This is a genomic window from Luteimonas sp. TWI596, assembly GCF_039674105.1.
In the GTDB taxonomy this organism is placed as follows: Bacteria; Pseudomonadota; Gammaproteobacteria; order Xanthomonadales; family Xanthomonadaceae; genus Luteimonas.
On sequence record NZ_JBDJMU010000005.1, the window covers coordinates 57,672 to 112,683 of the forward strand.

Here is a 55,012-nt window from a genome sequence, read left to right on the forward strand (position 1 = left end):
TGGCCCGGACGTTACGGCCAGGTCGCGTGCAATGTTTGCCTGCGCCACTACCGCGACTGGATCGAAGCAATGACCGCCACGAGGCGGTCGACTGGGGCGCTGGCTGCAGGCGCCGCCCAGGCAGTGCGCCTGCCTCAGCGCCGCGCCTCCGGGGCGCGCGTCGCCTTGTCGAACTTCCTGACGAAGGCCACCAGGTCCTGGCCGCAGGCCTGGCAGTACTCCTGCAGTTGCAGCAGATCGAGCCGGCGCACGCCCCGCTCGACATCGCTGACGTAGGACTGCGACCGTTCCAGCTGCCCGGCCAACTGGGCCTGCTTGAGTCCGGCCTTGTCGCGCATCTCGATCAGCAGGGCCAGCAGGAGCTTGTACTCGGGCTTGTGGATCGACTTGCCGGGCATCGGGATGTCCTCGTTGGAAGTGGCAGTACCGTATATCCGGAATCCCGGTATCCGGAAACGGGATGGTGCGTCAGGACCGCCTGGTCTTCGGTCGCCCCTCGCTTCGGTACTCGCCACGTGTCCATGCCTCGAGGCGCGCGGCCCGACGGCAGCGGGTGGCTTGCCCGTCGCGCGTGCGCGTCAGGCCTGCTTGAACACCGTCCGCTGGCCGATCGGGGCGCTTTTCTTCGCGGTCGGACGGGCGAGCCCCGGGATCAGGAAATCCGCAGCGCTCTGGCCGCGCTTGGTCTTCTCGGCCAGCCAGCGCGGCATGCGGCCACGGCCCGACCAGGTATTGCGCCGGTTGTCCGGGTCGCGGTACTTGACGGCGGCCTTGGCGCGCTTGCGCTTTCTGGCAGGCGTCCGGGCACTGTGCGGTGCGGACGGTATGCCGACGAGTTCCTCGATCGCATAGCCCTGGGAGGCGGCGAAGGCGATCAGGTCCTGGCGCACGGCGGCCAACGGTCGTCGGCTGGCCAGCACTGCCCTGCGTTTCTCGGCTGCGGCCAACAGGGCATCGAGCTCGCGCACGCCGAGCGCATCGATATCAATCTTCATGCTGTCAGCGTCGGGCCGAGCCGGTGATGTGTCAAGCAAAGATCGGTACGGGATGTCGATGGTCACGCTGTGTGGATGCGCGGTGCGCGCGAGGCGGCGCGAATGTACACAAGCAGACTCGGTCTCCCGCACTCGGCAGGCAAGCGGCGAGGCGGATTTACGACGAATTTACGATGACACCCGTCTGGCCGCATGGAGACTTTATGGCCTCCGGACCGAGACTGCGCGGCATCGGCGGCGCCTGTCCGCCAGGACCGATGCCATGGATCGTCGTGCTGTCACCCCGCGCCGGGTTGCCCTGTCGCTTGCTTTGCTGGTGTCGTCGGTCGGCAGTGTTGCGGCCACCGAGCTGTCGGGCAGTGCAACGCTGACCAGCGATTATGTCTGGCGCGGCACCAGCCAGAGCGACGAGGGGCCGGCCGTGCAGGCCGGCATCAAGTTCGCCGGCATGCACGGGTTCTATGCCCAGGCTTGGGGCTCTGACGTACGTTTCGCGCCGCAGACGGCTGCCTCGCACGAGCTCGACCTCGTGGCCGGCTGGGCCGGTCTGCTGTCGGACGCGTTCGCGCTCGACGCCGCGCTCACGCACCGAGAACGGCGCGTAACCAGCGGCCCCCTTTGTTGCGGCTTTGCCCGACGATGCGCGTGATCGAACGACCGCGCACATCGACATCGGCAACTACTGGGCCGACGTCGTCCGCCCGATGGTGCGTGTCATGTTGCCGCTGTGCCTGCTGTGGTCGCAGCTGCTGACGGCACAGGGCGTGCCCTCGACGCTGGCAGGTGGACCCGGGGCGAGGCCTCTCGACGCGAGCGCGGAAATGACCCGCCAAAAGATTCCGCTCGGCCCGGTGTCGGCGATGGTTGCGGCCAAGCAGCTGGGCCTGCCCAAGGGGCTCGATCAGGCGGCGGTGGACTGGGTGCGTCGCCACGGCGAGCCGGCGGGCCGCGACACCGACACGTTGTCGCCGCATTGCGTTTCGATGCGCAGGCTCCGCGGCCCGGGCTGGAGCAGCGCCGGCTCGCCCAGCCGATGCTCGATGCGGGCGCGAACGACTATGTGACCAAACCGTTCGGCACCGCCGAACTGATGGCACGGATCCGCATGCTGCTGCGCCAACAGGCGCATGGCCCGGACGAAGCGCCGGTGTTCGACGACGGGCATCTGCATATCGACCTGGCGCGCCGCGAGGTGCGCCTGGACGGCGTGCCGCTACCGCTGTCGCGCAAGGAATACGCCTTGCTGTCGCTGTTGCTGCGCAATGCCGGCCGCGTGCTGACCCAGCCGCAACTGCTGCGCGAGATCTGGGGGCCCAGCCACACCGAGGATGCGCATTACGTGCGCATCCTGGTGGGCAAGCTACGCGCCAGGCTTGGCGACGATGCGGCGGCGCCGCGCTACATCGCGACCGAGCCGGGTGTGGGGTTGCGCTTCATTGCGGTGGACGACGCGGGCGCTCCGAACACCGGCGAGCGCCGCGGGGCATAGCGCCCTCGACGGGCTGGCCGGCTGCGCCGGACCGCCATGCGCAGGGCCCGCGGGCTGCACCTGCTCGTCAGGCGGGGGCCGGTATCCTCCAGGGCTTCGCGACAGCCCGACCCGAGGACCGCCATGCTGGAATCGACCATGACCGCCATCGCCATCCGCGATGGCAAGGGTGACGCGGATGCGCTGCATCCGGTCGAGCTGCCCATGCCGGTACCGGGCGAGGGGCAGGTGCTGATCCGGGTGCGTGCGGCGGGCGTCAACCGACCGGACCTCGTCCAGCGCATCGGCAGTTACCCGCCGCCGGCCGGTGCGCCGGAGACGCTCGGCCTGGAGGTGGCGGGCGAGATCGTGCACGGCGCAGGGCGATGGCGGCCGGGCGACCGGGTCTGCGCGCTGCTGGGCGGCGGCGGCTATGCGACACACGCAGTGGCCGATGCCCGGCACGTGTTGCCGATGCCCGATGGGCTGGATTGGATTCACGCCGCCGCGCTGCCCGAGACGGTGTTCACGGTCTACGCCAACGTGTTCGAGCATGGCGCCTTGCGGGCGGGCGAATGGCTGCTGGTGCACGGCGCGACCTCGGGCATTGGCGTGGCGGCGATCCAGATGGCGCGCGCGGCCGGCGCGCATGTGCTTGCGTGCAGCCGGGGTGCGGACAAGGCCGCGCATGCGCGCGCCCTGGGCGCCGATGTGTCGGTCGATACGCGGACCGAGGATTTCGCCGAGCTCGCGCGCACGCACGGCGGCATCGACGTGGCGCTGGACATGGTCGGCGCACCGACGTTCGAAGCGACGCTGCGTGCGCTCAACCGCGGCGGCCGCATTGTCTACATCGCCGCGCTGGGCGGCGCGGTGCTGGACGTGCCGGTCATGCGGTTGATGCAGAAGCAGGCGGTCCTCACCGGCTCGACGCTGCGTCCTCGCAGTGCAGACGAGAAGGCGCGCCTGGCCGAGGCGGTCGAGCGGGTGGTGTGGCCGTGGATCGCCGAAGGGCGCGTGCGCGCCGTCGTCGACCGCACCTTCCCGCTGGGCGACGCCGCGGCCGCGCACGCCTACCTCGAGGCCGGCGCGCATTTCGGCAAGGTGGTGCTCGAGGTCGCGTAGGCGCGCACAGGAAGCCGCACGTCGTCCGCTGCGCCGCCGTGGACTCAGCTGGCCGGGGGCCAGTGCTGCGCGGATGCGCGGCACCGGCGTAGCAATGCCGCGCACAGCGTGCGCAATCGACGGTTGTCGTGGGCCAGGCGCGCGAAGACGAGGGCATCGACGGCGGCGTCCGGTGTCCGCGGCGCGGGGGCGAGGATATCGTCCAGTGCACGGGTGCCCGCGACCAGGGCGGCGGCATCCGCATCCGCGCTGGCGATCCCGGCGTGTGCGATGACCGGCGCCACTGGGACCAGCAGCCGGTAGCCGCGCCGGTGCAATGTGTCGATGTAGCGCGGGGCCTGGGCGCTGTCGCCCAGTGCGGCGCGCAGCAGCGCCACGTGCTTGTGCACCGCGTTGTCGCCCAGGTCCTGTCCGGGCCAACAGGCATCGAGTAACGCGTCGGCGCTGCGGACCGCGCCGTTGCTCGCAGCCAGCGCGCACAGCAATGTCATCGTTCTGGGTTCCAGGCGGCGGTGATGGCCTGCGCGCAGCAGGCGGCCCTCTGCGGGAACGACGATCCAGTCGCCCATCCGGAATCGGCCCAAGATCGCTGGGGTCTTGTTCGCCATTCGCCCTCCTGTGGCGCCGGCACAGATGCCGGTGTCTTCGCGTGTCCGTGTCCGTTGGAACGCGCGCGCCTGCGATCAGCGCGAGTCGCGCATCGATGGCTGTCGCGTCGAGCCGCCCGCCCGGAAGCTTTCCGGAAGGACTTAGGTCGGCGCACTGGCGATGCTCGGTCCGGAGGCGGCGCTCGCCGCGTCATCGACGCTAGGGAGGGAGCGATGATCCGGCGACGGCATGGGAACGAGGTGACCGCGCAACAGCGCGAGGCGTTGGGATCGGGCCAGGGGATGCGCGGAGGTGCACGATGACGCTGCGCATCCTGCTGGCCGACGGCCAGACGATGGTGCGCGACGGTGTGCGCGCATTGCTCGCCGGCGACCCACAGCTCGAGATCGCAGGGGTGGCCGGCGACGGCCTGGAGATGCTGCGGCTCGCGCGGCGCCTGGCGTTCGACATCGCGGTGGTCGAGCCTGCGATGTCGGGCATGAATGGCATCGAGGCGACCCGCCGCCTGCTGGCGAGAACGCCGCAGGCGCGCGTGCTGTGCCTGGCGCACGCGGGCAGCCATAGCGCGGTCAAGGAGGCCTTCGATGCCGGTGTGCGCGGCTATGTGCTCAAGCGCGATCCGGTCGAGGTCCTGCTCGCCGCACTGCGCGGCGTGGCCGGTGGCCGCATGGTGCTCAGTCCGGGATTGGAGGCGGTATTCATCGATGCCTACCGCAATCGCGATGCCGCGTTGGGGCCGTCGCCGTTGACCGGACGCGAGCGCGAGGTCACCCAACTCTATGCCGAAGGCTGGTCGACGCGGCAGATCGCCGCGCGGCTGCACATCAGCGAAAAGACCGTGGCAACGCATCGCGAGCATGTGTTCGCCAAGCTCGGCGTCGTGGGCATCGCGGGCCTGACCCGCTATGCGCTGCGCGAAGGGATCAGTCGCCTGGAGGAGGCCGGCGCCGATGGTGCGCACGGCGCCCGCTGACGGCACGCGGGTTGTGCGCGTGCGCGCTGGCGGGCAGGGAAGCGGCAGAAGGTGTGTCGCCATGCGGGTGCCGGGTTCGGACGCGCGCAACGGCGCGTGCACGGCACTGTTGTCGCCGGTCGCACCGTTGACCATCGGTGCGATGCCGATCCTTGGCGGCGCCAGGTCCGATGCCGCGGGCGCGAACGCCGAACGCTCGCGCGCGCAGGTGATGCAAGGTCGGCATGCGCGCGTCGCGGTCTCGGCATCCTGCCGATGGGCCCCGGGCAGGGCGTCGGCGAGGCTGCATCCACCGCACAGCGCAGCTGCGCAACGAGGATGTCATGGCCGACTTTGAACGCTTCTTCCCCCATCTGCTGCGCTTGGAGGGCGGTTACGTCAACGACCCGGCCGACCCGGGCGGCGCGACCAACAAGGGGATCACCTTCGCCACCTTTCGCCGGCATGCGCAGGCCCTGCTGGGCGTGGCGCCCAGCCTGGAAGCGTTGCATGCGCTGACCGATGCGCAGGCTGCAGTGCTCTATCGCCGACTGTACTGGGACACGGTGCATGGCGACGCGATCGCGCTGCAGCCGCTGGCCGAGATCGTGTTCGACTTCCACGTCAACGCCGGCGCCAACGCGATCAAGCTGCTGCAACGCGTGCTCAACGATCTGGGGGCGCAGCCGCGGCTGCAGGTGGACGGGGCGTTCGGCCGCGGCACGCTTGCCGCGCTCCAGGCGGCGGACCCGGTCGCGGTGTATCTCGCCTATCGCAAGGGGCGCATCGACTACTACCGCACGCTGGTCGCGCGACGGCCCTCGCTGCAGCGCTTCCTGCGCGGCTGGCTGGCGCGGGTCGAGTCCTTTCCCGCCGATCCGGCGGCCGGTTGAACGCACACCCGGCGCCCGCCGACGAGGACTCCGAACATGACGACACAGACGACGCTCAACAGCCTGATCGAAGCGCTCGCAGGCGCGGTGATCGAGGCGCAGGACCGGATCGAGCAGCACCAGACCGCGCACCTGGGCGAGTTCTTCGACGAGGACAACCGGCCCAAGAGCGTGGTGATCCGGCTGCCGTCGATGCATCCCGACGCGCAGCCCGGCGACGAGGATCTCTATCGGGCGCCGCTGCTGCCGCTGGTCTCCACCAACGTGCTACGCATCAAGGACGTCGAGATCACCTTCGACGCCGACCTGGGCGGATTGACCGCGCGTGAAGAGCAGACGCCTGCTCGCGACGATCCGCCCGAGCGCGCCTGGACACGCCGCAGCAGCGGGCCCCGGCCCTGTATCAACGTCGACACCGGCGCGGCGGTCGCTGGTGGACAAGGATCCGTCCACGTGGTGCTGCGCGTGGAGGGCTCCGAGCCGACGGACGGCGCCGCCAGACTCATCAACCATCTCGCGCAGACCCAAGGCGTCTTTCGCACGGTCGGCCAGAGCTGGCCGCCCGAGGACGGCGACCTTCCGGTCTAGCGGACTTCAAGGAGCACTGACATGGCAAACGAACTCGTCAACATTTCCGATCAGTTCCAAGGGTTGCCGATGGGCGATCTCATCGGCGGACCGCTGAACGCGGCCTGCGACGCGCAGGTCCGGCTCGCACAGGCCACCGCCGACTTCATCAAGGTCATCGGCTTTCTGCCGCCCGCCGATCCGGCGAACGACCCCCATGGCGTCGGCGACACGCGCACCGCCACGTTCCGCTTCAAGCGGCCGGTGGACAGCATCGACCCGGCCAACCCCGGCATCCACGAAGAGGAAGTGGAACTGGAGGTGCCGTTGCTGGCGATCGTCAAGGTGCCCAACCTGTCGATCAACACGGTGGACGTCACCTTCGACATGGAGGTGAAGTCCTCGTTCTCCAGCAAGGAGAGCACCGACGCCTCGGCAACCCTGGACGCAACGATGCAGGTCGGCTGGGGGGTGTTCAGCGCCAAGGTCCGCATCCAGGGCTCGGTCGCTACCCACAAGGAGAACACCCGGTCGTCGGACAACTCGGCCAAGTACCACGTCAACGTGCATGCCGAGGACAACGGCCTGCCCGAGGGGCTGGCGCGTGTGCTCGACATCCTGCAGACGGCCTGTGCACCGAGGAGGATCAGCGCGCCGGTGCCGGTGACCTGATCGCATCGCGCCCGCGCCGCGTGCGCGGGCGCGCTTTCGCAGTGATCTGCATGGAAGGCGCGACGCCGACGGCGATGCGCTCCGGTGTTTGGCGACCGAACACGAATCGAGAGCACGCAATGTTCGACCTGAGCGAGGTGAAGTTCGTCAAGCGCATTGTCGTGGGGACCGACAACCCCACGCGCCTGCGCACCGACGAGGAAGTCGAGACGGCGCGTGCGCTGCTCAACCGCTGCCTGACCGATGCGCCGCGCGGCAGCATCATCGGGCTCGAGAAGAGCTTCACCATCCTCCAGGTCGGTGAACACCAAGTGGTGCTGCAGTGGCTCTGCTATCACGTGGGTTTTCCGCGCAGGCCTGCCTGGATGGAGGGCACCTGAGTGAAGACGCAGCGCTATCCGCTCGACATGCTGGTCGAGGCCTTCCGTGGCGCCGTGCTCGATGGGCGCGTGCGCATGGAGACAGTCTTCCAGCGTTGTCGGCACGACGCGCTGCTGCGGCTCGCGCATGGCGGCGCTGCGCTCGAACGCCTGCGACCCTGGCGCCGGCATCGTCTCGGTCATGCCGAACTGCATTTCGCCTGCACTGTGCGGCGCGATCCCGATGGCGCCGTGCGCGCGCTGCGGCTGCTGGGCCGCAGGCGCAAGCGGGCGGCGATCCACCAGCTCCGGATCGAGTTGCACGGCGAGGGGTGCGACGACGTGCGGATCTACTTCGATGGCGACCCGCTACCGTTGGGTCGCCCGGTCGACGAGACCGGGGCATGAAGCGCGTCATCGAGTTCGAGTTGACGCCCGAGGCGGCGCAGTCCATCGCCCGGCGGTTGCCGCCGATGGCGCGCCGCGGGCGCGCGACCACCTGGATCGCGGCGATCGCGGCGGCACTGGCCGCGACCGCGGCCACGGCGGCGTGGTGGGCGTGGGGGTGATCGGCTGCATTCCGCGGCCGACGAACAGGGAGACAGGACGATGAGCAAGTCGGGGATCCGATGGGCGGCGGTGCTCGCCGCGATGCTGCCCGCATTCGCGGGCCAGGCAGTCGAGCCCAGTGTCTGGCTGGGCAGCGACTGGAACGGGGCGATGCCGCACGCGATTCGGTTGAGACTGGATGCCGGTGGCGGCGACCTCCGTTTGGGGGCGCCACTCGCATGCACCGTGCCGCTCGAGCGCGATGCGGACGTCTACGTGGTGGGTCTGTCCGTGGACGGCGGTGCGGCCTGCGATCGCCTGCTGGGCCGCAGGCTGACCGTGACCCGAGACGGCGGCGAGATGCGCCTGGGCGGCGTGTCCGCGGCGTCGCTGACCTTGCGCCCGGCGGGCGATGCGACGACCGCGGCCGGTGCGCAGACGCTCATGCTCAGGGAGGCACGTGGGGGCGCGGTCGAGTTGGCGCTCGACGCCGCTGTGCTGGGCCAGCGGTCCGGCAAGTGGTACCAGTATGGGGCGGGGGGCTGCCAGGTCATCCTGGAGCTGGCAGCGCTCAAGCCCGGACAGCAGTGGCACGTGTTCACTGCCAATTCGAATGGCGGGCGGTGCGACCGGCTGGTGGGCGGGACGATCATGCTCGCGCCCACGTCTGGCGGCTTGCCCGTCGTGCGCGACGGCAACGGCGGTGCCGTCGTCCTGGTGCCGAAGTGAGGGCGGGGCTATGAACAGCATGCTGGTCCAGCTCTGGATCGTGCTCGCTGGCGTCAGCGGTGCGCTGCTGCCGCTGATCCTGGACGACACGCCGTCGCGGCATCGCGCGATGGTGCGGGTGACTTGCGGGGCACTGGTGGCGGTATTCGTCGGACCTGCGCTCAACGAGCGCTTCTTCGCCGGTGCCGGGGCGCATCTGCAGGCGGGTATCGCGTTTCTGGTCGGCTGTTTCGGCCTGCAGGCGACCGCCATCCTGCAGCGGCTGCTGCACCGCCGGGGCGATCGCATGGCCGAACGCCTGGTCGAGCGGGTCGTGGGCAGGGATCGGGAGGACGCGCCATGAATCCTGCGTACCTGGTCGTCACGTCGCTGCTGGCGGCCGCGGCGCTGTGGATGATGACCGCGACCGTGTACGGACGCGGGATCAAGCTCTGCTGCGCGCTGGTCGCCGCCGGTGCCATCGTCGACGTGGTCGGGCTGGTCGAAGCGATGCTGACAGCCAGCGGCTACGCGGCGATCTGGCCGGGCGAACTTGTGCTCAACGCCGGCATGGCGCTGCTCATGATCGAGTGGACGCGTATCGACCGTCGACCGTCCCACGACCCGGCAGCGCATGGGCCGGGGACGGGTGCGGACGGCCCATCGCCGTGATCTTGCGTCCAACGCGGTCGATCTGGCGGCGTCCGCTGGCGGCCTGGGACAGGATCCGGGCACAAGGCCGGGACGGCGACGTGCTGCAGGCCGGCTATACCGGCAAGCCCACGCCGACATCGGGCGAGTACGCCGACACCGGCCTGGCCGGCAGGTCGATGGCTTCGCATGTCGCGAGGGGGCGATCGGGATCGCCGCCCGGTCCCGATGGCTGCGTCAGGCGCGCCGCTTCTGCAGCCGGATGTCGCCGCCGCCCACGTCGCGCTCGTCGCCCCATCCCAGGCGCCGGTAGAACCCTGCCGCGCGCGATTCGCGCGCGGTCTCGAGCCAGGCGACGGGATGGCGGGCGAACAGCGCCTGCTCGGCGCGCGCGACGAGCGCCCGGCCGATGCCGCGGCCTTCGTGGCTCGGCAGCACGAAGGCGGCGAAAAGCGACCCCGCCTGCTCGTCGATCATCGCAAACGCCACGATCGTCGACGCTTCGCATGCCACCCACGCGCACGGCGCCTGCGCGAGCATCTGGGCGACCGAGGCATGGGTGATGCCCAGCTCGGCCAGTTCCTCGAGCGTCAGCGCGTTCTCGCGCACCGACGTGCGCACCGCGAAGATGCCGTCGATGTCTTCGATCTGGGCGGCGCGCAGTAGCAAGGGCATGGCCTGGGGCATGTCCGCAATGATAGCGCCCTGCGGTCCCCCCCTGCAGCCTGCGGCGGCGTCGCGGCCGGCGCGCGGACCGCTACGGCGCCGTCGCGGTGTCCAGGCGCTGGCGGATCTCGCCGAACTGCACGTCGCCCGAAGCGCTGCGGTAGCAGGGTGTATTGAAGAAACCGACGATGTACGACTGTGGCCCCTTGTCGAAGCCCGAATCCAGCGAATAGGCATCGCCGGTCTCGCTGTCGGTGGCCGCGACGTTGACGCCGCCGTTGGGCAACTGCCGGTATCGCGTGACAGGCCAGCCGGCCGCGTTCCAGCGAGCGTGCACGTCGTCGAGGATGCGACCGGCATCTTGCGCATGGGCCACGCCCTGCAGCCCCACCCAGATGTAGTAGAGGTCGTTGCGCTGTTCGCCTTCCGTGCCTTCGCAGCGGTTGACCCGTACCGAGAACTTCTCCCGGCCGATCGGCAGGGTCTCCAGGAATGCTTCGACCCGAGGCACGAACTCGCGTGCCGCCTGCAGGCTGTCCTTGGTCTCCATGGTGTCCATCTGTACTCCGTCGAATGCGGCCTGACAAGCCGTGCCGGCGGACACGGCGAGCAGTACGCTGGCGATGGCGCCGGCATGCAGACGCGCGCGCGGTGGGGTCACGCCTGGGGCGTTGCTGGCCTTTGCAACGTGCCGGCGCAAGATCGGGCGCGAGGCGTCAACGGGGCGCCACCGTGGAGACCATGCCGGGGTTTCCGGTCATGATGTACGCCTGGTTGCGTAGCGATTCGCCGCCTGGATTCCAGTACTGCGAATGCCCCGAGGCGTCGCCGGTGTCGATCCGCTGGCCACCGTAGCCCGCGTTCACGGGATTGGGCCCATGGATCCAGCGGGGGGTGAACCTGATCTCGTCGTTGTTGGCCATGCCCGACCAGAAGTGCGCGTCGTCGACGTGCAAGTCCTCGACGCTCCCCACGCCGAGTCCGGGGCTGCCCATGACGACGACATCGTCGACCGCCAGGCCGCCGGTTCCCAGCGCATCGGCGTGGCCGATCACGGTCGAGCCGTAGGAGTGGCCGATGATGGTCACGCGCGCGCCCGGGCTCTGGCTGGACGTGCGCAGCCCTTCGGTGAAGGACCTCAAGTCCTGCGCGCCGTCCGCGGCAAAATCGTCGCGGCGCGCGCTCCAGACAGTGTCCGGCGCGTCGTAGCCGAGCCAGACGATGGTGGCGTTCTCGCCTGCGCCCGGAACCATGTCCGCTTCCGCGCGCAAGTCGTCGACACGGTCGAGCGCGCCGCCGATGTTGGAAAGATCGCTGCCCGTGCCGGGCACATAGATGCCCACGTTGTCCGCGGTGTCGGGATTGCCGAGGCTGGCGACGACCCGGGCGTCCGGCGAATTGCCGGCCCCTGGCGGCGTGTAGCCGAGCAGATAGATGTCCGCCGCGTCCGGGTCGTGCCAACTGCCCTCGATCCGGTCCAGCAAGGCCTGGGCGTTCTGCCGGTCGGTGCCGTTGACCGCATCCGCCCGCAGTACGTCGAGGTTTGCCGCATGGCGGACCTCCGCCGGTAGACCATCCAGCGCACCCAAGCTGGCGGACTGGTAGGTCTGGTAGGCCTGCTGCTCCTGAGGCGCCGGGCCGTGCCACCAATCCGCGGACTGGCGCGCGTCCATGCCTGCCGGCGGCGGCGCGGGACAGTACGGCGGCAACGCGCCGCCTGATACGGCATCGAACTGGAGTGCGTGTGTCACGGCAGCCTCCTGCAGACCGCGGGTGTCGCATTCGAGCATAGCCAGCCCGGACCCGCTCGCAAGCTGGGGGCGACCCGGGGTCCCGGCTCGGCGGCCGAGGGCGCGATCACGTCGAATCCCGCGTCTTCGGGCGACCGGGCGCAACGACCACGCGCGTCCGGATGTTCGCTGTGGCCGGGCGGCCGGCACCACGCCCGTCGCATGACACGCCTGCCGCGATGGCCTAGGCTTCGCGCCTCCCCCCATGCAGACGAATCCGGCGCCGCCGGCGTGGCCTGTCGCGGCCGGCGCGTTCGCGCCCACCGTCAGTCCCAGCGATGCGGCGCCGGCTCGATCGATCACACGAATGTCGCAGACCCCGCCGCTGTCCGATCCCGCCGCCGTGCCCGGTCCCGCGTCCCCACCGCAGGGGTTCGCGCTCGGTGTCGTCGGCGCTGCCGCGTTCGCGCACCTGCTCAACGACCTGATCCAGGCCACGTTGCCGGCGATCTTTCCGATGCTCAAGGCCGACTTCGATCTGAGCTTCGCGCAGATCGGCGGCATCGCGCTGGTCTACCAGATCACCGCCTCGCTGCTGCAGCCGTGGATCGGTCTGTACACCGACCGTCACCCGATGCCGTATCTGCTGCCGGCCGGCATGGCGGTGACGTTCGTCGGCATCGCGACCCTCGCGGCGGCGCACAGCTATCCGATGCTGTTGCTGGCGGCGGCGATCGTCGGCGTTGGCTCGGCGACGTTCCATCCCGAGGCCTCGCGCGTGGCGCGGATGGGATCGGGTGGGCGCTTCGGCACCGCGCAGTCGACATTCCAGGTCGGCGGCAACACCGGTCAGGCCATCGGGCCGCTGCTGGCGGCCGCGGTCGTGATCCCGCACGGGCAGTCGGCGGTCGCCTGGCTGATGCTGGTCGCCGCGCTGGCGGTGTTTGTGCTGCTGCGGCTCACGCGCTGGTCGGTGCAGCATGGCCAGGCGCGGCTGGCGAGTCTGGCGGGCCGCCGCGGCAGCGGATTGCCGCGCGGCAAGGTCGTCCAGGCGATCGCGGTGGTGGCGGTGCTGATGTTTGCGAAGTTCGTCTACATCGCCTCGTTCACCAACTACTTCACGTTCTACCTCATCGAGCGGTTCGGCCTGGGTGTGCAGCAGAGCCAGGTCTGCCTGTTCCTGTTCCTCGGCGCGATCGCACTGGGCACGTTTGCCGGCGGTCCGGTCGGCGATCGCATCGGGCGCAAGGCGGTGATCTGGATCTCGTTCCTGGGCGTGGCGCCGTTCGCGCTGGCGCTGCCGTATGTCGGGTTGGTGGCGACGGCCGTGTTGGCCGTCGTGATCGGCCTGGTGATGTCGTCGGCGTTCGCCGCGCTGGTGGTCTACGCGCAGGAGGCGGTCCCGGGCCGCGTGGGCATGGTGTCGGGCGTGATGTTCGGCCTGATGTTCGGGATCGGCGGGATCGGCGCGGCCGCGCTCGGCCAACTGGCCGACGCGCGCGGCATCGTCTGGGTGTACCACGTCACCGCGTTCCTGCCGCTGCTGGGGCTGGCGACGGCGCTGCTGCCGCGCACGCCCGGCGGCCGGATCTGAGCGAGCCCACCGCGCGGCGACGCTTACCCGCCTCGCCCGAAGAGCCCGAACACCAGACGCCCACCGGCAAGCAGGAACCCATCGTGGATGCGCAGGCTCACGACCAGTTCGAGCGCCAGTGCCAGTGCGAGGATCCACCGCAAAGGCAGACGGGCGGCGATCGCGAAGCCGAGCATCGCAAAGCCGGTGTCGGCCAGCGAGTTGAGGATGCTGTCGCCGTGGTAATCCGGCGCGGCGTTGGTCGCATTGTTCAGTAGGGCGATGACGCCCGGCGTGTTCTCGACGATCTCCCAGGCGGTGCTGCTGATCAATGCCAGCACGGCGCGGTCGATGCGCGGCCAGCGCGGGCGCAGCCAGGTGAAGACGAGGTAGAGCCCCATTCCGAAGACGACGTGGAGCAGCGAGTAGGCGTCGGCGACCTGCTGGGAGTTCTGCGCAGGATCGTCGCTGAACTGCCACAGCGAGACCACGCCGCAGGGACACACCAGGCTGCGGTCCAGCAGCGCGAGCCACAGCACGTGCAGGGCCAGGGTGGCCACGACGAGCAGGCGGTCGTGACGCAACCAGCGCAAGCGCGGGAAAGCCAGCCTGTCCTCCAGACGCCAGCCCGAGCGCCAGGATCGGGGCCGAGTCACGGGCGCCCCGGCCTTCGGGCCACGCGGCACTGACGCGGCCTTCCACGAGGTCTGGGTACGCTGTCGCATCCGCCTGCGACGCCGGCCATGTCCCTGCTCACCAACACTGCGGTCTTCCTCTGCACCCTGGCTGCGATGGAGTGGGTGGCCTGGGCCGCGCACAAGTACATCATGCATGGCTGGGGGTGGGGCTGGCATCGTTCGCACCATGTTCCGCGTCGCGGGCGCTTCGAGAAGAACGACCTGTTCGCGGTGGTGTTTGCCGGCATCGCGATCGCGCTGATCTACCTGGGGACGAACGGCCGGCCGCCGCTGCAATGGATCGGCGCGGGCATGACCGCCTACGGCGCGCTCTACTTCATCGCCCACGACGGCCTGGTGCACCAGCGCTGGCCGTTCCGCTACGTGCCGCGGCGCGGTTATCTCAAGCGCCTGTACCAGGCCCATCGCATGCACCACGCGGTGGACGGCAAGGACGGCTGCGTGTCGTTCGGCTTCCTGTGGGCGCCCTCGGTGGACCGGCTCAAGACCGATCTGCGGCGCCTCCACGGCGGCCCGCTGCGGCGGCACGAGGCGCGCAGGTCACCGCCCCGCGTCTGAGGCCGACGGCCGCTGCCACAGCGTTGCCGGGCGCGCGGGCGAGACCTGCCGCCGCGAATGCAGCGCGGTGCCGGCGGCGCGCAGGAGCAGCCGCAGCTTGGTCGCACGCGAGGTGCTGACCCGCCGATCCCAGGCCCGCGCGCCTTCGCGTTCGACCCGCAGGCCGATCTCGCGATAGACCCCGTGGGCCGCGGCGACCGCCCACGCCGAGCGCAGCGGCAGCGCCGCCAGGCCGTGCCGGGCGGAGGCGTAGTAGGGCTCTGCGGCGCGTACGAGCGCTGCGGCCATCTCGGCCAATGCGTGCCGGTGGCGAGGGTCGGCCAGTTCGGTCCTCGGCACCTGGTGCGCGGCCAGCCAGGCCTGGGGCAGGTAGCAGCGGCCGACCCGCGCGTCGTCGACGATGTCGCGGGCGATGTTGGTCAGTTGGAACGCCAGGCCGAGGTCGCAGGCGCGGTCGAGGGTGGCCTCGTCGTGCGCGCCCATGATGCGCGCCATCATCAGGCCGACCACGCCGGCGACGTGGTAGCAGTAGCGCAGCGTGTCGTCGAATGTGTCGTAGCGGTGCCCCTCGACGTCCATCGCGAAGCCGTCCAGATGCGCCAGCGGCAGTGCGATCGGGATGCGGTGCGCCCGTGCGACGGCCTGCAGCGCGGCGAAGGCGGGCGCTGTCATCGTCTCGCCCGCGTAGGCGCGGTGGGTCTGGTCATAAAGCACTTGCAGACGCTCGGCGCCGCGGCCGTCCGGATCGGTCGTGCCAGCTCCGCCCAATTGCTGGCCATCGACGACGTCGTCGCAGTGGCGGCACCAGGCGTACAGCAGCACGGCACTGCGGCGGGTCCGGGCATCGAACAGCCGCGACGCGGTGGCGAAGCTCTTGGAGCCGACCGCGATCGTGCGATGCGCATGCGCGAGCAGCGCGGTGCTCATGCCGGGGCGCTGTCGAGCATCAACCGCGCTGTGGCCTTGGCCGAGCCGACCACGCCGGGGACGCCGGCGCCGGGATGGGTCCCGGCGCCGACGAGATAGAGATTGGGAATGTCGGCGTCGCGGTTGTGCGGACGGAACCATGCGCTTTGGGTCAGCACCGGCTCGAGCGAGAACGCCGAGCCGTGATGCGCATTGAGCGTGTCGCGGAAATCGAACGGGGTGATGAAGCGGCTGGTGACCAGTTGCTGGCGCAGGCCGGGCATGTAAAAGCGCTCGAGGTAGTCGAAGATGCGGTCCCGGTAGCGGGGGCCTTCGGTGTCCCAGTCGATATCGGCGTTGCCCAGGTGCGGCACCGGTGCGAGCACGTAGTGGCTGCCGCAGCCGGGCGGCGCGAGCGACGGATCGGTCGCGCAGGGCGCGTGCAGATAGAGCGAGAAGTCGTCGGCCAGGGCCTTGCCGTCGAAGATCTCGTCGATCAGCCCACGGTAGCGCTGGCCGAAGCACACGGTGTGATGCCGCAACTGCTCGTGGCGGCGATCCAGGCCGAAGTACAGCACGAACAGCGACATGCTGAAGCGCTTGCGCTTGAGCGCGGCTGCCTGCCGTACGCCGCGCGGATGATGGCCCAGCAGGCGGTCGTAGGTGTGCACGACATCGGCATTGGAGGCCAGCGCGTCGAGCGCGAAATGCCGGCCGTCGGCGAGCTGCACGCCGGTCGCGCGCGATTGTTCGACCTCGATCCGGGCGACGTCGGCATTGAGTTCGATGCGCCCGCCCATGTCCTCGAACAGGCGCACCAGCCCACGCACCAGCGCGCCGGTGCCGCCACGCGGGAACCACACACCCCACTGCCGTTCCAGCGCGTGGATCAGGGTGTAGATGGACGAGGTCTTGAACGGATTGCCGCCGACCAGCAGCGAATGGAACGAGAACGCTTGGCGCAGGTGCTCGTCCTGGATGAAGCGCGCCACCATGCCATACACGCTCTTCCACGCCTGCAGCCGGGCCAGACGCGGACCGGCGGCGAGCATGTCGCGGAACGACAGGAACGGCACTGCGCCCAGTTCGATGTAACCGGCTTCGAACACCTCCCTGGAATACGCGAGGAAGCGCCGGTAGCCGGCGACATCGGCCGGATTGCGCGCGTGGATCTGACGGTCGAGCGCCTCCTGGTCGTTGGCGTAATCGAAATGCGAGCCGTCCTCCCAGCACAATCGGTAGAACGGCTCGACCGGCAGCAGCTCGACGTAGTCGGCCATGCGCCGGCCGGTCAGTGCGAACAGTTCCTCCAGCGCCGAGGGGTCGGTGATGACGGTCGGACCGGCATCGAAGACGAAGCCCTGGTCTTCGTAGACGTAGGCGCGGCCGCCGGGTTTGTCGCGCTTTTCGAGCAACGTGGTCTGCCAGCCGCCGGCCTGCAGCCGGATGGCGAGCGCGAGCCCGCCGAAACCCGCGCCGATGACCACGGCGCGTCTGGGTGCCGTCATGGTGTCTTCCTCGAGGCGATGGGGGTGTCGCGCACCGCGCGCCAGGCGGCTGCGACCGGGACCGGTGGCTTGCCGGCGACGATGCGCAGCTTGTCCAGGAATTGCAGTCGGTCGGCATAGAACCGCGCGATCAGGCCGGCCGGCAGACCATAGAAGCGCTGCATCACGCGCCAGCGGTCTTGCGGGCGTCCGGCACGGAACAGCATGCGGTTGAGCGCGCGAAAAAATGCCTGGCGTTGCCAGTGCGTGTGCGCCTCATTGCGGGTGAGCGCGTACAGGGAGGCAGCATCGAGCCGGGGGCTTGCGGCGATGCGGTCGGCGAGCCGGACGGCGTGCGGCAGCGAGTAGCCGGTGGTCGGGTGAAACAACCCGGCAGCAAGGCCGGCGCGCGGCTGGCGGCCGCCCTCGTCCCAGAACGCATCGAAGTCGCCGTCGAGCACGATCGGCAGTACGCCGCGTTCCTCGCGCAGGCAGGTCGCGACCTGCCAGCCGCGGTCGCGCGCGTAGCGGTCGATGTTCGCGCCGAGCGCATCGACGTCGGGCCGGGCGTCGTCGACGTAGTGGGTGTCCTCCACCAATACGGTGTCGGCGGAGAACGGCAGCAGGTAGACGAACCGGTAGCCCTGCCCCTGGGCCACGTCGGCGTCCATGATCACCGGCAGTTCAAGCCCATGCGGTTGCGCGGTGCGCAGCACGCGGCCGAGAAACGCTTGGTGGCCGAGCGCCATGAATCGGCTGGAGCGCGCGCCGCGGCCGTCGATGACGGCTCCGGCGGTGTGCGTGCGACCATCGCCGAGCACGACCTGGGTCGGCGTCAGATCGACGACCGATGTGCCGCAGCGCAGCGCATCGCCGAGCGCGTCGCGCAGGCGCCCTGCGAGGGTGTCCGACAGCACGCTGGCATAGCCCCCGTCCAGGCGCCGCTGGCGCTCGGGAAACCGCACCGTGTACGCCGGCCAGTGGCGATGCACCAGCGGCGCGAGCCAGCGCCGCTGCGCGTCGCTCAGGTCGCTGTCGTGGAACGACCAGGTGTGGTTGCCGCCGGGCTGGGGACCGCGCTCGAGCATCAGCACGCGCAGGTTCGGGCGGGTATCGCGCAGGCGCAGCGCAATCAGTGCGTTGGCCAGCCCGCCGCCGACCAGGATCAGGTCGTAGTGCGCGTCCATCAGGCCGCCTCGGCCAACACGGGGCGGGCGGTGGCCGCCACCGCTTCCGCGATCCGGGCGGCGCGTGCGCTGCCGCCCGCGGCCTGTGCCGATGCGCCCAGGGCTTGCGCACGCTGCCGGAAGTCCGGTTCGGTGAGCAGCCGGGTGAGCAGGCGCCGCAGCGTGCTGGCGCCGCCCAGGTGCGCGGAGGCTTTCAGGCCGGCGCCGGCGTGGACCACGCGCGCCGCGACGCCCGGCTGGTCGAAGGCGATCGGCAACGCGAGGATCGGTGTGCCGGCGATGCAGGCATCGAGGACGGTATTGAGCCCGGCGTGCGAGATCACCGCATTGGCGCGCGCGAGCATCGCGCGCTGCGGCACGAAGTCGACGACCTCGACAGCACCGGGGACCTGCAGGCTGCGCGCCTGGGGCGGCGACAGACCGCCGCAGTGGGCCAGCACCAGATGCGCATCCAGCCGGCGGCAGGCGCGCACGATGCGACGGAAGATCCCCAGCCGCTGGCCCTGCAGGGTGCCCAGCGACGCGAACACCACCGGCCGGTCCGCGGCCAGATCCAACGGCAGCGGCGGATCGGGCGTGGCGTCGCGCAACGGGCCGACATGATGGAAGTGCGCAGGCAGCGCATGGCGCGGGAACTCCAGCCCGACGACAGTCTGGCTGAGCTGCGCGTACGGCGACAGGCAGTCGTGCAGCGCGTGGCGGGGCGACAGGCCGAATGCCGCCGCGTGGCGCGCGATCACCCGCCCGTGCGGCGCCATCAGGCGGTCATAGACGCGGCTGCTCGCCTCGCACAGCTGCCGTGTCCGGGCGTCGTCGGCGTAGGCCCACGGCATCACCGGCAACGGCACGCCGGGCTCGCGGTTGACCGGCAGCGCGCAGGCGACCGAGACATAGGGCAGGCCGACTGCCTCGGCCACCAGGCCGCCGGCCGCTTCCATCTGATCGCAGACCACCGCGTCGATGCCGGCGCGCGCGAAGGCATCGGGCAGCGTGCGGCACAGCAGGTCGGTGGCCTCGGCGATGTCCTGGATGACGCGGCGCAGGCCCAAGGGGCCCCCGGGCCGCGCGGCACGCCGCAGCATCGCGGCCAGCGTGCCGGCAGGCTGGTCGGCCGCCCCGACCCCGCGAAACCCGATGCGCGAGTCGCTGAGCCAGGCCGCGGCCTCGGGCAGGTGGAAGAAAGTGGCCTGGTGGCCGCGGTCGATCAGCGCCTGCGCGACAGTCTGCAGCGCGCGCATGTGACTGGGGAAGGGCGGGGCGACGAATGCGAAGTGGGTCATGCGGGCGGCGGGACGCGATCGCCGTGCCGGTCGCGCAGGGGAGCCCGGCGCAGGGCGTCGAGATCGCAGCTGCCGGTGCAGAAGCAGGCGATCCGCAACTGGCGCACCACGACCTCGAAATGGGCGATGACCGCCTCGGTCGAGGCCACCGCGCTGGCCAGCAACGACGCGGCCTGGCCGACGAGATCGGCGCCCAGGGCGATCGCCTTGGCGGCGTCGACGCCATCGCGGATCCCACCCGAGGCGATCAGCGTGGCCTCGGGCAGCGCCCGGCGGACGGCAGCGATCGCCTGCGCAGTCGGGATGCCCCAGCCGGCGAAGGCCATCGCCACGGCCCGGTCCGCAGGATCGCGCGCGCGTTCGGCCTCGACCGCGGCCCAGCTCGTGCCGCCGGCGCCGGCGACGTCGATCACCGACACGCCGGCCGCCCACAGGCGACGGGCGACGTCGGGCGACAGGCCCGCCCCAACCTCCTTGGCCACCAGCGGGACCGACATGCGCGCGGCCAGATGCTCGATCGCGGCGAGGATGCCGCGCCAGTCGCGGTCCCCGCCCAGTTGCACCGCTTCCTGCAACGGATTGAGATGCACGATCAACGCATCGGCGTCGATCATCTCGATCGCACGCCGCGCGAGGTCCGGGCCGCCGTCGCGTAACTGCGCGGCGCCAAGATTGGCGAGGATCGGCACATCGGGCGCGCGGCGCCGCAGGTCCCGGGTCAGGCCGTGGTCGGCCGGGGTTTCCAGCGCTACCCGCTGCGAGCCGACGGCCAACGCGATGCCCAGCGACTGCGCGGCCTCGGCGAGGTGGCGGTTGATCGCGGTCGCGCGCAGCGCGCCGCCGGTCATCGAGCTGATCAACAGCGGTGCGCGCAACGGGCGCCCGAACAGCGTCGTCCCCAGGTCGATGGCATCGAGGTCGAGCTCGGGCAGCGCGCAGTGTTCGAACGCATAGTCGGCCAGACCGGTTGCGACGCGCGTGCAAGCGCGAGCGTCGTCGAGCACGATGTCCAGATGGTCGTTCTTGCGCGCCACCAACTGCGCGGCATCGTCGGCGCCAGATGCCAGCTTCATCGCGGCGCCCCGAACAGGCGGCTGCAGTACGCTGCCAGGGCGCCGTCCTCGCCGTAGATCTCGGCCAGCGTGTCGCGGGCGCGCCGCAGATGTGCGCGCAGCCGGCGCTCGACTTCGTCGGCGCCGAGCAACGCCAGCAGCGTCGATTTGCCGGCGTCCTGGTAACTGTCCTTGCCGGTGGACGCACTGTCGTGCCGGTCGCGCAGATCGTCTTGCAGCTGGAAGGCCTGGCCCAGGTCGAGCGCGACCCGGACGAGCGCACGCCGCGTGGCCTCGTCGACATCGCTGAGCAGCGCGGTCATCTCCAGCGCCGCCGCGAACAGCGCACCGGTCTTGAGGTGGTTGGTGTCGGCGATGTCGTCGGCGGCGCGGACGCCGCTGTCGCGCAGATCCAGGCACTGGCCGCGGACCAGACCCTGCGGCCCGATCGCGGTGGCGAGCACGCCGACCATGCGCGCGCGGGCGGCCGGGGTCGCGCCCGGCAAGGCTGCGACCGTCGCAAACGCCTGGCTGAGCAGGCCGACCGAGGCCAGCGCGGCGACGTCCTCACCGAAGCGACGATGGATCGTTGGCCGACCGCGTCGCAGCGTGGCGTTGTCCATGCACGGCATGTCGTCGAGCACCAGCGATGCGGCGTGCACCATCTCCACTGCGCAGCCCAGGTCGAGCAATGCCGACGGGTCGCCGCCCAGTTCCCGACCTGCGATGACGACCATCAGCGGTCGCGTCCGCTTGCCCGACGTGAGTGCGGCCTCGCGCATGGCCATGCAGACCAGATCGCGGTGATCCGCGGGACGGGGCAACAGGTCGGACAGGCGCGCGTCGACGCTGTCTCGCAGTCGTTCGGCCGACGGCGCATCCTGCAGCGGAACGGCCAGAGCTCGCATGGAGATTCCTCGGGATGCAGGGAAACGACGTGTTAGCCCGCCCGACCGAAGACCGGTCGCAGACGACGGCGTGCGATGCAGGGACGTGCGCCCCAATCCTCGCCGAATCCCTGTCGAGCCCGCGTTCACATCCCAAGAAACCGGGGTCAGAGTGCAATTTCCAAGGAAATTGCACTCTGACCCCGGTTCTAGAGGAGGCGGGCGCGGATTTCGGTGGCGATCCGGGCGGTTTCGCGCAGGGGAACGACGGGGGTGTCGGGCAGGGCGTCGCCCAGCACATGGAGGCGGCCGTCGGCGATCAGGCTGTCGACGAAGCGGCGCGGGCCGCCATCGATGCGCTCGGGTGCGAACACGAACACCGGGGCGCGGGTCGCGGCGGCCTCGGAGAGCATGTTGACTGAGTCGGCCGAGCAGACGATGCGGTCCGCCCAGCCGAGCAGGCCGGGGTAGGGGTTCGCGCCGTCAGCGTCATCTGCCCAGACCAGGGCGGCGCGTTGGGCGTAGCGGGCGCGCAGCGCCGCGCGCACGGGGAGCGGCGTCCGCCGCGAGCCCGCGATCAGCAGGCTGCCGCCGTCGCGGGCGATCAGCGCATCGAGCTGCGCGGCGAGGGTCTCGAATGCGGTGACATCGAAGCGCCCGTGCTTGGAATCGCCGCCCAGCAGCACTGCGATCCGCGGCCCTGGCAGCATTCCCAGTGCCGGATGCGCGGCGCGGGCGGCGGCCAGCCAGTCATCATCGACCGGATGCAGGCTGCCGCGCGCGACCAGCACGTTGTCGCCGCGCAGGGCGTCGTGCGCGGGTACGACGACGAGATCCCAGTAGTGCGGATCGATGCGCGGGTCGAGGATCTGCACCGTGCGGGCGCCATGGGCGCCGGCGAGGCGGGTGGCGAGTGCCGCCTGTCGGCCGCAGCCGATCGCGAGCGCAGGGGGCGTATGCAGCTGCGCTCGATATCGGTCGCCGAACGCGGTGTCGGCGCCGGGCAGGCGTCGGGGGGCGGCCCAGCGCCAGGGCGCCCGGGGCGTGAGATGCCACTGCGTCACGCCGGCAGCCGACGCCACCGCCGCCGCCAGGGCTTCGGCCTGTCGGGCGTTGCCGGCGCGGCCGTCGCTGACTGCCCAGATATGTCGGCAATCGGCGCCGTCGTGCGGGTTTCGTTCCACGAGTGTGACCATCCGTTCCGGGCGGTGCACGCGCGCCACCGCCGCGTGACTCTACACTGCGGCCCAATCCAGTCTTTGCGAGACGTTCGATGACCGATGCCCTGCCCGATGCCGCGCTCGACCAGTTGTTCCGCACCGCCCGGACTTACAACGGGTTCGGCGGACAGATCGACGATGCCACGCTGCACCGGCTCTACGACCTGCTGAAGTTCGCGCCGACCTCGGCCAACATGTCGCCGGCCCGCTTCGTGTTCGTCAGGTCCGCCGAAGGCAAGGCGCGGCTGGCGCCGGCGCTGAGCGAGGGCAATCGCGACAAGACGCTGTCGGCGCCGGTCACGGTCATCATTGGCCACGACGAGGACTTCCACGAGAAGTTGCCGTTCCTGTTCCCGCATACCGATGCCAAGTCATGGTTCGACGGCCCGCGCGAGAACCGGCGCGAGGCCGCGTTCCGCAACGGCAGCCTGCAAGGCGCGTACCTGATCCTGGCCGCGCGTGCGCTCGGCCTCGATACCGGCCCGATGTCGGGCTTCGACAATGCCAAGGTCGACGCCGAGTTCTTCGCCGGCACCTCGGTCAAGTCGAACTTCCTGGTCAATCTGGGCAAGGGCGATCCCTCGACGATATTCCCGCGCTCGCCGCGCCTGCCGTTCGACGAAGCCGCGCGCATCGTCTGAAGGCACCCGCACCCCCGCCCCGCAACTCCCATCCACGTACCTGAGGACACTGCCATGCGCACTACCCGTCTGCTGCTCCCGCTTGCCGCCGCCATCGCTCTTGCCGCCTGCGGCCAGCAGGACGGCGCGCCCGCCACCACCGCCGATGTCCCCGCCGCGTCCGCGCCCGCCCAGCCCTCGGGCGAGGCGATGGCCGAAACCCAGGACACCGCCCAGGCGATCGCCGGCGTGTCGGGCACCTACGTGCTCGATCCCCACCACACCGACGTGGTCGCGCAGTGGAGCCACTTCGGCTTCTCGCATCCGGTGGCGCATTTCGGCCAGGTCGAAGGCCGCATCGTGTACGACGCCGACAACGTGTCCGCCTCCTCGGTCGAGGTCACGCTGCCGCTGGCCGGCCTGAGCTCGCATGTCTCCGAGTTCGACGACCACCTGCGCAGCGCCGATTTCTTCGACGCGGCCAAGTACCCCAACGCCACGTTCAAGAGCACGTCGGTCGAGAGCGCGGGCACCAACAAGCTCAAGGTCACCGGCGATCTGACGATCAAGGACATCACCAAGCCGGTGGTGCTCGACGTGACGATCAACAAGTTCGGCGAGCAGCCGATGGTCAAGCGCGCCGCCGCCGGCTTCGACGCCGTCGCGCAGATCAAGCGCAGCGATTTCGGCGTGGGCGCCTATGCCCCGAACGTCAGCGACGAGGTCGAGCTGCGGATCACGACCGAGGCTGTCGTCGCCGAGGACGCCGCCGCACCGGCCGCTGCCGCCGCGCAGTAAAGTCCGCTGCCGCCGGTGCGCCGGCGGCAGGGTCGCGAGTCCCAGCGGGGCCCGTGGTCAATCCCGGGCCCTGCGTATTTTCGTCGTGGGCGCCGTGTGCCCACGGCCCATGCCCCCACCCGACGCGCTGTGCGCGTCGACCCGCCCCGCGCGGGGGAGGTGACACGCGTTCGATGCGCGTCTCCCCTCTGCTCCATCGTCGCACCGCCAGGAGTGCCGTCATGAAACTGCATCGCCCCGCCGACGCTCGCGGCCAGGTCCGGACCGACTGGCTCGACAGCCGCCATACCTTCTCGTTCGGCCACTACCACGATCCGGCGTGGATGGGCTTCGGCCCGCTGCGCGTGATCAACGAGGACCGCGTCGCCCCAGGCGGCGGTTTTCCGACTCACGGCCACGCCAACATGGAGATCCTCAGCTACGTGCTCGAGGGCACACTGGCGCACGCGGACAACCAGGGCGGCCGCGGCGCGCTGTCGGCCGGCGAACTGCAGTGGATGGGCGCCGGGCACGGCATCGAGCACAGCGAGTTCAACGGCTCGGCGCAGGCGCCGGTGCACTTCCTGCAAATCTGGATCCAGCCCGACCGCGTCAACCTGCCGCCCGGCCACGCGCAGCGCGCGTTCGACCCAGCCGCGCGGCGCGGCACCTGGGCGGTCCTCGCCTCGCCCGACGGCCGCGACGGCAGTCTGGCGATCCGCCAGCAGGCGACGCTGCAGGGCGTGCTGCTGGACGAGGGCGAGCGTGTCGAGACGACACTGTCGCCGGACCGGCGCTACTGGCTGCAGGTCGCGCGCGGCGCGGTGCGCGTCGACGGCGAGCGGCTGGCGGCCGGCGATGCGCTGGGCTGGGTCGATGAGGCCGCAACGCTGGTCGTCGAAGGCGCGGGCGAGGCCCTTGCCGACGTCTTGCTGTTCGACCTGCCACGCTGAGCGCGGCCACCGCGGCGGGGGCCCGACGGGCAGCCGGCGCGCAGGCTAGAATGGCGGCCTTCCACGTTCGATCGAAGCCGCCGCCATGACCGCAGCCAACGTCCAGCCGACGCAAGCCAATGCCGCCAAGCAGTACGAGGTGCGCCGCGCCGACCTGCCGCTGAGCTGCCCGCTGCCGTCGATGGCGCTGTGGAATTCGCATCCGCGCGTCTACCTGCCGATCGAGGCCGAAGACGGCGCGGCCGATTGCCCGTACTGCGGCGCGCACTTCGTCCTGGTCGATTGACCGTCGGCGGCGTCGCCGTCCACCGCGCCGCATGCGTCGTCCGCTGACCGTCGTCCAGCTGTTGCCGGCGTTGTCGTCGGGCGGCGTCGAGCGTTCGACGATCGAGATCGCATCGGCGCTGGTCGCGGCGGGGCACACGGCCATCGTCGTGTCGGCCGGCGGGCGGCTGGTGCCCGAGCTCGAGGCCACCGGCGCGCGCCACATCGCGCTCGACATCGGCGTCAAGCGGCCCTGGGCGCTGCGCCATGTACGCACGCTGCGGCGGCTGTTCGCCGAGACCGGTGCCGACATCGTGCACGCGCGCTCGCGGCTGCCGGCTTGGCTGGGCTGGCTGGCGGTGCGCGGCATGCCGGACGCGCGGCGCCCGCGCTTCGTCACCACGATGCACGGGCTGAACTCGCCGTCGCGCTACAGCGCGATCATGGCGCGCGGCGAGCGTGTGATCTGCGTGTCCGAGACCGTGCGCGCGCATCTGCTGCGCCACTATCCGCAGACCGACCCGACTCGCCTGCGGGTGATTCCCCGTGGCATCGATCCGGTGCGCTTCCCAGCCGCGCCGCGTCCCGATCCGCAAGTGCGCGCGGCCGTCGCCGCCGCCCATCCGGCGCTCGGCGGCGACGGCCCGCTGTTGTTGCTGCCGGGCCGCGGCACCCGTCTGAAGGGACACGGCGATGCGATCGCGCTGCTGGCGGCCGTGCGCGCGCAGGGCCTCGATGCGCGGCTGTGGATGCCAGGCGCGCGCGAGGCAGGCCGCGAGGCCTACCTCGATGCCTTGATGCGCGAGGCCGAGGCAGCCGGCTGCGGCGCTGCGCTGGCGATGACGCCGCCGACCTCGGCGATCGTGCAGGCCTATGCGGCCAGCGACCTGGTGCTGCAGCTCTCCCGCAAGCCCGAGGCCTTCGGCCGCACCGTGATCGAAGCGCTGTCGTGCGCGCGGCCGGTGCTGGGCTGGGCCCATGGCGGCGTGGGCGAGCTGCTGGCCGAACTGCAGCCCGAAGGCGCGGTGCCGCCGTTCGACGCCGCCGCGCTCGCCGACGCGGCGATGGGCCTGCTGGTCCGGCCGCCGGCGCCACCGGCTACGATGCCCTACACCCTGCAGGCCATGCAGGCAGCGACACTGACGGTCTATGACGAACTCGACGACGACGATTGAGCCTGTGGGCACCACGCCTGCACCGCAGGCGGTGGGCTGGCGCTGGGCGCCGCACTGGGTGCTGGCGTTCGTGATCCTGTGGCCTGCGCCCGGCTACGCCGAAGGCGTGATGGTGCTCGGTGCCCTGGTGGCGATCGTACTGTTGCTGCGCGCGCGCTTCCGTGGCGGCAGCGCGCTGCTCAGCGCCCCGGCCTGGGCGCTGACCAGCGTGCTGTTCTGCGCGTACTGGCTGCCGCAGCTGATCTCGGCGATCGACTCGGTCGATGTCGGGCGCGCGTTGCGCGAAGCCCTGGTCGACCTGCGCTACCTGCCGTTCCTGTGGTTGGTCGCCTCGGCGGTCGCCGACCGGCGGGGGCGCCGCATCACCCTGGGCGGGCTGGCGATCATTCTCGCGGTGTGGACGATCGACGGCCTGGTCGAGGTGTTCTTCGGCACCAGCCCGCTGTTCTTCGGCATCGACCAGCTCAAGCACCTGATCAGTCACCGGCCGATGTGCACGCCCGAGCAGGTGGCGATGGCCGACCGCCTGGGCGGCGTGCTCGGGCCCTGCAACCTCAAGCTCGGCATCGTGCTGGCGAGCCTGGCGCCGTTCGCACTGTATGCCGCCGGGCGGCGCTTCGGCGCAGCGGGCTGGGTCGTGGCCAGTGCCGCGATCGGCGTGGTGCTGCTGTTCGCCGGATCGCGCGCGTCGTGGCTGACCTACGCGCTGGTGCTGCTGTTCTCGGGTTGGCGGTTGCTGGGCTGGAAGCGGCTGCTGGCGGTGTTCGTGGCGGGCGCCGCAGTATCGGTGGTCGTGGCACTGGTCTCGCCGCAGGTGCGCGAGCGCGTCGAACGTACCGCGATGGGGCTGTCGGCCGACCAGTCGGGCGTCGACACTGCGCTGTCGGGCCGGACCCGCATCTGGGGCGCAGCCTGGTGCATGGTGCGCGAACACCCGGTCAACGGCGTGGGCGCGCGCGGCTTTCGCGAGGCGTTTCCCGATTGCGACCCGCGGCCCGGGCAAGTGGCCGAGTGGGGCGATGGCCCGGCCTACCACGCCCATCAGATCGTGCTCGAAGTCGCCAGCGAGACCGGCCTGATCGGCGTGCTGCTGTGGCTGGCCGGCCTGGCGCTGGCCTGGCGCGCGTGGCGGTACGCGACGCCGGCTGCGCGCGAACGCGCGCGGCCGGCGATGCTGGCGTTGGCGGTGACGGTGTTCCCGCTCAACACCCACCTGGCGTTCTATTCGACCTTCTGGGGCGGCTTCACGCTGCTGCTGTCGGCGCTCTATGCCGGCAGCTTGCTGGCGCGCGAGGAGCCGGCGCCGCCGGGCGACAACGCGGTGCGCTGAAGCCGAGCCCCTTCACTCGGCTCGGCGCCCGGTGCCCGCGAATGGCGTCAGTACAGCTGCGCGCCATCCGGTTGTCGCTTGAAGCGGCGATGGATCCACAGGTACTGGTCGGGTGCGGCGCGGGCCATGGCCTCGATGCCGGCCATCACCGTGGCGGTGTCCGCGGTCGCGTCGGCGGTCGGATAGGGCGCCGGTGCTGGCGTCAGGGTCAGCGTGTAACCGCCATCGGGACGGCGCACGTGCTGGTAGAACACCACCGCCGCACCAGACATGCGCGCCAGTTGGTGGGTCGAGGTCAGGCTGTGCGCGGGCCGGCCGAAGAACGGCACGTAGACCGCGTCGCCGCCGCTGGGGTCCTGGTCGGGCGCGTACCAGAGCAGGCCGCCGCGCTTGAGGTGGCGCACGGTGCCGCGCACGTCGCGTTTGGGGAACATCGCCGCCGCATAACGCGCGCGGCCACGGCGCACCGCCCACTCCATCGCAGGCGACGTGTGCGGACGGTACATGCCGGCCAGCGGGACGTAGTCGCACATCAGCCGACCGCAGACCTCGAGCGTGGTGAAGTGGCCCGACACCACGATCACCCCGCGCCCCTGCGCGCGCGCGGCCTCGATGTGCTCGACACCCGCCACGACCAGCCCGCGGCGCAGCGGTTCGATCGAGCCCCACCACGCGCGCGCGAACTCGAACAGGCCAATGCCCAGGGCGTGGAAATGCGCGCGCAGCAGCGCCTTGCGCGCGGCGGCGTCGCGCTCAGGGAAGCACAGCGCGAGATTGCGGTCGGCGATCCTGCGGCGGCTCGCAAGCGCAAGCCGCAATGTCGTACCGATTGCACGGCCCAGCGCGCGCTGCAGTGGCCAGGGCAGGCGTGCGGCCAGCGCCATCAGCCCGATGCCGCACCACGCCGGCCAGTGGCGGGGGGCGAGCGGCGGACGGGGGAAGACGGGGGGCGCGGAAGACATACGGCCATTGTAGAAGCTGTGCGTCGCTGCGCCGTCTCTCGAATCCAGCCAACCGAATCCCGCACCACGCCCATCCGCTATCCTGTCGCGATGCGCGCCGACCTTACCGAACGACTGTTGCGCGGCCTCTATTCGGCGCTGCTGGTCGTGCTCGTGCCGGTGACGGTCTACCACCTGATCTGGCGGGGCTTTCGCCAGCCGGCCTACCTGCAGCGCTGGAATGAGCGCTATGGGGTCTACAGTGGCGCACCGTCGCCGACGCCGGTCTGGGTGCACGCGGTCTCGGTTGGCGAGGTCAATGCCGCAGCGCCGCTGATCAATGCCCTGCTCGAGCGCGATCCCGGGTGCCGGTTGCTGGTGACGACGATCACCCCGACCGGCTCGGAGCGGGTACGCGCGCTGTGGGGTGAGCGGGTCGAGCACGTGTACCTGCCCTACGACCTGTCGGGCGCGGTGCGGCGGTTCCTCGCCCGGTTCCAGCCCGGTATCGGCCTGATCGTGGAAACCGAGATCTGGCCCAACCTGCTGTTCTGCTGCCGCGATGCCGGCGTGCCGACGGTCATCGTCAACGCGCGGCTGTCGGCGCGCTCGTTGCGCGGCTATCGCGTGTTGCGGCCGCTGGTGGGGCGCGCACTGCGGACGGTGCGCCGGGTCGCGACGCAGTCGGCCGACGATGCCCGCCGCTTCGTCAAGCTCGGCGCGGCGCGCGAGCAGGTCGTCGACGTGGGCAACCTCAAGTACGACATCACGATCGACGAGGGCGCGGTCGCGGCGCTAGCAGCGACATTCCGCGCGAGCATCGGCGGGCGGAAGGCGTGGATCGCCGCGAGCACGCATCCCGACGAGGAGGCGGCGGTGGTTGCGATCCACCAGCGCCTGCGCGCGCGCTGGCCGGACCTGCTGCTGATCTGGGCACCGCGCCATCCCGAGCGTTTCCGCGGCGTCGCGCAGCTGGCGGTCGAAGCCGGATGGCGCGTGGCCACGCGTGCGTTCACGCGCTGGCCGGATGCGAGCGACGACGTGTTCGTGCTCGATACGCTGGGCGAGCTCGGCGCGTTCTTCGCGTGCGCCGATGTCGCGTTCGTCGGCGGCAGCCTGCAGGACATCGGTGGCCACAACCTGCTCGAGCCGGCCGCGGTCGGCGTGCCCGTGGTGACCGGCCCGCACCTGCAGAACTTCGTCGACATCGCCCGTCAGCTCGGCCGCGCTGGCGCGCTGCGCATCGGCGAGGACGCCGACGCGGTCCACGACCATCTGGCCACGCTGCTGGCCGATGCCGATGCGCGAACTGTGATGGGCGAGGCAGGTCGCGCCCTGGTCGCCAACGGCCGCGGTGCGCTCGCGCGGACGCTGGCGCTGATCGCAGACGATCTGCCGGCACCTGACACGACAACGGCGCGGATCGGTCGATCCGCACCGCACGTGCAGGAGCGCCAGTGAATCAGTTGGCCATGCAGACGGCGTAGACGGTCAGATTCTCGACCCGCGCTGGGTGCTGGGACAGCTGGATCCGCCAACCCTGGTTTCCCGATGCCGTTTGGACCGGCATCATCGAAGTGAAGATCGGCACGTTGAATTGGGCGTCCGTGAACTGGTAGCCCCCGCTGACCACCTGCTCGCCCGGCAGGCACTCGGCTTCCAACAACTGGTTCTGGTTGATGGTCTGGGTGGGCGAGGAGCGAACGGTGATCTGCGCGGCGAGCGCCCCGTTGGCCAGCAGCAGACCGACCGCGAGCCCGCTGCATACGAGCATCTGCTTCATCTCATGTTCCTATCAGTGAAGGAACCGAGACCATAGCCGCGGCGTGGCCCCGCATCTGTGACGCGGGGCACGGGTTGAGACGACGCGGCAATACACCAATCAGTTCGTACGCTGGCCGTCGCCGGTGCCAGTCGAGGCTTGCACGCCGTTGACGTCGACCGTCAGCTGACGGTTGACTTCCTGCAGGTTGCCGATGTCCAGCGTGCCCGCGGCCTGCTCGAGCAGCAGCCGGCTCTGCAGGAAGTTGTACTTGGCGAATGCATACTGCTGGCGCGCCGAGAACAGGTTCTGCTGGTTGATCAGCACGTCGATGACGGTGCGCGTGCCGACTTCCAGGCCGACCTGCGAGGCCTCGTAGGCGGCGTTGGCCGAGACCAGCGCCAGCCGGCGCGCCTCGACTTCGGTGATGCCGGCGACGAGGTTCTGGTAGGCGCTGCGGGTATTGCGCTCGATCGCACGGCGCTGGGCCTCGTACTGGTCGGCCGCGATGTCGCGCTGGGCGATCGATTGGCGCACGCGCGACTGGGTCGCGCCACCACTGAAGATCGGCACGGTCAGTGACACGCCGATGCTGTTGGTCTCGCCGCGCTGTGCGAGCGCGCCGGGGTTATCCCGGCCCCAGCTGTCGCTGTTACCGTAGCTGGCGCTGAGATCGAGCGTCGGCAGGTGCCCGGCTTTCGCCGCGGCGACGCCATGCTCGTTGGCGGTGACCTGGTACTGCAGCGCCTTGAGCTGCGGGTTCTGCTCCAGCGCGGTGGCGACCCAGGCCTCGGCGTCGCGGCCCTCGGGCAACTGCGGGGTGAAGTCGTCGGGCAGGCCGCGCAGGTCGGTGACCGGCTGACCGGTGATCTCGGCCAGCGCCTGGTAGGCGTCCTGCAGCGCGTTGCGGCGCAGGATCGTGTTCGCACGGGCGCCGTCGTATTGGGCGCGCGCTTCGTGCACGTCGGTGATCGGCGCCAGGCCGACTTCCAGGCGCTTGTCGGCGAAGTCGAACTGGCGCTTGAAGGCCTGCTCGGCCGCTTCGGCAGCAGCCAGCGTCTCGGTTGCGATCAGCACGTCGAAGTAGGCCGAGGCGGTGCGGGTGATCAGCGAATCGTTGTCGGCGTCGAGCTGGAAGTCCGCCGCAGTGCTCAGCGCGCGCTGCGAGCGCAGCGAGGCGATCCGACTCCAGTCGAACAGCACTTGGCCGGCGCTGACACCGTAGCTGCGCGTGCGCGCCTTGCCCGACAATCCCGCGACGCGGCTGTCGCTCAGCGACGCGCTGCCGTTGATCTGCGGCAGCAGACCCGCGCGCGCCTGCACCGCGCCTTCGCGGGTCGACAGCCGCTGCGACTCTGCGATCGACAGCGTCGGGTCGTTGGTGCGGGCCAGTTCGTAGGTCTGGACGAGATCGGCGGCGAACAGCGGGCCGGATGTCAGCGCGAGCGCGAGCGACAGGAACAGGGGGCGGCGGAACATCGGGGAGTCCTTCGGTCGATCAGAGGGAGAAGTGCGGCACCGGGGCAGCCCCGGCGAGATAGGCGAGCCCGGTCTCGAACAACGACTCGATGCGCGGCGCGTTGACGTCCTCGCCCTCGCGCCAGACCAGCACCGCTTCCATCGCGGGCGCCTGGCCGCGGACGATGAACATGCGGCCGCCGGGGCGCAGCCACTGCACGAAGCGGGCGGGCACGGTGTCGACGGCGCCGCCGACGCAGATCGCATCGAAGCGGCGCTCGGTGTTCCAGGCGAAGACGTCGGCGTGGACGACTTCGACATTGGCGATGCCCTGCGCCTGCAGCCGGCCGCGCGCGGCGTCGGCGAGGTCGGCGTGGCGCTCGAGGCTGACGACGTCGCGGGCCAAGTAGCCCAGGCACGCGGCCAGGTAACCGCTGCCGGTGCCGATCTGCAGCACCTCATCGCCCTGTTCGAGCTTGAGCGCCTGCAGCGTGCGGCCCTCGACGACAGGCTTGAGCATGGTCTCACCGTGGCCGATCGGCAGTTCCAGGTCGGCATAGGCCAGGGCCCGGCGCGCATCGGCGACGAACGCCTCGCGCGGCACGCGCGAAATCGTCTCGAGCACGCGTGCATCGAGCACGTCCCAGGGCCGGACCTGTTGTTCCACCATCGCCGCACGGGCCTTGGCGTAGTCGATCGTCATCGTTGCGGTTTCCTTGTTCGCCAGCGCGCAATTCTAGCGGTCGCGGGCAGGGTGATCATCGCGGGGCGCTCGGCGGGGACGCAGTGCCGGAAGTCACCGGCCCTGTCGGCACGCCGGCCCCAGGGGGAGACACAGTCAGCGGCCGCGGCGAGCGCGGCCGTAGGCGCGCAGGAACATGTCGACCGAGGCCTCGAGATGGGCCCGACGTAGGCGCGCGCAATCGCTGACGTCCTCGCAGTCGAACACCATGCGCTGGTGCAGGTCGCCCTTGACCAGCACGAAGAACTGCGCGGCCGCGGTGGGCACCAGGGCCTCCTCGATCTCCAGATCGCCGGTTTCGATGCGCCGGCGCAGCAGTGAGGCGAATGCCGACTGCACGCGGTCGGGACCGCTTTGCCAGAACCGTTGGGCCAGGCGCTTTTCGACCATCTGCGGCGTGCACAGCAGCCGATGGCCGGCCACCGCCTCGGGCGCGCTGATCATCGCGAAGAAGGCCTCGGCGACCTCCAGCAGCCGCTGGCGCAGCGGCGTGCCGGGCGCGGGCTCGAAGACCGAGGCGGGCATCTGCTGCTCGCAGTACGCGGCCGCGGCCTCGGTGAACAGGGTGTCCTTGTCGCCGAAATGGCTGTAGACGGTGAGCTTGGAGACGCCTGCCTCGGCGGCGATCTGGTCCATGCTCACGCCTTCATAGCCTTGCTGCAGGAACATGCGCTCGGCCGCTTCGAGAATGGCGGCGCGTTTGGCCAGGTCCTTCGGTCGGCCAGGGCCGGCCGGGCCCCGGGCGTCGGGCTGGGAGGCGGGGACGGAAGAGGCGCGCATGCTCATGCGCTAATACTATACCAATCAGTTCTGAAAATATACGATACGGCTCTCTCGCCCGCGTTCAGCCGGAGCCTCCATGTCCTGCGTCAAGTCCACCGCCGTGCTTCGTCGCGCGACCGTGCTCCTCGCCGCCTTGCTGCTGGGCGCCTGCGGACGCGAGCCCGCGCCGCCCGAGGCTGCGCGTCCGGTGCTGGTCGTCACCCCGTCCGACGCCACGGAGGGCGATGCGCTCGCTTTTGCCGGCGAGATCCGCGCGCGGGAGGAGAGCCCGCTGTCGTTCCAGGTCGGGGGCCGGCTGGTGCGGCGTCTGGTGGATGCCGGTGCGCAGGTGACACGCGGGCAGGTGTTGGCCGAAATCGACCCGGGCGACCTGCAACTGCAGGCGCAGTCGGCGCAGGCGCAATTGGCCGCCGCCGAGGCCGAGTACGCCCGGGCGCGGACCGACCGTGCGCGCTATGCCCAGCTCGTGGACCAGCAACTGGTCAGCCGCTCGACGATGGATGCGCAGGACGCGGCCTACCGGGCGGCGCAGGCGCAGCTGCGTTCGGCGCGCGCCCAAGCCGAGGTCGCCGGCAACCAGGCCGGCTACACCCAGCTGCTGGCACCGCGCGACGGCGTCGTCGCCAGCCGGCAGGCCGAGGTCGGGCAGGTCGTGGCCGCTGGCCAGACCATCTTCACCTTCGCCGGCGACGAGGGCCGGGAAGTGGCGATCGCGTTGCCCGAGTCGCGCATCGCCGCGTTCTCGGTGGGGCAGCGCGCCTGGATCGAACTGTGGAACCGGCCCGGCGTGCGCCTGCCCGGTACGCTGCGCGAGATCGCGCCGGCTGCCGATGCGCAGGCGCGGACCTACGCGGCCCGAGTCGCGGTCGACGACAGTGCCCGCGATGGCCTGGAGCTGGGCCAGAGCGCGCGTGTGCATTTCAAGCTCGACGACGGCGACACGCTGCGCGTGCCGCTGACCGCGATCCAGCCCGGTGCCGACGGCGGCAAGGCGGTCTGGGTGGTCGATCCGCAGACCCGCACGCTGCGCTCGGTGCAGGTGGAAGCCGGGGCCTTCGGTGCGCAGACCGTGCCGATCCTCTCGGGGCTGGCGCCCGATGCGCTGGTGGTCGCCGCCGGCGGTCACCTGCTGCGCGAAGGCCAGGCGGTCACGCCGGTCGGCCGCGACAACCGGCCCCAGCTCCCCGACGCGCCGAAGCCGGCGGCGGCCCGATGAGTGGGGATGCCATCGTAAGCCGGATCCGCGCGGCACACGCTCCCCTCCCCCGCGTGCGGGGGAGGAGGGGTGGGGGCGGTGGCCGTCCTGTCATGACGCACGTGCGCATGGATTACTTAGGGTGCATTCCATCGCGCGCAGGCGCGTCAATGTCGGGCATAGGTAAACAGGGCGCGCAGCCATGAGCCGCTTCAACCTGTCGGAATGGGCGCTGGGCAATCGCACCCTCGTGCTCTACGCGATGCTCGTCGTCGCGATCGCGGGCATCTGGTCCTACGGTCGGCTGGGGCAATCGGAGGACCCGCCGTTCACGTTCAAGGCGATGGTGATCCAGACCCAGTGGCCGGGGGCGACCGCCGAGCAGGTGTCGCGGCAGGTGACCGAGCGCATCGAGCGCAAGCTCATGGAGACCGGCGACTACGAGTTCCTGCGCTCGTACTCGCGGCCCGGCGAGTCGCAGGTGATCTTCTTTGCGCGCGACTCGATGCGCTCGAGCGAGATCCCGGCGTTGTGGTACCAGGTGCGCAAGAAGGTCGGCGACCTCAGGCCACAGTTGCCGCAGGACATCGTGGGCCCGTTCTTCAATGATGAGTTCGGCGACACGTTCGGCAACATCTATGCGTTGACCGGCGACGGCTTCGACTACGCCATCAAGAAGGACTACGCCGACCGCATCCAGCGTGCGCTGCAGCAGGTCGGCGATGTCGGCAAGGTCGAGCTGGTCGGGCTCCAGGACGAGAAGATCTGGATCGAGGTCGACAACACCCGGCTGGCGACGCTCGGTATTCCGATGGCGGCGGTGCAACAGGCGCTGTCTGAGCAGAACGCGATGGTGCCGGCGGGCTTCTTCGAGACCGCCGATGCGCGCGTGCAACTCCGCGTGGACGGCGCATTCGAGTCGGTCGATGCGATCCGCGCCTTCCCGATCCGCGCCGGCGACCGCACGGTGCGCCTGGGCGACATCGCGACCGTCGAGCGCGGCTTCGCCGATCCGGCCGCGCCGCGGATGCGCTTCATGGGCGAGGACGCGATCGGCATCGCGGTGGCGATGCACGACGGCGGCGACATCCTCCGGCTCGGCAAGGCGCTGGAGGCCGAGTTCGCCCGGCTGCAGGAGACGCTGCCGGCCGGCATGGTGCTGCGCAAGGTGTCCGACCAACCGCGCGCGGTACGCGATTCGGTCGGCGAGTTCGTCAAGGTGCTGGCCGAGGCGGTGATCATCGTGCTGCTGGTGAGCTTCCTGTCGCTGGGCCTGCGCACCGGGCTGGTGGTCGCGGTGTCGATCCCGCTGGTGCTGGCGATGACGTTCACCGCGATGGACCTGTTCGGCATCGGCCTGCACAAGATCTCGCTCGGCGCGCTGGTGCTGGCGCTGGGCTTGATGGTGGACGACGCGATCATCGCCGTGGAGATGATGGCCATCCGCATGGAACAGGGCGACAGCCGGCTCAAGGCCGCCAGCTACGCGTGGACGCACACCGCGTTCCCGATGTTGACCGGCACGCTGGTGACCGCGGCCGGCTTTCTGCCGATCGCGACTGCGGCGTCGAGCACCGGCGAGTACACCCGCTCGCTGTTCGAGGTGGTGACGATCGCGCTGGTGGTGTCGTGGATCGCGGCGGTACTGTTCATCCCGCTGCTCGGCGAGAAGATGCTGCCCGACCTCGCCAACCCGCAGCCGCCGCGGCCCGGCTCGTTGCCGGCGCGGTGGCGCGACGCACGCAGCCGCGCCGCCGACCGTTGGCCTGCATTCGCTTTCGCACTGGCGCCGGCCGAGCCGCAGGCGCATGACCATGATCCCTACCAGCGCCCGTTCTACCGGCGGTTCCGCAGCTGGCTGCACTGGTCGCTGACGCATCGCTGGCTGGTCATCGGTGCGACGGTGGCGCTGTTCGTCGCCTCGTTGCTGCTGTTCCGTTTCGTGCCGCAGCAGTTCTTCCCCGACTCGACCCGGCTGGAACTGATGGTTGATGTCGAGCTCGCCGAAGGCAGCTCGCTGCGCGCCACCGAGGCCGCGGCCGCCCGAATCGACGCGCTGCTCGACGGGCGCGAGGGTGTCGATAGCCGTGTGGCCTATGTCGGGACCGGCTCGCCGCGGTTCTATCTGCCGTTGGATCAGCAGCTGCCGCAGGCCAACTTCGCGCAGTTCGTCGTCACCGCGACCGATGTCGAAGCGCGCGAGCGCCTGCGCAGCTGGCTGATCGACGAAGTCGCACCGACCCTCCCCGAGCTGCAGCTGCGCGTCACCCGTCTCGAGACCGGGCCGCCGGTCGGCTATCCAGTGCAGTTGCGCGTGTCCGGCGAACACGTCGAGCGCGTGCGTGCGATCGCGGACGCCATCGCGACCAAGGTGCGCGAGCACCCGCACACGATGAACGTCAATCTCGACTGGGACGAGCCCAGCCGGATCGTGCGCCTGGTCGTCGATCAGGAGCGTGCACGCGTGCTGGGCGTGAGTTCGCAGCAGATCGCCCAGTTCCTGTCGAGTTCGCTGTCGGGTCAGCAGATCAGCACCTACCGCGAAGACAACGAGCTGATCGGCATCGTGATGCGCGGGCCCGCCGACGAGCGCGTCGCACTCGAGCAACTGGCCAGCCTGGCCATGCCCAGCGCCAACGGCCCGGTGCCGCTGTCGCAGGTCGCGCGGCTGGAGTCCACGTTCGAGGACGGCATCATCTGGCACCGGGATCGATTGCCGACGATCACCGTGCGCGCCGATGTGCGCGGCGACGTCACGCCGCCCACTGTCGTTGCCCAGATCCTGCCCACGCTCGAAGAGATCCGCAGCAACTTGCCGCCGGGGTACCGCCTGGAAACGGGCGGCACGGTCGAAGACTCGGGCAAGGGCCAGGATTCGATCAAGGCCGGCCTGCCGCTGTTCCTGTTCGTGGTCGTGACGCTGCTGATGCTGCAGCTGCGCAGCTTCTCGCGCAGCGCGCTCGTGCTACTGACCGCGCCGCTGGGGCTGATCGGCGTCACCCTGTTCCTGCTGGTCTTCCGGGTGCCGTTCGGCTTCGTGGCGATGCTTGGCACCATCGCGCTGGCGGGCATGATCATGCGCAACTCGATCATCCTGGTCGATCAGATCGAACAGGACATCGCCGCCGGCCACGCGCGCTGGGACGCGGTGATCGACGCGACCGTGCGCCGCTTCCGGCCCATCGTACTGACTGCGCTTGCCGCGATCCTCGCGATGATCCCGCTCTCGCGCAGCGTGTTCTTCGGCCCGATGGCGGTCGCGATCATGGGCGGGCTCACCGTGGCCACGCTGCTGACGCTGACCTTCCTGCCGGCGCTGTATGCGGCGTGGTTCCGCGTGCGCGAGGATGAGCGGCCACGCGCGGGATGAGCGCAGGACGTATATGACGGTATCGGGCGGGCCTGTTTCGTCCCAAAGGTTGCGAGCGCTGCACTCGAAAAAACGGCATGACGTGTTGCAACGTTGCGCGTGACGCCCGTCATATGCATCGAGCCGCTCCGCGAAGCGCGGCATCGACTTGAACAAATTCTGAGGCCTTAGCGTATCCATCCCAAAGTCTGTCCGAGATAGCAGCCACCTGCCACACGCTGCGCCGTTCGTTCGCCACGCATCTGCTGGAGGCCGGCCACGACACTCGCACGGCGCAGAAACTGCTCGGACACATGGGTGTCGCGACGACGCAGATCACACGCATGTGCGCGGACGGAAGCATCGGTCGCACGAGTTCTCTCGACCGATGGTCCGGCGCCTTGGATTGATGTCGGCCGCGCAGTGCCTGGTAAGGGACTCAGGTGGCCGTCGCCCCGGTGTCGTGCGGCGGTGGCAGGGCGCCCACGTGCCGATGCAGTGCGCAGTCAGCGCGCGCCGGCGGCCTTGCGCACTTCGGCGGCGACGCGGGCTTTGATGGCGTCGGGGCCGCGGCTGTCCGGCCCGCTGTAATCCAGCGCTTGCACCACAAAGGCGGTGTGGTCGCCGGCGCTGATGCAGTACGAGACCAGTGCGCGGCCGCCGTCTGCCGGGCCCGACACGTGCGTGGCGAGCGTGCTTTGGTCGCTCTGTGTGCGGGTGGTGTAGCCGACTGCGGCGGCGCCGCGGGCGAGTGCCGCCAGGCAGGCCTTGATACTCAACTGTGTTGCCGGATAGCGGTCGACGTCGTAGCCGAGGCTGAAGTCGTCTGCTGCGGCCGATGCCACCGGCGCCGATACCGCGAGGGCGAGCAGCGTGGCCAGGGACATCTGCTTCATGCGCGACTCCTTGTGTGGACGGAAGAAGCGGGCAGGTCAGGCGCGGACGAACACTCGACCCGGCGATTGCGCTGACGGCTGGCGGGATTGTCGCGACCATCGATGCTGTTGGGCGCAACGGGCTGCGATTCGCCGAGGCCGTGCGCGCTGGCCCGGTGGGCAACGCCACGGGCCTGCAACGCTTCGAGCACGGCACGGGCGCGGCGTTCGGATAGTGGCTGGTTGTAGGTCGGCGTGCTCTTGCTGTCGGTGTGGCCGCGGATGTCCAGTTCGGCGCTGGCGACGCCGCGCAGCGCCTGGGCAAAGACATCGAGCGTGTGCGCCGCGTCGGGCCGGATGTCGGACTTTTCGAAGTCGAACAGCACGCCTTCGTCGAGCGTCTCTCCCACCGCGCCAGGCGGCCGTCCGGATGCTAGGCAATCGATTGTGAGCCATGCGTTTCGAATGCGCAGGTGCGCCATGCGGTACCCTCTGCGCGCCGAACGGGCGGTCGGATGCGCCTGCGGTTTCTTTCGGGGGAACTCACGCTTGCCTGCCGCGCCCGTTCACGCGACGCGTTCGCCGCTGTCCGCCGCGCGCCGATCCGGCGGGCGCGGTCTCGCGTGCCGTCTCCGCGGCGCGCTGCGCCGATGCGCATGGCTGCTCACGGCCTGCGCACTGGCCGGACCCACCATGGCCGCCGCACCCGGCGATGGCCGGCTCGATCCCCAGTACCGCAACACCCTGCGCCACTACGGGGACGAGGAGGGGCTGCCGCAGGCCAGCGTGAACGCGATGCTGCAGACCCGCGACGGGTTCCTGTGGTTGGGCACCTTCGGCGGGCTGGTGCGTTTCGACGGCCGCGAGTTCCGTCTCTACGGCGCCGATGCGCACGATCGTGATGCGCCAGGCGATGACGGGCTGCCGAGCAACCGTGTCCTCGCGCTGCACGAGGATGCCTACGGCCGGCTCTGGATCGGGACGCAAGATGCGGGGATCAGCCTGCTCGAGCATGGCCGCTTCCGCCAGTTGCCGGTGTGCGGGGCACGCTGCCAGGTCAATGCCCTGTATCCCGATGGCGACGGCGCGGTGTGGGCGCTGAGCACCCAGGGCGTATTCCGGATTGATGCCGTGACGCTGCAGGCCAGCGTCCAGGTGGATGTCTACAACGCGTTCGACTGGGCCGCGCCGATGGGTGACGGCGTGCTCTATGCCGGTGGCAGGAATGGATTGTGGCGGCTGACGACGACCGACAGTGTCCGTGTGCCGTTGCCCGACGGACGCGCGGCCGTTAACCGAATGGCATCGACGCCGGATCTGCTGTGGCTCCTGCTCAGCGACCGCGCGCTGTACCGCTTTCGACCCTCGACCGGCGCGTGGACCCTGATCCGGCGCGACCTGCCGCCTGAGGCCCAACTGGTGCCGTCGAACGACGGCCGCGTGCACGTCTCCGACGAGGCGTCGGGGCTACGTCTGCTCGCGGCCGATGGGCGCGAGGTGCCGGTGCAAGGCGCCGAATTGCTGCATGCGCGGATCCTGCATCTCGACGATGCGGGCAATACCTGGATCGGCACCACCGGCCAGGGCCTGTGGCGGATGCGGCCTGCGCGCGTGGCGATGCTGCACGCCCCCGGCCTCGGCGGGCGCGCCCCGGGCCGGGTGGTGGAGGACGACGGCCATGGCGGCCTGTGGCTGGGTTTCGGCTGCGCGGGGCTGTGGCATCGACGCGCGGATGGTGGAGCGCGCCGGGTGGTGGTCGAGGGCGTGCTCGACGATGCCTGCATCTCCAGCCTGTTCCGCGACCCCACGACCGACGCCCTGTGGATTGGCACCTCGAACGCGGGTCTCGGGCGGTTCCGCGACGGACGCCTGGAACGCGTTTGGCATTGGCCGGGCGAGGCGATGCTGGGCATCTGGCGTTCGCACGACGGCGACTGGTGGGCGGCGACGCTGCGCGACGTCTACCGGCTGCAGGTGGATGCCGACGGTGTAGTGCGCGGCGCTCAGCCGGTCGCCGCGTTCTCCGGCATGAGCATCGTCAGGATGGTCGACGCTCGCGCCGGTGGCGTCTGGTTCGTCGGCGATCGCGGTGCGTTCCGCCTGGTGGGCGACACCGTGGTGGAGCAGTGGACCGTGGAGGACGGTGTGCCGGCGTTCGCGCGCGCGCTCCACGAGGACGACGACGGGCTGTGGATTGGCACCTACGGCGGCGGTCTGGTCCATGTCCGCGATGGCGAGCTACGACGCTACACCACGGCCGACGGCCTGTTCGACGAAACCGTCTCGTGCATCCTGTCCGACCCCGACGGTCGGTTGTGGCTGGCAGGAAACCGCGGCCTGTCGGTGCTGCGGGCGCACCCTGTCGACGCTTCCGGTCCCCGCCTGACCACCATCGGCACCGCCGACGGACTCGATCCGGTGGAGTTCAACGGCGGTACGGTCTCGGCCTGCCGGACCGGTGCCGACGGCAGGCATCTGTTCGCGATGATCCGCGGATTCGCGCTGGTCGAACCGTCCCGCTTCGAGTCGGCCGCTCGCCACCCGCCGACGCCTTATATCGACCGCGTGACGCTCGCCGGCCGCGCGCTTGATCCGTTCGACCTGCCGGCGCTGGGTGTGGACGCCGCGAATCTGGAAATCGTGGTCGGTGTCATCGGCCTGGCCGATCCCGAGCGCACTCGTGTGCGCTACCGCGTCGGCGATGGGGCAGAGTGGGTGGAGGCAGGCTCGGGGCGCAGCCTGCTGTTGCCCGATGTGCCCTGGGGCGAGCTGCGGTTCGAGGCGCAGGCGCGCTACCTCGATGGCGGCTGGTCGGAGTCGGTGGTGCTGCGCTTCCTGCGTCCGATCCCGTGGTACCGCCGCGACTGGATCTGGCTGGCCGCGAGCCTGGCGGGCCTGTTGTGCCTGCTGTGGGCCACGCGCGAGCGACGCAGGGACGATGGCGATTACGATGCGCTGGTGACGCGCGCCCGCGAACGGCTCCGGGAGGGCCGCTCGATCGACTGACGTCTGCTACGCCGCGGCGACGGTGGTGCCGGACGACGCGGGTTGCCTCGGCAACTGCAGCACGAATCGGGCGCCGGCTCCCGGAGCGCTGTCGCAGTCGATCGTGCCGCCGGCTTCAGTGACGACCCTGTGCACCATCGCCAGGCCGATGCCCGAGCCGCGCTCGCGCGGCTTGGTCGTGAAGAACGGCTCGAAGATCCGCGCTCGCGTCTGCGCCGACATGCCGTGGCCGGTGTCTTCCAGCCGCAAGCGCACCGCCTCGCCCTCGATCTCGGTCGCCAGCGTCAGCCGTCCGCCGCCCGGCATCGCATCGACCGCGTTCTTGGCCAGGTTGAGCACCGCCGCCTCGAACTCCGCCCGGTCCATGCGGATCCAGGCCGCGTCGCCGCACAGCGTCGCTCGCGTTTCCGCGCCGGGGCCGGCGATCGAATGCAGCATCGGCTGCAGGTCGTCGAGCACCTCGTTGGCGTCGAAGGTTTCGCGTAGCGCCGCATCGTTGCGGGCGAGCGTCAACAGCTTCGACGTCAGTCCACGGCCGCGTCGCGTTGCCGCCTCGATGCGCTGCAGGCAATGCCGCGTCTCGTCGTCGATCCCGCGATGGCCCAGCCCGCGCTGCGCGAAGCCCAGCACCACGCCCAGCAGGTTGTTGAAGTCGTGCGCGACGTTGCTCGCCAGCTTGCCGAGCGCGTCGATGCGCTGGGACTGCAACAGCTGCGCCTGCGAATCTTCCTTGTCGCGGATCTCAAGCTCAAGGTGACGACAGATCAGCGTCAGCTCTCGGTTGCGTCGGGCCGCGATGTCGGACTTGAGGATCAGCCGGTCGAGAATCAGCGCGACGATCGCATTGGCCAGCACCGGCTGCAGCAGGTGCGAGACGATCTCGCGCCATTCGTCGGCGTTCGCCGCCTGACGCTGCAGGTCGGCCCAGGCGCCGAGCAGCAGGATCGCCAGGTACGCCGCCGCCGTCGCCCACAGCCCGCGCCGGCCGAGCAGCAGGCCGGCGAACAGCAGCGGCAGGATGCTGAGCATCACGCTGCCCGACTGCGCCGCCAGCCCGTAGCGCACGTGGCTCAGCCCGAGTAGGACCAGGCCGCCGGCGATGAGAACGGCGGCGACCGCACGTTAGACAGGATGGCGGCGGAGCGGCATGCCGGCATTATGCGGGCCATCGCGGCGACGACGCTTGTGCGCCGCACGCCGGGCGCGCCCGGTCCGGAGGAGGTGGATGCGCGGGCGGCGCCCGCCTCAGAAATCCAGCCGGTAGCCGACCGTCACCGTGCGGCCGCGACCGGCGAAGTAGCGCGACGGCTCGACCAGCGCACTTTGCGAGTAGTAGCTGATGTATTGCCGGTCGAGCAGGTTGGCGATGCCCAGGCTCACGTTGCCACGTGCCAGTCCGATATCCAGCCCGGCGTCGAGCAGTGCGTAGCCGTCGAAGGTCTTGGCGGGGTCGTCGAAGCTGCGGTCGAAGGCGACCTGGCCCTGCACGAACGACGACAGCGTCGGCGTCCACTGCGCCGACCAGGTGCCGATCAAGCGGTTGGGGGCGACGTTCAGGCCGTCGAGTCGCGCATTGAGCCGTCCGTCTGCGTCGCTGTCGTAGCGGGCGCGAGTCCAGGCGTAGGACAGACCGACGCGATGGGCCTCGTTGATGCGGTAACGCACGCTCGCGTCCAGGCCTTCGATCGCGGTCTTCTCGCGCGACAGCTGGAAGGCGCCATCGACCGCGATCACGCGCGCGCCGAAATCCGAGCGCGACTGGAACGCGCTCACGTCCACATCCCAGGCCCGGGTCCGCAACCGCGCGCCGACTTCGGCATTGCGGGTGAGGATGGGTTCGAGCGAGCGCAGGTCGGCGACCGAGGTGTCGGGCGTGTCGATCGCGCGCAGTACGCGGCCGACATCGGGCATGCCGAAGCCTTCGGAGTAGCTGGTGTAGACGTTGAAGGTGTCCGATGGCGCATACACCAGCCCCGCATTGCGCAGCGACTGCTGGAACGACAACTCGCCGCCCTCCACCTCGACCCGGTTGAAGCGGTACAGCGTGCGGTAGCTGTCGATCCGCAGCTTGGCGTCCTCGTGTCGCCAGCCGCCCTGCAGCGTGAGCTTGGGCAGCAGCCGGTAATCGGCCTGCACGAACGCAGCGAGGCTGCGGAACTTTGACTCCGGCACATAGGTGCGGCCGGTCGCGTAGAGGTCCTGCTCGCCGGTGTCCCACAGTGCATCGATGCCGCTGGTCAGCTTCAGGCGGCCATCGAGCAGGTCGTCGCGCCCCAGGCTGGTCTTGGCGCCCCACTTGGAGGCCAGAGAGCGGGATTGGTCGTAGAGCGTGCCGATCGGCGCGATGTCCGGATCCTGGAAGCTCGACGAGCGGTCGGCGCCGAACAATCCCTCGAACTCCTGGTTGAACACCATCGCCTGCAGCGTCATGCCGGCGAGATCGTGATGGGTGTAGCTCAGCCCGGTCGTCCAGACATCATTCCAGGCCGGTGTGCCGGGCGGCGTGCCGCGAACCGAGGTCGTGGGTCGCCGGCTGGCGCGGTCGCCTGGCACCGTGAGGTAGTCGCCGTCGGCGCGGATGCGATAGCGGTTGAGGCTGAACTGCAGTTCCTGGTTCGCATCGATCCAGTAACCGAGCTTGGCATGGACGTCGTAGGCCTTCGATGCCATCAAGTCACCCTGGGTGACATCGGTGCCGATGGCGGTCCCGTTGCCGTCCAACCACAGCCCCTGGTCCTCGTAACCGGCGCCCAGCAGGTAACTCCACTGGCCCTGCATCCCGCTGATCCGGTAGTCGGCACGGACGCCGATCGTCTCGTCGTCGGCTCTATGCGTCGCCGCGGTGGTCTGCACCGCCAGGTGCTGTTGCGCCTTGCCCGGCTCGGGTCGCCGGGTGATCAGATTGATCGTGCCGCCGGTCGCGCCCAGGCCATTCATCGCGCTGGCGCCCTGGATCACTTCGATGCGCTCGACCATCGCGTAGTCGATGGTGTGCGCCTCGCGTCCGGTCGGTCGCAGCGGATTGGACTGCGGGATGCCATCGACGAGGATCAGCGGCGTGCGGCCGCGCAGTGTCTCGCCGCTGCCGGTCAGCTTGCCGCGGCTGGGGGTGTAGGCGGGCAGCAGATTGGACAGCACGTCCGATGAGTTGCTGCTCAGCCGCAACTGCTGGTCGATCTGTTCGCGATCAATGATCACCACCGTCTGCGGCGCGGTCTCGGCGAGCTGGCCGGTGCGCGACGCGGTCACGACGACCTTGTCGAGGTTGCGCGCGGTGGGATCCTGGGCATGCGCAGCGGCGCAGACGGACAACGAAACAGCGACGAACAACCGGCAACGCCTGCGCACCATGACTTCCTCGATCGGGACGAGGGCGTGGCGGTCTGGCTGGCCCGAAGCGCGGAATTCTTGCGTGCAGGTGGATACCTGTCAACGTAAGCAGCAATGAGGGGCGTGCGACATCGACTTGCATCTGCCACCGCGTGCCTAGACGGATCTGTCGGCAACTGCGCGTCCGTACACGGAATGGGCTTCGGCCGTTGCAGCGGCGCTAGGACGAATGGCCTTGTGGTGTCTGCGTTACGGCGTCGACGTGATCGTCCGGCCGTACCTCGATCTGCCGCAGGATGTTGGGCGGCGGTGGGCGACAGCCGCATGCCGCCGCATGGGCCCGATGCCAGGCGATACGCTGCTCGGCCGTCGCATGCTCGGGCATGCGGTGCTGCGCATGCCAAGCCTTATTGGTCTTGCCCATCAAAGGCCTCCAGCGCGGCGGGAACGGCGCCGATGACGACCGCGCCCGCAGCCGGCAGGCCGATCAGCACCGCGCTCAGCACCTCCTGCCGCGAGGCGCCGTGCGACTTGGCCGACTGGACGTGGAACGCCAAGCCCGAGGTGTTGCCGGTGGCAGCCAGTACTGCGAGATAGGCCAGGTCCGCGGTCTTGGCATCCAGCGCGCTGGCGGCGCCCAATCCATCGGCCGCCTGGCGCCAGGCCCTGGCGTGCTCCGGGGCTTGCTGCATGAACATGGCGAATGCGGGCGATACGTGCATCGTCGGTCCTTCGGGGTTCAGTGGGTGGGATCGAGCGCTACTGCTGCGGGCGTGGCCTGGCGCGGTGCTTCGGGCTGCGTCCATCGCATCGCGTACTCGTCCTGGCCTGTTGCCGCATCGACAGTGTGTCCAATGATCGAGAAGCCTTGCGATTTGTAAAACGCGATGCTGGGTGCATTCGACGCATACACAGACAACTCGAGGCCCGATCTGCGTTGCTGGGCATGTCGCAACAACGCTGTGCCGATGCCATTGCCCTGTCGCTCCGGTGCGACGAACAGCGCCGCCAGCCGATCCTCGACCAAAGCGCAGAAGCCGACGACGGTCGACGCGTGCTCGAACACGTGGACCTCGGCGGCGGGCAGATACTGCGTGCGCATGGCCTCGAGTTGGTCCTGCCAGAAGTCCGCTGGCACGAAGTCGTGGGCGCGGATGGACGCTCGCAGCCAGATGTCGAGAGCGGCCTCCATGTCGGCGGGTGCGAATGTCCTGATCATCGCGTGCGTTGTGCGTCGTGCGTCGTGCAAAGGGCTTCGGTCGCAGCGCAAGAGCGTGGTCTGCGTCGCCGCGAAGCGCGTCGGCCGGATGTGCGACCCCGCTGGCATTCTCGGCGCGCCCTCACGGCGGGTCAATGCGTCGTCGGCGTCGGGCGCGCTGATGCTTGCGCGCGGCATGCTGCGAGGCACGGGCAGTCTATCTCGATCCCCAGCCGCGTGGTCGCGTCACAGCTGGCGGCGGCACTGCCGAACGACGTCGCGGCCGCCGCCAAGCGTGGGCAGGCATGCCGGATTCGGCTGCCCGCGCGCCCAGCGACGGCCGCGATGCGACGATGCCTTAGTAGTAGCGCAGGAAGTCCGGCGCCGACTGCGGGTGCACCGGCACCGGTGCCACGATGTCTGGCGATGTGGATGTCGGCAGCGACGGGCCATGCGAGGAGAGCAATGGGGCCGGCGTGCCCGGCACCGGCGTCGACGGTGCGGTCGTGTACGGCGTGACCAGCGGTGTGCTCGGCGGCGTCGGCATCGGGGTCGGTGCCGGCGCTGCGAACGGCGAGGGCACCGGGGTCGGCGCCGGCGACACGAAGGGCGAGGGCAGCGGCGAGGCGAGTGGCGTCGTGCTCGGGCTGCCCGGCGGCGTGGTGGAGGTGGGCGTCGGCACCGGTTGGGCGTTCGGCGCGCCCTGCGATGGCGCAGGCGTGTTGCCCGCAGCCGGTGTGCGGAACGGCGCCGCCAACGGCGTCAGATTGGGCAAGACGCCATTGGCGATGCCGTTCATGGCATTGGCGGGACTGGAGAACAGGTTCGGGTCGAGCATGGTGTTGGTGATGTTGACCCCGCCTGCGAAGGCCTGGGCAGCCGGGTGCGGGATCAGGCTGGCGGCCGCGCCGCCGAGATTGAGCATGGGACGCAGATAGTCGTCGCGGATCACGTCCCAGTTGTCGCGGTTGGTGCCGTCGGCCTTCACGTGCTTGTCGTTGGTGCTGTCGAGCGTGCCGTTGGCGCGCTCCAGGTGGCCGAGGCCGTACTTGTTGACGTCCTGCAGCATGCCGGCCTCGGTGCCGTGGCGCGCATGGCCGTCCTTGGTGAACCCTTCGATCTTGCCGTTGCCCATCACCTCCTCGGAGCGGGCGGTGCCGTCGGCCTGGCCGAGACTCTTGATATGGGTCAGGATCGCCGCGGCCCGGAAAGCCTGGTCGGGATCGTTGTGCATGTCGCCGCCGACCAGCTCGTTGAGGTTGTCGCGCACCTTGCTCTGGTTGCCCAGGTTCGCCAGCACGGGGTTGTCTTCGCGGATCTCCGCCGCGCTGCGCGTGTCGCCCGGCGGACGCGCGGTCGATTCGTTCGGCGGCACCATGGTGTACATCGTCATGGTGCGGTCGGAGGTAACCGGGTTGCGCAACTGGGTGTAGTCGATCTGTCCCGGCTGCATGCCGCCATAGGCCTGCGGCTGGGCGTAGAGCGCCAACTCGGGCGGCATGCCGGCAGTCTGCGTGCCAAGCGGGAACTGCACCGCCTGGGCATACGGATTGGCCAGGCCGGCCGGAAGGGCGTTTGCGGAAGGATAGGCCTGTGCGTACATGTCGGGTCCTCAAAGTCGGGGAGGGTCGACGCATGACGGCGTCTTGGGGCCGACTCTAGGTCGCGTCCTGCGCGCTGCCTATCGGGGCACGCCCTGACTTGTCCACGGGACAATCGGCATGTTTTCATGGAGCACTTTTTTGGCGCTTTGTAGGCCTCGCGTGCCGGGATCGCGGGGGCGGTCCGGGCCTGCAGCGCGCGGCGCACATCCTGCGGGCGACCCGCCTTCTGTCCATGCCGACGGGGCGCAACGCCGGGCGGATCCGGCCTCGGCCAGTGTGCTCAGTCGCCCAGCAAGGCCCGATCGCGCACCGCCCCCTTGTCGGCGCTGGTTGCCAGCAGCGCGTACGCCTTGAGCGCCGTGCTCACGCGGCGCGCACGCGGCGTCGCCGGCCGCCAGCCACGTGCGGCCTGCGCATCGCGGCGCGCCGCAAGCTCGCTGTCGTCGACCAGCAACGCGATCGAGCGCGATGGAATGTCGATGCGGATGCGGTCGCCGTCGCGCACCAGGGCGATCGTGCCACCGGCGGCGGCTTCGGGCGAGACGTGGCCGATCGACAGGCCGGAGGTGCCGCCTGAGAATCGGCCGTCGGTCAGCAGCGCGCAACGCTTGCCCAGGCCCTTGGATTTCAGGTAGCTGGTCGGATACAGCATCTCCTGCATGCCGGGGCCGCCCTTGGGGCCCTCGTAGCGGATCACCACGACCTCGCCGGGCTGCACTTCGTCGCCGAGGATGCCGGCGACTGCGGCGTCCTGGCTTTCGTACACGCGCGCCGGGCCTTCGAAGACGTGGATCGCCGCGTCGACACCGGCGGTCTTGACCACGCAGCCGTCGGCGGCGAGGTTGCCGGCGAGCACGGCCAGGCCGCCTTCCTGCGAGTACGCGTGCGCGAGGTCGCGGATGCAGCCCTGGGCCCGGTCGAGGTCGAGCGTGGGCCAGCGCGTCGCTTGGCTGAAAGCGGTCTGCGTGGGAATGCCGGCAGGGCCGGCGCGGAAGAACGTGTGCACCTTCTCGTCCTGCACGGTGGCGACATCCCAGGCCGCGAGCGCATCGCCGAGCGTCCTGGCGTGCACGGTGGCGACCTCGGTGTGCAGCAGGCCGCCACGTGCGAGTTCGGCCAGGATCGCCGGCACGCCGCCCGCGCGATGGACATCCTCGACGTGGTAGTCGGGCGCGTTGGGCGCGACCTTGCACAGCTGTGGCACGCGACGCGAGAGCCGATCGATGTCAGCCATCGTGAAGTCGACTTCGGCCTCCTGGGCGGCGGCCAACAGGTGCAGGATGGTGTTGGTCGAGCCGCCCATCGCGATGTCGAGCGTCATCGCGTTCTCGAACGCCTCGAACGTGGCGATGCCGCGCGGCAGCGCGGTCGGGTCCTCGCCGCCGTACCAGCGGTGGCACAACTCGACCGCGGTGCGTGCGGCCTGCAGGAACAGTTGCTTGCGGTCGGCGTGGGTGGCCAGCAGGGTGCCGTTGCCCGGCAGCGACAGGCCCAGTGCCTCAGTCAGACAGTTCATGGAGTTGGCGGTGAACATGCCCGAGCACGAGCCGCAGGTCGGGCAGGCGCTGCGTTCGACCGCGGCGACCTGCTCGTCGCTTGCGGCCGGGTCGGCGGCCATCACCATCGCATCGACCAGGTCGAGCTTGTGGTCGGCGAGCCTGGTCTTGCCTGCTTCCATCGGCCCGCCCGAAACGAACACCACCGGGATGTCCAGCCGCAATGCGGCCATCAACATGCCCGGAGTGATCTTGTCGCAGTTGGAGATGCACACCAGCGCATCGGCGCAGTGCGCGTTGACCATGTACTCGACCGCGTCGGCGATCAGCTCGCGGCTCGGCAGCGAATAGAGCATGCCGTCGTGGCCCATCGCGATGCCGTCGTCGACCGCGATGGTGTTGAACTCTTTGGCGACGCCGCCCACGCGTTCGATCTCGCGCGCGACCAACTGGCCCATGTCCTTGAGATGCACGTGGCCGGGCACGAACTGGGTGAACGAGTTGGCGATCGCGATGATCGGCTTGTGGAAGTCGCCGTCGGTCATGCCGGTCGCGCGCCACAGCGCGCGGGCGCCGGCCATGTTGCGGCCGGAGGTGGAGGTGCGGGAGCGATAGTCGGGCATGGGCGTGGCTGCTGTCGGGGGATACCGGCGGTGGCGGCGGAGAGGGCGGTCAGGTGACGCCCTGGGCGAGCATCGCATCGGCGACCTTGATGAAACCGGCGATGTTGGCCCCGGCGACGTAGTCGACGCGGCCGTCGGCGCGCTTGCCGTGGCGGACGCAGTGGGCGTGGATGTCCTTCATGATCGCGTGCAGGCGCTCGTCGACCTCGGCGTGGTGCCAGGCCAGACGCAGTGCGTTCTGGCTCATCTCCAGGCCCGAGGTCGCGACGCCGCCGGCGTTGCTGGCCTTGCCCGGTGCGTACAGCGTGCCGGTGGCCTGGAAGGCATCCACCGCTTCGAGCGTGCACGGCATGTTCGCGCCTTCGGCGACGCAGATCACGCCGTTGTCGATCAGCCTGCGCGCATCGGCCTCGTCGAGTTCGTTCTGGGTGGCGCAAGGCAAGGCGATCTGCGCCGGGATGTGCCAGGGACGCCGGCCTTCGAGGTAGTCGAAACGCGGGTCGTCGGCCAGTTCGGCCAATCGGCCGCGACGCTGGTTCTTCAGTGCCATGAGCGCTTCGACCGCCTCGCTATCGAAGCCGGCTTTCGCGTACAGCGTGCCGCCCGAGTCGGAGAAGGTCAGCACGCGGCCGCCCAGTTCGATGGCCTTGAGCGCGGCGTATTGGGCGACATTGCCGGCGCCCGAGACCAGCACGCGCGCGCCGTCGGTGTCGCGGCGTGCGTGGTGCAGCATCTGTTCGACGAAGTACACCGTGCCGTAGCCGGTGGCCTCCGGGCGCATCAGGCTGCCGCCGTAGGCCAGGCCCTTGCCGGTGAACACGCAACCGGCGTGGTTGGCGAGTTTCTTGAGATAGCCGGCCATGAAGCCGATCTCGCGCGCGCCCACGCCGATGTCGCCGGCCGGCACATCGGTATCCGGGCCCAGGTGGCGATGGAGCTCGGCGATCAGCGCCTGGCAGAAGCGCATCACCTCACCGTCGCTGCGCCCCTTGGGATCGAAGTCCGAGCCGCCCTTGCCACCGCCCATCGGCAATGTCGTGAGCGCGTTCTTGAAGGTCTGCTCGAACGCCAGGAACTTCAGGATCGACAGGTTCACCGACGGATGGAAGCGCATGCCGCCCTTGAACGGGCCGATCGCCGCGCTGTGCTGCACGCGCCAGGCGCGGTTGACCTGCACGCGGCCGCGGTCGTCGACCCACGGCACCCGGAACTGCACCACACGCTCGGGTTCGACCAGACGCTCGAGCAGCGCCTGGTCGCGGTAGTGCGGGTGGCGGTCCAGGAACGGCCACAGGCTGACCATGACCTCGCGCACCGCCTGCAGAAACTCGGGCTGGTGCGGATCGCGCGCGGCGACCGTCCGCAGGAACGCGTCGAGCCCGGCGGGTGCGGCCTCACCGCCGCTCATGCAGCCTGTTCGCTGGCCAAGGCCAGCTGCTGCACGATCGCGTCGGTCGCCTCGCGGGTCGAGCGGGCCGCGTCGTGTGGGGCGAGGTCGGCGGTGAACACGCCGGCATCGAGCACCGCGTCCACCGCTTGCTCGATGCAGGCCGCTTCCTGCGACAGGCCCAGCGAGTAGCGCAACAGCAGTGCGGCACTGAGGATCGTGCCGACCGGGTTGGCGATGCCGCGGCCGGCGATGTCCGGCGCCGAGCCGTGGATCGGCTCGTACATGCCCACGCACCCCTCGCCCAGCGACGCCGACGGCAGCAGGCCGAGCGAGCCGGCGAGCATCGAGGCCTCGTCGGTCAGGATGTCGCCGAACATGTTCTCGGTCACGATCACATCGTACGCGCGCGGCTTGGCCAGTAGATGCATCGCCATCGAATCGACCAACTGGTGCTCGAGGGTGATGTCGGGGAACTCGTCGCGCACCACGCGCGTGGCGACTTCGCGCCACAGCCGCGAGGTCTCGAGCACGTTGGCTTTGTCGACCGAGGTTACGTGTCCGCGGCGCCCGCGGGCGAGCAGGCAGGCGCGACGCACGACGCGCTCGACCTCTTCCACCGAGTACCGGCACAGGTCGGTGGCGTCCTGCGCGCTGCGGGTCTTGTCGCCGAAGTAGATGCCGCCGGTGAGCTCGCGCACCACCAGCAGGTCCACGCCGGCCAGCAGATGCGACTTGATCGGCGAGGCGCCGGCGGCCGCGGCATGCGGGCGCACCGGGCGCAGGTTCGCGTACAGGCCCAGCGCTTTTCGGATTGCCAGCAGGCCCTGTTCCGGGCGCACCGGCGCATTGGGCGCCGACCACTTGGGCCCGCCGACCGCGCCCAGCAGCACCGCATCGGCATCGCGCGCGGCGGCCAGCGTGGCCTCGGGCAACGGCTGGCCGGTGGCGTCGATCGCGGCGCCGCCGATCAGATGCTCGTGCAGCGTGAAGCGGTGGCCGAAACGCTGCGCGACCGCCTCCAGCACCTCGACCGCGGCGGCGGTCACTTCCGGGCCGATGCCGTCGCCCGGCAGTACGACGATGTCAGCGTGCATGGTGGCGCTCCTCGTAGGATCGGATCTCGGCGCTGCGCGCCAGCAGGTAGCCCATCTCGTCGACACCCTCGAGCAGACAGGTGCGCGCGAACGCGTCGAGCGGGAAACGATGGACGGCGCCAGCCGGTGTCCGCAGCTCGCAGGCGTCGATGTCGACGGTCAGCACGTCGTCGGGTCGCGACATCAGGTCCTGGACGACCGTCTCGGGCAGCACGACCGCCAGCAGGCCGTTCTTGAGCGCGTTGTTGCGGAAGATGTCGGCGATCTCGCTGCTCACGACCACGCGCAAGCCCAGGTCGCGCAGCGCCCACGGCGCATGTTCGCGCGAGGAGCCGCAGCCGAAGTTGCGCCCGGCCAGCAGGATCTCGCGGCCGGCGTTGTGCGGCTGGTTGAACGCGAAATCGGGATTGGGCGTGCCGTCCTCGCGCCAGCGCCAGTCGTTGAAGGCGTGCCGTCCCAGCCCCTGGCGCTCTGTCGTCGACAGGAAGCGCGCGGGAATGATCTGGTCGGTGTCGATGTTGGTCTGGGCCAGCACGACGCTGGCCGAGACAATCCGGGAACTGGCGGGCATCGGTGTTTCTTCAGGCAAGGGGGCGGAAGGGGACCGGGGCGCGTGCATCAGGCCACCGCCCGACGGTCGTCGAACAGCTCGCGCGGATCGGCGACAACACCCCGCACGGCGGCCCAGGCGGCGGTGGTCGGCGAGGCCAGCAACGTGCGCGCGCCGGGCCCCTGGCGGCCTTCGAAATTGCGGTTGCTGGTGCTCACTGCCAGTTGGCCGGGCGCGACCAGGTCGCCGTTCATCGCGATGCACATCGAGCAGCCGGGCTCGCGCCACTCGGCGCCGGCCGCGCGCACGACCGCATCGATGCCTTCGGCTTCGGCCTCGCGCTTGACGATCTCCGAACCGGGCACCACAAGCATGCGCACGCCGGCCGCGACGCGGCGACCCTGCAGCACCTGAGCGACTTCGCGCATGTCGCGAAGCCGCCCGTTGGTGCACGAGCCCACGAACACCACGTCGACCGGCATGCCGGCCAGTGAGCGGCCGGCGGCGACGCGCATATAGTCCTGCCCCTTGCGCTCGGCGGCATCGTTCGCCTCGGGCACGGGCACGTCGACGCCGATCGCGGTGCCGGGGTGGGTCCCCCAGGTCAGCGTCGGGCGGATGTCGGCCGCGTCGATGCGCACTTCGACATCGAACTCGGCGCCCGGATCGCTGCGCAACGTGCGCCAGTGCGCGACCGCGGCATCGAAGTCCGCGCCCTTGGGGCCGCGCGGCGTGCGGGCGATCCAGTCGAACGTGATGTCGTCGGGCGCGACCATGCCGGCGCGCGCGCCGGCCTCGATCGACATATTGCACAGCGTCATCCGCTGTTCCATGTCCATGGCCGCGATGGTCGAGCCGCGGTACTCGATGACGTGACCGGTGCCGCCGTTGACGCCGATTACGCCGATCGCGTGCAGGGTCACGTCCTTGGCGCCGACGCCGGGGGCGAGTTGGCCCTCGACGGTGATCGCCATCGTCTTTGGCCGCCGCTGCAGCAGGCACTGCGTCGCCAGCACGTTGCCGACCTCGCTGGTGCCGATACCGAAGGCGAGCGCGCCGAACGCGCCGTGGGTCGAGGTGTGACTGTCGCCGCAGACGATGGTCATGCCTGGCTGGGTGAAGCCTTGTTCGGGTGCGATCACGTGCACGATGCCGCGCTGGTCGGAAGCCATGTCGAACAGCTCGATGCCGAACTGCGCGCAGTTGGCGGCGAGCGTCTCGACCTGTTTCTCGGCGGCCGCGTTGGCGTAGGGCAGGCGGCCGTCAGGTCCTGCCGGCAGCGTCGGCGTGGAGTGGTCCATGGTCGCCTTGGTGCGGTCGGGCCGGCGCGGCGACAGGCCGCGCGCGCGCAGCTCGGTGAAGGCCTGCGGCGAGGTAACCTCGTGGATCAGATGCAGGTCGATGTACAGCACCGCGGGCGCGGCGTCGGTCTCGGGGATCACGACGTGCGCGTCCCACAGCTTGTCGAACAGGGTTTTGGGCGAACTGGCGGTCATTGCTGGCTCTGGACAGTGGCGGTCAGGCATGGGCGGCGTGGGGCTTTGCAGCGGCCCCGGCTGTGGCGGTCGCGACGCGGCCGCGAAGAATGCGGTTGGCCACGTCCAGCCAGGCCAGCGCGCTGGCCTCGATGATGTCGCGGCTGGTGCCGCTGCCATCGAAGATGGCGTCGCCGTGGCGCACGCTGACGCTGGCCTCGCCCCGGGCG

At 70.2% G+C, this 55,012-nt stretch carries 56 protein-coding genes and 4 pseudogenes (1 of these 60 running past the window's edge); 27 read left to right on the forward strand and 33 right to left on the reverse strand.

All coding sequences use genetic code 11. The features are described from left to right. Positions 1-134 precede the first annotated feature (134 nt). Both ABE487_RS05475 and ABE487_RS05480 read right to left on the reverse strand, forming a co-directional pair. The gene (locus ABE487_RS05475; protein WP_346444268.1) at positions 135-398 is read right to left on the reverse strand and encodes a helix-turn-helix transcriptional regulator; all 264 of its coding nucleotides are present in this window, start codon (positions 396-398) and stop codon (positions 135-137) included. 180 nt (positions 399-578) lie between these two features. Continuing rightward, a complete protein-coding gene (locus ABE487_RS05480) occupies positions 579-1,061 on the reverse strand; it encodes an H-NS histone family protein (protein WP_346452183.1) in 483 nt (160 codons plus the stop codon). Between the two features lie 196 nt (positions 1,062-1,257). Here ABE487_RS05480 and ABE487_RS05485 point away from each other — a divergent pair, with 196 nt between their 5' ends. From ABE487_RS05485 to ABE487_RS05500, 4 genes and pseudogenes are all read left to right on the forward strand, one after another. Continuing rightward, positions 1,258-1,644 carry a TorF family putative porin gene (locus ABE487_RS05485; RefSeq protein WP_346452184.1) on the forward strand — a complete coding sequence of 129 codons (387 nt, stop codon included), beginning with the start codon at positions 1,258-1,260 and terminating at the stop codon, positions 1,642-1,644. A gap of 19 nt (positions 1,645-1,663) precedes the next feature. Continuing rightward, positions 1,664-1,879, forward strand: a pseudogene (locus tag ABE487_RS05490) (potassium-transporting ATPase subunit KdpA); the annotation flags it as partial. 134 nt (positions 1,880-2,013) lie between these two features. Continuing rightward, positions 2,014-2,484: pseudogene (locus ABE487_RS05495) on the forward strand (response regulator transcription factor); the annotation flags it as partial. Between the two features lie 123 nt (positions 2,485-2,607). Continuing rightward, entirely contained in the window at positions 2,608-3,588 is a 981-nt protein-coding gene (locus tag ABE487_RS05500; protein WP_346444272.1) for an NAD(P)H-quinone oxidoreductase, read from the forward strand. Positions 3,589-3,632: 44 nt separating this feature from the next. Here the strand turns inward: ABE487_RS05500 and ABE487_RS05505 are convergent, their stop codons facing one another. Further along, positions 3,633-4,196, reverse strand: a complete 564-nt coding sequence (locus tag ABE487_RS05505) for a winged helix-turn-helix domain-containing protein (RefSeq protein ID WP_346444273.1) — start codon at positions 4,194-4,196, stop codon at positions 3,633-3,635. 299 nt (positions 4,197-4,495) lie between these two features. Between ABE487_RS05505 and ABE487_RS05510 the strand changes: the two genes are divergently transcribed. From ABE487_RS05510 to ABE487_RS05555, 10 genes are all read left to right on the forward strand, one after another. Beyond that, a complete protein-coding gene (locus ABE487_RS05510; RefSeq protein WP_346444274.1) occupies positions 4,496-5,170 on the forward strand; it encodes a response regulator transcription factor in 675 nt (224 codons plus the stop codon). Between the two features lie 323 nt (positions 5,171-5,493). Then, on the forward strand, positions 5,494-6,042 hold the full coding sequence (locus tag ABE487_RS05515; protein WP_346444275.1) for a glycosyl hydrolase 108 family protein: 549 nt from the start codon (positions 5,494-5,496) through the stop codon (positions 6,040-6,042). A gap of 36 nt (positions 6,043-6,078) precedes the next feature. Next, positions 6,079-6,630, forward strand: a complete 552-nt coding sequence (locus tag ABE487_RS05520) for a DUF2589 domain-containing protein (protein WP_346444276.1) — start codon at positions 6,079-6,081, stop codon at positions 6,628-6,630. Between the two features lie 21 nt (positions 6,631-6,651). After that, a complete protein-coding gene (locus tag ABE487_RS05525; RefSeq protein ID WP_346444278.1) occupies positions 6,652-7,281 on the forward strand; it encodes a DUF2589 domain-containing protein in 630 nt (209 codons plus the stop codon). Positions 7,282-7,400: 119 nt separating this feature from the next. Further along, complete coding sequence (locus tag ABE487_RS05530) at positions 7,401-7,661, forward strand: hypothetical protein (RefSeq protein ID WP_346447155.1); 261 nt, start codon at positions 7,401-7,403, stop codon at positions 7,659-7,661. Further along, positions 7,662-8,048: a hypothetical protein gene (locus tag ABE487_RS05535; protein WP_346452185.1), complete on the forward strand. Its 387-nt coding sequence runs from the start codon at positions 7,662-7,664 to the stop codon at positions 8,046-8,048. Next, on the forward strand, positions 8,045-8,209 hold the full coding sequence (locus tag ABE487_RS05540) for a hypothetical protein (RefSeq protein ID WP_346444282.1): 165 nt from the start codon (positions 8,045-8,047) through the stop codon (positions 8,207-8,209). The genes ABE487_RS05535 and ABE487_RS05540 overlap by 4 nt, the downstream gene beginning before the upstream one ends. 40 nt (positions 8,210-8,249) lie before the next feature. Then, complete coding sequence (locus tag ABE487_RS05545) at positions 8,250-8,918, forward strand: hypothetical protein (protein WP_346452186.1); 669 nt, start codon at positions 8,250-8,252, stop codon at positions 8,916-8,918. A 10-nt stretch (positions 8,919-8,928) separates the two neighbouring features. Beyond that, on the forward strand, positions 8,929-9,261 hold the full coding sequence (locus tag ABE487_RS05550; protein WP_346444284.1) for a hypothetical protein: 333 nt from the start codon (positions 8,929-8,931) through the stop codon (positions 9,259-9,261). Continuing rightward, a complete protein-coding gene (locus tag ABE487_RS05555; protein WP_346444285.1) occupies positions 9,258-9,569 on the forward strand; it encodes a hypothetical protein in 312 nt (103 codons plus the stop codon). Before ABE487_RS05550 ends, ABE487_RS05555 begins: the two co-directional genes overlap by 4 nt. 216 nt (positions 9,570-9,785) lie before the next feature. Here ABE487_RS05555 and ABE487_RS05560 read toward each other — a convergent pair whose 3' ends face one another. From ABE487_RS05560 to ABE487_RS05570, 3 genes are all read right to left on the reverse strand, one after another. Further along, entirely contained in the window at positions 9,786-10,235 is a 450-nt protein-coding gene (locus ABE487_RS05560; RefSeq protein ID WP_346452187.1) for a GNAT family N-acetyltransferase, read from the reverse strand. A 70-nt stretch (positions 10,236-10,305) separates the two neighbouring features. Next, positions 10,306-10,875 (reverse strand): hypothetical protein, encoded by a 570-nt coding sequence (locus tag ABE487_RS05565; protein ID WP_346452188.1) that lies wholly within the window; start codon positions 10,873-10,875, stop codon positions 10,306-10,308. A gap of 55 nt (positions 10,876-10,930) precedes the next feature. Continuing rightward, positions 10,931-11,887: an alpha/beta hydrolase gene (locus ABE487_RS05570; protein ID WP_346452189.1), complete on the reverse strand. Its 957-nt coding sequence runs from the start codon at positions 11,885-11,887 to the stop codon at positions 10,931-10,933. A 424-nt stretch (positions 11,888-12,311) separates the two neighbouring features. Here ABE487_RS05570 and ABE487_RS05575 point away from each other — a divergent pair, with 424 nt between their 5' ends. Further along, positions 12,312-13,538 carry an MFS transporter gene (locus ABE487_RS05575; protein WP_346444289.1) on the forward strand — a complete coding sequence of 409 codons (1,227 nt, stop codon included), beginning with the start codon at positions 12,312-12,314 and terminating at the stop codon, positions 13,536-13,538. A 23-nt stretch (positions 13,539-13,561) separates the two neighbouring features. Here ABE487_RS05575 and ABE487_RS05580 read toward each other — a convergent pair whose 3' ends face one another. After that, on the reverse strand, positions 13,562-14,173 hold the full coding sequence (locus tag ABE487_RS05580; RefSeq protein ID WP_346452190.1) for a DUF2585 family protein: 612 nt from the start codon (positions 14,171-14,173) through the stop codon (positions 13,562-13,564). An 87-nt stretch (positions 14,174-14,260) separates the two neighbouring features. Between ABE487_RS05580 and ABE487_RS05585 the strand changes: the two genes are divergently transcribed. Beyond that, a complete protein-coding gene (locus ABE487_RS05585) occupies positions 14,261-14,773 on the forward strand; it encodes a sterol desaturase family protein (RefSeq protein WP_346444292.1) in 513 nt (170 codons plus the stop codon). Here the strand turns inward: ABE487_RS05585 and crtB are convergent. The 7 genes from crtB to ABE487_RS05620 all read right to left on the reverse strand — a co-directional run bounded on the left by crtB (position 14,756) and on the right by ABE487_RS05620 (position 22,768). Next, complete coding sequence (crtB, locus tag ABE487_RS05590) at positions 14,756-15,700, reverse strand: 15-cis-phytoene synthase CrtB (protein WP_346452191.1); 945 nt, start codon at positions 15,698-15,700, stop codon at positions 14,756-14,758. The genes ABE487_RS05585 and crtB overlap by 18 nt on opposite strands. Continuing rightward, on the reverse strand, positions 15,697-17,187 hold the full coding sequence (locus tag ABE487_RS05595) for a phytoene desaturase (RefSeq protein ID WP_346452192.1): 1,491 nt from the start codon (positions 17,185-17,187) through the stop codon (positions 15,697-15,699). Before ABE487_RS05595 ends, crtB begins: the two co-directional genes overlap by 4 nt. Then, complete coding sequence (gene crtY, locus ABE487_RS05600) at positions 17,184-18,353, reverse strand: lycopene beta-cyclase CrtY (RefSeq protein WP_346452193.1); 1,170 nt, start codon at positions 18,351-18,353, stop codon at positions 17,184-17,186. Before crtY ends, ABE487_RS05595 begins: the two co-directional genes overlap by 4 nt. Beyond that, the gene (locus ABE487_RS05605; RefSeq protein ID WP_346452194.1) at positions 18,353-19,633 is read right to left on the reverse strand and encodes a glycosyltransferase; all 1,281 of its coding nucleotides are present in this window, start codon (positions 19,631-19,633) and stop codon (positions 18,353-18,355) included. Before ABE487_RS05605 ends, crtY begins: the two co-directional genes overlap by 1 nt. Continuing rightward, positions 19,630-20,706: a type 2 isopentenyl-diphosphate Delta-isomerase gene (gene fni / locus ABE487_RS05610; RefSeq protein ID WP_346452195.1), complete on the reverse strand. Its 1,077-nt coding sequence runs from the start codon at positions 20,704-20,706 to the stop codon at positions 19,630-19,632. Before fni ends, ABE487_RS05605 begins: the two co-directional genes overlap by 4 nt. Beyond that, positions 20,703-21,593, reverse strand: coding sequence for a polyprenyl synthetase family protein (locus ABE487_RS05615; protein ID WP_346452196.1), 891 nt, complete (start codon positions 21,591-21,593; stop codon positions 20,703-20,705). Before ABE487_RS05615 ends, fni begins: the two co-directional genes overlap by 4 nt. 188 nt (positions 21,594-21,781) lie before the next feature. After that, complete coding sequence (locus ABE487_RS05620) at positions 21,782-22,768, reverse strand: mitochondrial fission ELM1 family protein (protein WP_346451732.1); 987 nt, start codon at positions 22,766-22,768, stop codon at positions 21,782-21,784. A 77-nt stretch (positions 22,769-22,845) separates the two neighbouring features. Here ABE487_RS05620 and ABE487_RS05625 point away from each other — a divergent pair, with 77 nt between their 5' ends. The 6 genes from ABE487_RS05625 (at position 22,846) to ABE487_RS05650 (ending at position 27,911) form a co-directional block, all read left to right on the forward strand. Further along, positions 22,846-23,433 (forward strand): malonic semialdehyde reductase, encoded by a 588-nt coding sequence (locus ABE487_RS05625; RefSeq protein WP_346442631.1) that lies wholly within the window; start codon positions 22,846-22,848, stop codon positions 23,431-23,433. A 54-nt stretch (positions 23,434-23,487) separates the two neighbouring features. Continuing rightward, positions 23,488-24,210: a YceI family protein gene (locus ABE487_RS05630; RefSeq protein WP_346447139.1), complete on the forward strand. Its 723-nt coding sequence runs from the start codon at positions 23,488-23,490 to the stop codon at positions 24,208-24,210. A gap of 221 nt (positions 24,211-24,431) precedes the next feature. Further along, entirely contained in the window at positions 24,432-25,142 is a 711-nt protein-coding gene (locus tag ABE487_RS05635) for a pirin family protein (protein WP_346442634.1), read from the forward strand. An 85-nt stretch (positions 25,143-25,227) separates the two neighbouring features. Then, entirely contained in the window at positions 25,228-25,428 is a 201-nt protein-coding gene (locus ABE487_RS05640; protein ID WP_346442636.1) for a zinc-finger domain-containing protein, read from the forward strand. Positions 25,429-25,459: 31 nt separating this feature from the next. Beyond that, positions 25,460-26,581: a glycosyltransferase gene (locus ABE487_RS05645; RefSeq protein ID WP_346447138.1), complete on the forward strand. Its 1,122-nt coding sequence runs from the start codon at positions 25,460-25,462 to the stop codon at positions 26,579-26,581. Between the two features lie 4 nt (positions 26,582-26,585). Continuing rightward, entirely contained in the window at positions 26,586-27,911 is a 1,326-nt protein-coding gene (locus ABE487_RS05650; RefSeq protein WP_346452870.1) for an O-antigen ligase family protein, read from the forward strand. 47 nt (positions 27,912-27,958) lie between these two features. Here ABE487_RS05650 and lpxL read toward each other — a convergent pair whose 3' ends face one another. Continuing rightward, entirely contained in the window at positions 27,959-28,873 is a 915-nt protein-coding gene (lpxL, locus tag ABE487_RS05655) for an LpxL/LpxP family Kdo(2)-lipid IV(A) lauroyl/palmitoleoyl acyltransferase (protein WP_346442641.1), read from the reverse strand. Between the two features lie 90 nt (positions 28,874-28,963). Between lpxL and waaA the strand changes: the two genes are divergently transcribed. After that, positions 28,964-30,313 carry a lipid IV(A) 3-deoxy-D-manno-octulosonic acid transferase gene (gene waaA, locus ABE487_RS05660; RefSeq protein ID WP_346442642.1) on the forward strand — a complete coding sequence of 450 codons (1,350 nt, stop codon included), beginning with the start codon at positions 28,964-28,966 and terminating at the stop codon, positions 30,311-30,313. 1 nt (position 30,314) lies between these two features. On the opposite strand, the gene ABE487_RS05665 is transcribed toward waaA, so the two are convergent. The 4 genes from ABE487_RS05665 to ABE487_RS05680 all read right to left on the reverse strand — a co-directional run bounded on the left by ABE487_RS05665 (position 30,315) and on the right by ABE487_RS05680 (position 33,594). Then, positions 30,315-30,635: a hypothetical protein gene (locus ABE487_RS05665; RefSeq protein ID WP_346442644.1), complete on the reverse strand. Its 321-nt coding sequence runs from the start codon at positions 30,633-30,635 to the stop codon at positions 30,315-30,317. 99 nt (positions 30,636-30,734) lie between these two features. Then, positions 30,735-32,093 (reverse strand): TolC family outer membrane protein, encoded by a 1,359-nt coding sequence (locus ABE487_RS05670; protein WP_346442646.1) that lies wholly within the window; start codon positions 32,091-32,093, stop codon positions 30,735-30,737. Positions 32,094-32,112: 19 nt separating this feature from the next. Next, complete coding sequence (locus ABE487_RS05675) at positions 32,113-32,775, reverse strand: protein-L-isoaspartate O-methyltransferase (RefSeq protein ID WP_346442648.1); 663 nt, start codon at positions 32,773-32,775, stop codon at positions 32,113-32,115. Positions 32,776-32,910: 135 nt separating this feature from the next. Next, complete coding sequence (locus ABE487_RS05680; protein WP_346442650.1) at positions 32,911-33,594, reverse strand: TetR/AcrR family transcriptional regulator; 684 nt, start codon at positions 33,592-33,594, stop codon at positions 32,911-32,913. A gap of 79 nt (positions 33,595-33,673) precedes the next feature. Between ABE487_RS05680 and ABE487_RS05685 the strand changes: the two genes are divergently transcribed. From ABE487_RS05685 to ABE487_RS05695, 3 genes and pseudogenes are all read left to right on the forward strand, one after another. Further along, positions 33,674-34,813, forward strand: a complete 1,140-nt coding sequence (locus tag ABE487_RS05685; RefSeq protein WP_346451736.1) for an efflux RND transporter periplasmic adaptor subunit — start codon at positions 33,674-33,676, stop codon at positions 34,811-34,813. Between the two features lie 181 nt (positions 34,814-34,994). Beyond that, positions 34,995-38,162, forward strand: a complete 3,168-nt coding sequence (locus ABE487_RS05690) for an efflux RND transporter permease subunit (RefSeq protein WP_346451738.1) — start codon at positions 34,995-34,997, stop codon at positions 38,160-38,162. Positions 38,163-38,365: 203 nt separating this feature from the next. After that, a pseudogene (locus ABE487_RS05695) lies at positions 38,366-38,551 on the forward strand (tyrosine-type recombinase/integrase); the annotation flags it as partial. A 96-nt stretch (positions 38,552-38,647) separates the two neighbouring features. Here ABE487_RS05695 and ABE487_RS05700 read toward each other — a convergent pair. Further along, the gene (locus ABE487_RS05700; protein ID WP_346451739.1) at positions 38,648-39,037 is read right to left on the reverse strand and encodes a DUF6180 family protein; all 390 of its coding nucleotides are present in this window, start codon (positions 39,035-39,037) and stop codon (positions 38,648-38,650) included. Continuing rightward, positions 39,034-39,438: pseudogene (locus ABE487_RS05705) on the reverse strand (OmpA family protein); the annotation flags it as partial. The gene ABE487_RS05700 and the pseudogene ABE487_RS05705, both read right to left, overlap by 4 nt. 271 nt (positions 39,439-39,709) lie before the next feature. Here ABE487_RS05705 and ABE487_RS05710 point away from each other — a divergent pair. Beyond that, a complete protein-coding gene (locus tag ABE487_RS05710; RefSeq protein WP_346447126.1) occupies positions 39,710-42,022 on the forward strand; it encodes a two-component regulator propeller domain-containing protein in 2,313 nt (770 codons plus the stop codon). A gap of 6 nt (positions 42,023-42,028) precedes the next feature. Here the strand turns inward: ABE487_RS05710 and ABE487_RS05715 are convergent, their stop codons facing one another. From ABE487_RS05715 to ABE487_RS05770, 12 genes are all read right to left on the reverse strand, one after another. Next, the gene (locus ABE487_RS05715; RefSeq protein ID WP_346451740.1) at positions 42,029-43,087 is read right to left on the reverse strand and encodes an ATP-binding protein; all 1,059 of its coding nucleotides are present in this window, start codon (positions 43,085-43,087) and stop codon (positions 42,029-42,031) included. A 180-nt stretch (positions 43,088-43,267) separates the two neighbouring features. Further along, the gene (locus tag ABE487_RS05720; RefSeq protein WP_346447122.1) at positions 43,268-45,334 is read right to left on the reverse strand and encodes a TonB-dependent receptor; all 2,067 of its coding nucleotides are present in this window, start codon (positions 45,332-45,334) and stop codon (positions 43,268-43,270) included. Between the two features lie 238 nt (positions 45,335-45,572). Continuing rightward, a complete protein-coding gene (locus tag ABE487_RS05725) occupies positions 45,573-45,776 on the reverse strand; it encodes a hypothetical protein (protein ID WP_346451742.1) in 204 nt (67 codons plus the stop codon). Further along, on the reverse strand, positions 45,760-46,074 hold the full coding sequence (locus ABE487_RS05730) for a carboxymuconolactone decarboxylase family protein (RefSeq protein WP_346442662.1): 315 nt from the start codon (positions 46,072-46,074) through the stop codon (positions 45,760-45,762). The genes ABE487_RS05725 and ABE487_RS05730 overlap by 17 nt, the downstream gene beginning before the upstream one ends. A 17-nt stretch (positions 46,075-46,091) precedes the next feature. Continuing rightward, a complete protein-coding gene (locus tag ABE487_RS05735) occupies positions 46,092-46,748 on the reverse strand; it encodes an N-acetyltransferase (protein ID WP_346447120.1) in 657 nt (218 codons plus the stop codon). Between the two features lie 160 nt (positions 46,749-46,908). After that, positions 46,909-48,153, reverse strand: a complete 1,245-nt coding sequence (locus ABE487_RS05740; protein WP_346447118.1) for a hypothetical protein — start codon at positions 48,151-48,153, stop codon at positions 46,909-46,911. 281 nt (positions 48,154-48,434) lie between these two features. Continuing rightward, on the reverse strand, positions 48,435-50,273 hold the full coding sequence (ilvD, locus tag ABE487_RS05745) for a dihydroxy-acid dehydratase (RefSeq protein ID WP_346447116.1): 1,839 nt from the start codon (positions 50,271-50,273) through the stop codon (positions 48,435-48,437). A gap of 49 nt (positions 50,274-50,322) precedes the next feature. Continuing rightward, on the reverse strand, positions 50,323-51,681 hold the full coding sequence (gene gdhA, locus ABE487_RS05750; protein ID WP_346447114.1) for an NADP-specific glutamate dehydrogenase: 1,359 nt from the start codon (positions 51,679-51,681) through the stop codon (positions 50,323-50,325). Continuing rightward, complete coding sequence (gene leuB, locus ABE487_RS05755; protein WP_346447112.1) at positions 51,678-52,757, reverse strand: 3-isopropylmalate dehydrogenase; 1,080 nt, start codon at positions 52,755-52,757, stop codon at positions 51,678-51,680. Before leuB ends, gdhA begins: the two co-directional genes overlap by 4 nt. Then, positions 52,747-53,328, reverse strand: coding sequence for a 3-isopropylmalate dehydratase small subunit (leuD, locus tag ABE487_RS05760; protein ID WP_346447108.1), 582 nt, complete (start codon positions 53,326-53,328; stop codon positions 52,747-52,749). The genes leuB and leuD overlap by 11 nt, the downstream gene beginning before the upstream one ends. A gap of 47 nt (positions 53,329-53,375) precedes the next feature. Then, complete coding sequence (gene leuC / locus ABE487_RS05765; RefSeq protein ID WP_346451744.1) at positions 53,376-54,803, reverse strand: 3-isopropylmalate dehydratase large subunit; 1,428 nt, start codon at positions 54,801-54,803, stop codon at positions 53,376-53,378. 22 nt (positions 54,804-54,825) lie between these two features. Then, positions 54,826-55,012, reverse strand: partial view of a 2-isopropylmalate synthase gene (locus ABE487_RS05770; RefSeq protein ID WP_346447106.1) — the final stretch only. 1,373 nt of this gene lie beyond the right edge of the window; only the last 187 of its 1,560 coding nucleotides appear in the window; its start codon lies beyond the right edge, outside the window; it ends in the stop codon at positions 54,826-54,828.

Coding starts and splice junctions, on each gene's coding strand:
- ABE487_RS05475 (WP_346444268.1), bottom strand. CDS start 398: ATGCCCGGCAAGTCGATCCACAAGCCCGAGTACAAGCTCCTGCTGGCC.
- ABE487_RS05485 (WP_346452184.1), top strand. CDS start 1,258: ATGGATCGTCGTGCTGTCACCCCGCGCCGGGTTGCCCTGTCGCTTGCT.
- ABE487_RS05500 (WP_346444272.1), top strand. CDS start 2,608: ATGCTGGAATCGACCATGACCGCCATCGCCATCCGCGATGGCAAGGGT.
- ABE487_RS05505 (WP_346444273.1), bottom strand. CDS start 4,196: ATGGCGAACAAGACCCCAGCGATCTTGGGCCGATTCCGGATGGGCGAC.
- ABE487_RS05510 (WP_346444274.1), top strand. CDS start 4,496: ATGACGCTGCGCATCCTGCTGGCCGACGGCCAGACGATGGTGCGCGAC.
- ABE487_RS05515 (WP_346444275.1), top strand. CDS start 5,494: ATGGCCGACTTTGAACGCTTCTTCCCCCATCTGCTGCGCTTGGAGGGC.
- ABE487_RS05520 (WP_346444276.1), top strand. CDS start 6,079: ATGACGACACAGACGACGCTCAACAGCCTGATCGAAGCGCTCGCAGGC.
- ABE487_RS05525 (WP_346444278.1), top strand. CDS start 6,652: ATGGCAAACGAACTCGTCAACATTTCCGATCAGTTCCAAGGGTTGCCG.
- ABE487_RS05530 (WP_346447155.1), top strand. CDS start 7,401: ATGTTCGACCTGAGCGAGGTGAAGTTCGTCAAGCGCATTGTCGTGGGG.
- ABE487_RS05540 (WP_346444282.1), top strand. CDS start 8,045: ATGAAGCGCGTCATCGAGTTCGAGTTGACGCCCGAGGCGGCGCAGTCC.
- ABE487_RS05545 (WP_346452186.1), top strand. CDS start 8,250: ATGAGCAAGTCGGGGATCCGATGGGCGGCGGTGCTCGCCGCGATGCTG.
- ABE487_RS05550 (WP_346444284.1), top strand. CDS start 8,929: ATGAACAGCATGCTGGTCCAGCTCTGGATCGTGCTCGCTGGCGTCAGC.
- ABE487_RS05555 (WP_346444285.1), top strand. CDS start 9,258: ATGAATCCTGCGTACCTGGTCGTCACGTCGCTGCTGGCGGCCGCGGCG.
- ABE487_RS05560 (WP_346452187.1), bottom strand. CDS start 10,235: ATGCCCCAGGCCATGCCCTTGCTACTGCGCGCCGCCCAGATCGAAGAC.
- ABE487_RS05570 (WP_346452189.1), bottom strand. CDS start 11,887: ATGGACGCGCGCCAGTCCGCGGATTGGTGGCACGGCCCGGCGCCTCAG.
- ABE487_RS05575 (WP_346444289.1), top strand. CDS start 12,312: ATGTCGCAGACCCCGCCGCTGTCCGATCCCGCCGCCGTGCCCGGTCCC.
- ABE487_RS05585 (WP_346444292.1), top strand. CDS start 14,261: ATGTCCCTGCTCACCAACACTGCGGTCTTCCTCTGCACCCTGGCTGCG.
- crtB (WP_346452191.1), bottom strand. CDS start 15,700: ATGAGCACCGCGCTGCTCGCGCATGCGCATCGCACGATCGCGGTCGGC.
- ABE487_RS05595 (WP_346452192.1), bottom strand. CDS start 17,187: ATGACGGCACCCAGACGCGCCGTGGTCATCGGCGCGGGTTTCGGCGGG.
- crtY (WP_346452193.1), bottom strand. CDS start 18,353: ATGGACGCGCACTACGACCTGATCCTGGTCGGCGGCGGGCTGGCCAAC.
- ABE487_RS05605 (WP_346452194.1), bottom strand. CDS start 19,633: ATGACCCACTTCGCATTCGTCGCCCCGCCCTTCCCCAGTCACATGCGC.
- fni (WP_346452195.1), bottom strand. CDS start 20,706: ATGAAGCTGGCATCTGGCGCCGACGATGCCGCGCAGTTGGTGGCGCGC.
- ABE487_RS05615 (WP_346452196.1), bottom strand. CDS start 21,593: ATGCGAGCTCTGGCCGTTCCGCTGCAGGATGCGCCGTCGGCCGAACGA.
- ABE487_RS05620 (WP_346451732.1), bottom strand. CDS start 22,768: ATGGTCACACTCGTGGAACGAAACCCGCACGACGGCGCCGATTGCCGA.
- ABE487_RS05625 (WP_346442631.1), top strand. CDS start 22,846: ATGACCGATGCCCTGCCCGATGCCGCGCTCGACCAGTTGTTCCGCACC.
- ABE487_RS05630 (WP_346447139.1), top strand. CDS start 23,488: ATGCGCACTACCCGTCTGCTGCTCCCGCTTGCCGCCGCCATCGCTCTT.
- ABE487_RS05635 (WP_346442634.1), top strand. CDS start 24,432: ATGAAACTGCATCGCCCCGCCGACGCTCGCGGCCAGGTCCGGACCGAC.
- ABE487_RS05640 (WP_346442636.1), top strand. CDS start 25,228: ATGACCGCAGCCAACGTCCAGCCGACGCAAGCCAATGCCGCCAAGCAG.
- ABE487_RS05645 (WP_346447138.1), top strand. CDS start 25,460: ATGCGTCGTCCGCTGACCGTCGTCCAGCTGTTGCCGGCGTTGTCGTCG.
- lpxL (WP_346442641.1), bottom strand. CDS start 28,873: ATGTCTTCCGCGCCCCCCGTCTTCCCCCGTCCGCCGCTCGCCCCCCGC.
- waaA (WP_346442642.1), top strand. CDS start 28,964: ATGCGCGCCGACCTTACCGAACGACTGTTGCGCGGCCTCTATTCGGCG.
- ABE487_RS05665 (WP_346442644.1), bottom strand. CDS start 30,635: ATGAAGCAGATGCTCGTATGCAGCGGGCTCGCGGTCGGTCTGCTGCTG.
- ABE487_RS05670 (WP_346442646.1), bottom strand. CDS start 32,093: ATGTTCCGCCGCCCCCTGTTCCTGTCGCTCGCGCTCGCGCTGACATCC.
- ABE487_RS05675 (WP_346442648.1), bottom strand. CDS start 32,775: ATGACGATCGACTACGCCAAGGCCCGTGCGGCGATGGTGGAACAACAG.
- ABE487_RS05680 (WP_346442650.1), bottom strand. CDS start 33,594: ATGCGCGCCTCTTCCGTCCCCGCCTCCCAGCCCGACGCCCGGGGCCCG.
- ABE487_RS05685 (WP_346451736.1), top strand. CDS start 33,674: ATGTCCTGCGTCAAGTCCACCGCCGTGCTTCGTCGCGCGACCGTGCTC.
- ABE487_RS05690 (WP_346451738.1), top strand. CDS start 34,995: ATGAGCCGCTTCAACCTGTCGGAATGGGCGCTGGGCAATCGCACCCTC.
- ABE487_RS05700 (WP_346451739.1), bottom strand. CDS start 39,037: ATGAAGCAGATGTCCCTGGCCACGCTGCTCGCCCTCGCGGTATCGGCG.
- ABE487_RS05710 (WP_346447126.1), top strand. CDS start 39,710: ATGGCCGCCGCACCCGGCGATGGCCGGCTCGATCCCCAGTACCGCAAC.
- ABE487_RS05725 (WP_346451742.1), bottom strand. CDS start 45,776: ATGGGCAAGACCAATAAGGCTTGGCATGCGCAGCACCGCATGCCCGAG.
- ABE487_RS05730 (WP_346442662.1), bottom strand. CDS start 46,074: ATGCACGTATCGCCCGCATTCGCCATGTTCATGCAGCAAGCCCCGGAG.
- ABE487_RS05735 (WP_346447120.1), bottom strand. CDS start 46,748: ATGCCGCGCGCAAGCATCAGCGCGCCCGACGCCGACGACGCATTGACC.
- ABE487_RS05740 (WP_346447118.1), bottom strand. CDS start 48,153: ATGTACGCACAGGCCTATCCTTCCGCAAACGCCCTTCCGGCCGGCCTG.
- ilvD (WP_346447116.1), bottom strand. CDS start 50,273: ATGCCCGACTATCGCTCCCGCACCTCCACCTCCGGCCGCAACATGGCC.
- gdhA (WP_346447114.1), bottom strand. CDS start 51,681: ATGAGCGGCGGTGAGGCCGCACCCGCCGGGCTCGACGCGTTCCTGCGG.
- leuB (WP_346447112.1), bottom strand. CDS start 52,757: ATGCACGCTGACATCGTCGTACTGCCGGGCGACGGCATCGGCCCGGAA.
- leuD (WP_346447108.1), bottom strand. CDS start 53,328: ATGCCCGCCAGTTCCCGGATTGTCTCGGCCAGCGTCGTGCTGGCCCAG.
- leuC (WP_346451744.1), bottom strand. CDS start 54,803: ATGACCGCCAGTTCGCCCAAAACCCTGTTCGACAAGCTGTGGGACGCG.